This window comes from Microbacterium flavum (genome assembly GCF_018717645.1).
GTDB classification, from domain to species: domain Bacteria; phylum Actinomycetota; class Actinomycetes; order Actinomycetales; family Microbacteriaceae; genus Microbacterium; species Microbacterium flavum.
In genome coordinates this window covers 1-56,716 of the sequence record NZ_JAFLHG010000001.1, presented here as the reverse complement: position 1 = coordinate 56,716, position 56,716 = coordinate 1, and the positions used below count along the sequence as shown (strand labels likewise).

Sequence of the window (56,716 nt, the reverse complement as noted above, 5' to 3'; positions counted from 1 at the left end):
CGGGTCGTTCACTCTCAAAGGCCCGTACGGGCGCCGAGCGGCCGGATTGTCGGTCGCCGCTGCGGTCGGCGGCTTCCTTTTCGGCTTCGACTCGTCGGTTATCAACGGCGCCGTCGACTCGATCGCCGGGCATTTCGAATTGAGCGAAATCGTCACGGGCTTCGTTGTTGCGGTGGCACTGCTCGGCTGCGCGGTCGGTGCGATCGTCGCGGGCAACCTGTCAGACCGGTGGGGGCGCCTGCGGGTCATGTTCCTCGGCGCGGTCATGTTCTTCGTCAGCTCGATCGGCTCGACCCTGACCTTCAGCGTGCCGGACCTCATTCTGTGGCGCGTGATCGGCGGCATCGGCATCGGGATCGCATCCGTCGTCGCACCCGCCTACATCGCCGAGATCGCTCCACGGCAGATCCGCGGCGGACTCGCTTCACTGCAGCAGCTCGCGATAACGCTCGGCATCTTCACCGCCCTCCTCAGCGACGCGCTTCTGGCGTGGGCGGCCGGCAGTGCCTCCAGCCCCCTGTGGCTCGGGTTGGAAGCGTGGCGCTGGATGTTCCTGATCGGCGTGATCCCGGCTGCCGTCTACGGCGTCCTGGCATTCACCGTTCCCGAGTCGCCGAGGTACTTGATCGCCAAGGGTCGCACCGACGAGGCGCGCGAGATCTTCTCGCGACTCGTGCCGCCCGCCGACCTCGACCAGACAGTGAACGAGCTGACGAACGCGATCGAAGAGGACAAGAAGACCCAGGGAGTCTCGCTGCGTGGCCCTGTCTTCGGTCTGCAGGCCATCGTCTGGGTCGGCATCATCCTGTCGATGTTCCAGCAGTTCGTCGGCATCAACGTGATCTTCTACTACTCGACGACCCTGTGGCAGTCGGTCGGATTCCCCGAGAGCGCGTCACTCAGCATCAGCGTTGTCACGAGCATCACGAACGTGATGGTCACTGTCATCGCGATCCTCCTCGTCGATCGCATCGGTCGGAAGCCGATTCTCCTCACCGGATCGGTGATGATGGCGCTGTCTCTCGGCCTCATGGCGATCTCGTTCATGTTCTCGACCACGGATGCCGAGGGCGCCGTCACGCTCGGCGCACCCTGGGGCCCCATCGCGCTCGTGGCGGCGAACATCTTCGTCATCGGCTTCGGAGCATCGTGGGGCCCGTTGGTCTGGGTGCTGCTGGGCGAGATCTTCCCGAGCCGCATCCGCGGCAAGGCGCTCGGTGTCGCAGCCGGCGCCCAGTGGATCGCGAACTTCCTCATCACGGTGAGCTTCCCTGCGATGTCCGCCTGGTCTCTCCCTCTCACCTACGGCATGTACGCCGTGTTCGCCGCGCTCTCCTTCTTCTACGTGCTGTTCAAGATTCCCGAAACCAAGGGAATGGAGCTCGAGAAGACCGAGACGCTGTTCATCAGCCCAGCCAAGCGGCGGCCCTAGGGGCGATCAGCTCCGGGGTGTTCGGCGCCCGGGTCGCGATCCTCGCTGACCGCCACCCGCCGCGGTGCCCAGTCGGCGGATGCCGAGACCTCGCCGCGGTGGACCGCGCGCACGGCCTCGACGATGGCGCGGGGCGACTCGCTCTTGCGGATCATCCCGGCGGCGCCGGCCCTGGCGGCATCCCGCACCAGCGCGGGCCGGTCCCCCGAGGTGTAGGCGAGGACGCGGGCGTTCGTCCCCGCGAGCGAGGCGAGGTTCGTGGCGGGGCTCGATCCATCCGCCAGCACGAGATCCAGGAGCACGACGTCCAGGGTGGGCGCGTCGCGGAGGAGGTGGTGCACCGTCGACCCGGTGGCGACGACGCGGAGGTCGCGCTGCGCGTTCAGGAACGCCGCGGTCCCGATCACGATGGCGGGATGATCGTCGACGATTCCGATCCGTGTGAGCTGTGGCCCCCCTGACTGCACGCGTGGATTGTCTCACGCGTCGATCGGCGGTCCGCACCGCGATCGCGCCGAGGGGTTCGTGCGCCCCCGTGCTCTGCGCCGCTATCGTCGGAGATACCCGTCGACGAGGAGCGAGCATGAACGACACCGGGGCACTCCGATCCGCCGATGCCGCGGACGGCGCAGACGGCGCAGAGCACGCCGTCCGGAACACGCGCAGCGCGCGCTCGCTCCGCTTCGTCCGGGCGGTCCTGTCCCGCGTTCCCGCGACGTGGCTGCTCATCGGCGTGCTGCTGGGCGCCGGCCTCATCACGGGAGCGCTCTGGCGGCCGGTCGCGGGGCACCCCCTGTACGAGCACATCGCGTACGGTCTGCCCTCGTTCGAGCGCGGCCGGTGGTGGACGCCCCTGACCGGGACCTTCCTCCTCGACACCCCGTGGGCCTACCCGATCATCATCCTGGGCTTCTGGGGCATGGCCTACCTGGAGTGGAAGCGCGGCACGCGCATCGCCCTGAGCTACTTCTTCGGCGGCCAGTTCTTCGCCATCCTCGGGGCGGCGTTCCTTCTCTGGGCCGCGACGAGCCTCGCGCCCGATTGGGCGTGGGCGGCGAAGGAGGCGGCGTCGGTGGACGTGGGCCCGAGCGGCGGACTCTTCGCCTGCATCGCGGCCGCGATCAGCGTGATGCCCTCGCCGTGGCGCCTGCGCGGCTGGCTCGTGATTCTCGCCTTCGTCGTCGTGAACATGATGTTCTGGGGGTCGATCGACGACCTCGAACACCTTCTCGCCGTGCTGCTGGTCCTCTCGATCGACCGCTCGCTGCGCCCGCAGCGCTCGACCGTGCGCGAGCAACGGCTCATCGTGTTCGTCGGCACCCTGATGCTCGGCGCGCTGACGATCGTCACGCAGATCGTCCCGACCTACGGCCCGTTCGGCGCGACGGTCGTCGACGAGGCGGATGCTCCGTGGATCACGACGCTCGTCAGCGCCGTGGCCATGCTGCTGGTGGCCAACGGGCTGCGCCGCGGCCGCCGCTGGGCGTGGGTCGTGAGCATCGTCGTCGCCTCGCTCAACCTCTTCGTCGCACTGCTCGTCCTCCTCTTCCTCGCCGTCCTGGGCTGGAGCGAGGTCGACGATGTGGCGAACGACGGATCGGTGGGCCTCCTGCTCGCCACGGGCGTCATCTGGGCCATCTACCTCACCTACCTCCTCATCGTCCGCGGCGCCTTCCGCGCGCGCCCGCGGCATCCTCTCGGCGGATCGCAGCCGAGCGTCGACGACGTGAAGGCGCTCCTGCGCGCGGGCGGGGGCGGCACGCTCTCCTGGATGGCGACGTGGGACGGCAACGACTACCTGCGCACGACGACGGGCGTCGTCGCCTACCAGCGTCATGCGGGGGTCGCCCTGGCGCTCTCCGACCCGCTCGGACCCCCCGAGGGTCGGGCGCAGTCGGTCATCGAGTTCGTCGACGCCGCTCAGCACGCCGGCCTCGTCCCCGCCTTCTTCAGCGCGGGCGACGCAGCGCGCGCCGCGCTCCCCGAGGGGTGGCGGAGCCTCGTCGTCGCGGACGACTCGATCGTCGATCTCGAGGGGCTGCAGTTCACGGGCAAGCGGTGGAACAACGTCCGCACCGCGATCAACAAGGCCGCGCGCGAAGGCGTCACGTTCCGCATGACGCACCTCAAGGACGAGACCTGGGGCGTTCAGGCCCAGGTCCGCGCGATCTCGGAGATGTGGGTGGGAGACAAGGGGCTGCCCGAGATGGGCTTCACTCTCGGGTCGCTCACCGAGGCCGCAGACCCCGAGGTCCGCATGGCGCTGGCCATCTCGCCCGACGGCGACGTCGACGGGTTCCTCTCGTGGCTGCCGGTGTATGCCGCCGACGGTCGGATCGACGGCTGGACGCTCGATCTCATGCGGCGCCGCGAGGGCGGGTTCGGGTCGGTGATGGAGTTCCTCATCGGATCCTCCGCCCGGCAGTTCTCCGACGAGGGCGCTCGTGTCCTTTCGCTCTCCGGCGCCCCGCTCGCGCACGACTATCCGGAGGACGCCGGGGTGATCGCGGCGCTCGCCGATCGCCTCGGCACCGCGCTCGAGCCCGTCTACGGCTTCGCGTCCCTGCACCGCTTCAAGGAGAAGTTCAACCCGCGGTACGAGACGATGTACCTCCTCTACCGCGACGAGGCGGATCTCGCGCGGATCGCCGCCGCCCTCACGCGCGCCTTCCTGCCGGATGCCACGCTGCGCCAGTTCGCGGGTGCGGGGCTGGAGCTGGTCTCAGGCCGCTGACCCGGCCGGGCGATGTCGGAGCACGGCGCTACCATTGACCGTTCCCATCCGACACTCTCCGGAGAACGCCCATGCTCGGAAAGATCCTCGTCCGCTATCTGCGGGCCTACCCCTGGTGGCTGATCGGGGTGCTGGTCTTCCAGTTCGCCTCCGCGATGGCATCCCTCTATCTTCCGCGCCTGAATGCGGACATCATCGACCACGGCGTCGCGACCGGCGACACCGCGTACATCTGGTCGCGCGGCGTGTTCATGCTCGCGATCGCCCTCGGCCAGATCGTCGCCTCCGTCATCGCCACCTACTTCGCCGCCCGCGCGGCCATGAGCGTCGGCCGCGACATCCGTCGGGACGTCTACGAGAAGGTGAGCGGATTCTCCGAGCGGGAGGTCTCCTCCTTCGGCGCAGGGACCCTCATCACACGCAACACCAATGACGTCCAGCAGGTGCAGATGCTCGCGATGATGGGCGCCACGATGCTCGTCACCGCGCCCCTCCTCGCCGTCGGCGGCATCATCATGGCGCTGCAGCAGGACGTGGGCCTCAGCTGGCTCATCGCGGTCGCCGTGCCCGTGCTCCTCGTCGTCGCCGGCGCGATCATCAGCCGGATGGTGCCCCTGTTCCGCCAGTACCAGGGCAAGCTCGACGGCGTGAACCGCGTCATGCGCGAGCAGCTGACCGGGGTGCGGGTCGTCCGGGCGTTCGTCCGCGAACGGATCGAGGAGGCGCGCTTCCGCGTCGCCAACACCGACATCATGATCGTGGGCCGCAAGGTCGGGTCGCTCTTCGTCCTGATGTTCCCGCTCGCGATGCTCGTGCTCAACGTGACCGTCGTCGGCGTGATCTGGTTCGGTGGCATCCAGGTGGACGCCGGCGGTGTGCAGATCGGCACGCTCTTCGCGTTCATGCAGTACGTCGGTCAGATCCTCATGGGCGTTCTGATGGCGACGTTCATGACGATCATGATCCCGCGCGCCGCCGTCTCCGCCGACCGCATCGGCGAGGTGCTCGAGTCGACGGACGCGCTCGCGCGCCCCGCCGACCCCGTGACGACGTTCCCCGAGCGCGGCGTCGTCGCCTTCGACGACGTGTCGTTCACCTACCCGGGTGCGGAGGCCCCGGTCCTCGAGGGGATCTCCTTCCGCGCCGAGGCGGGGGAGACCGTCGCGATCGTCGGATCGACAGGCTCGGGCAAGACGACCCTCGTCTCCCTGATCCCGCGCCTGTTCGACGTGACCGCGGGGACGGTGCGCGTCGGCGGCGTCGACGTCCGCGATGCCGACCTCGATGTCATGTGGACGGGCATCGGGTTCGTCCCGCAGAAGGCGTTCCTGTTCACGGGCACGGTGGCATCCAACCTGCGCTTCGGCCGTGAGGATGCGACGGACGAGGAGCTCTGGGACGCGCTGCGGATCGCCCAGGGGGCGGACTTCGTCGCTGAGATGCCCGACGGGCTCGGATCGCGCATCGCTCAGGGCGGGACGAATGTGTCGGGCGGGCAGCGTCAGCGTCTGTCGATCGCCCGCGCCATCACCCATCGGCCCGACATCCTCGTCTTCGACGACTCCTTCTCGGCCCTCGACGTCACCACGGACGCGCGCCTCCGCCAGGCGCTGTGGCGCGAGTTGCCGGAGGTCACCAAGATCGTCGTCGCTCAGCGGATCTCCACGATCACCGAGGCCGACCGCATCCTCGTCCTGGACGGCGGTCGCATCGTCGGCTCCGGGACGCACGAGGAGCTGCTCGCCACCAACGAGACCTACCGCGAGATCGTCGAGTCCCAGCTGGGGGTGGACGCATGAGCGCGCCGGACACCGCCGCCCTCTCCGAGGAGGAGCGGTACGAGCTCGAGCTCGCCGAGCAGGCCCGTCTCGAGTCGGGCTCCTGGGACTCGGTCGCCCCCGGTAAGGCCGCGAACTTCCGGGAGAGCTTCTTCCGCATGATCGGGCTCCTGGGCCCGTACAAGTGGTGGTTCGCGTTCGTCTCCGTCCTCGGCGCCATCGGCGTCATCCTCGCCGTCATCGCTCCGAAGATCCTCGGCGAGGCGACGAACGTCATCTTCGAGGGCGTGGTCTCGGCTGCGCTCGGCGATCAGTTCCCGGCCGGCACGTCGCAGGACCAGGTCGTCGAGGCGCTGCGAGCGGCCGGTCAGGGAGACGTCGCGAACATCGTCGCGGCGATGCAGGACTTCCGTGTGGGAGCGGGTGTCGACTTCGAGCGCTTGAAGTGGGTTCTCGTCTCGGTGCTGGTGATCTACGTCGTGTCGGCGGTGCTCACCTGGCTCCAGGGGTACGTCATCAACGTGATCATGGTCCGCTCGATGTGGCGCCTGCGCGAGCAGGTCGAGGCGAAGATCAACCGTCTCCCGCTGGCCTACTTCGACCGCGTGCAGCGCGGCGAGCTCATCTCCCGCGTGACGAACGACATCGACAACATCACCCAGACGATGCAGCAATCGCTCTCGACCGCGGTCACGAACATCCTCACCGTCGTCGGCGTCCTCGTCATGATGTTCTCCATCTCGTGGCAGCTCGCGATCGTCGCCCTCGTCGCGCTGCCGCTCATGGCGGTCGTCTTCGGCGTCATCGGCCCCAAGTCGCAGAAGGCGTTCACCGCGCAGTGGAGCAAGGTCGGTCGCCTCAATGCCCGCGTCGAGGAGTCCTTCTCCGGCCATGCCCTCGTCCGCGTCTACGGTCGCGAGCAGGACTCGAGGGAGAAGTTCCAGGTCGAGAACGAGGAGCTCTACCAGGCCGCGTTCAAGGCCCAGTTCCTCTCCGGGCTCATGATGCCCGCCATGATGTTCATCGGCTCGCTGAGCTACGTGGGCATCGCCGTGCTCGGCGGCCTGATGGTCGCGTCGGGCCAGCTGCGCCTCGGCGACGTCCAGGCGTTCATCCAGTACTCGCAGCAGTTCACGCAGCCGCTGTCCGAGCTCGGCGGCATGGCCGCCGTGGTGCAGTCCGGCACCGCCTCCGCCGAGCGTGTCTTCCAGCTGCTGGACGAGGAGGAGCAGACGCCGGATGCCGAGGGCGGTCCCGCCGTCGTCGACGGGCCCGGGGTGATCGAGTTCGAGCACGTCGCGTTCAGCTACGCCCCCGACAAGCCGCTCATCCGTGACCTCTCCTTCCGCGTCGAGCCCGGTCAGACCGTTGCGATCGTCGGACCGACGGGCGCGGGCAAGACGACGCTCGTCAACCTCCTGATGCGGTTCTACGAGCTCGACGGCGGTCGCATCCTCCTGGATGGCCAGGACATCGCCGCCCTCACCCGTGACGACGTCCGCTCGCGCACCGGCATGGTGCTGCAGGACCCGTGGCTGTTCGCCGGGTCGATCCGCGAGAACATCCGCTACGGCAACGAGGACGCCGGCGACGAGCAGATCGTCGAGGCTGCCGTCGCGACGCGTGTCGACCGATTCGTGCACACCCTGCCCGACGGCTATGACACCGTGCTCGACGAGGACGCCGCGAACGTGTCCGCGGGCGAGAAGCAGCTGATCACGATCGCGCGCGCATTCGTGGCATCCCCGAGCGTGCTGATCCTCGACGAGGCGACCAGCTCGGTCGACACGCGGACGGAGCTCCTGCTCCAGCACGCCATGTCGGCGCTGCGCGAAGGGCGCACGTCGTTCGTGATCGCGCACCGCCTCTCGACGATCCGCGACGCCGACCTCATCCTCGTGATGGAGCACGGCGACATCGTGGAGAAGGGCAGCCACGACGAGCTCATCGCCGCCCAAGGTGCATACTGGCGGCTGTACCGATCGCAGTTCGAGCGGGCGACTCAGGACGCCGAAGGAGAAGACGACCACCGATGAATGCACCCGTGGACGCCCGACCGCGAGACCTCCGATTCGTGCTCTCCTGCCTCGGGATCGGCCTGGCGGCAGGACTCCTGTCGGGCCTGTTCGGCGTCGGCGGCGGCACCGTGATCGTGCCGATGCTGGTGCTGCTCCTCGCATTCGGGCAGAAGTTCGCGTCAGGCACGTCGCTCGCTGCGATCGTCCCGACCGCCGCCGTCGGTGTGATCTCCTACGCGGTGCACGACTCCGTCGCGTGGATCCCCGGCGTGATCCTCGCCCTCGGCGCGGTGGTCGGCGCCCAGATCGGCACCTGGCTGCTGCAGAAGCTCCCCGTCGCGGTCATCCGTTGGGGGTTCATCGCCTTTCTCGCGATCGTGGTCGTGATGCTCTTCATCGTGATCCCCTCCCGCGACTCCGAGCTCGAGGTGACCTGGCTCACCGGTGCGGGGCTGGTGGCGGTGGGCCTCGTCACCGGCATCCTCTCGGGACTGCTCGGCGTGGGCGGCGGGGTCGTCGTCGTCCCGGCGCTGATCCTGCTCTTCGGCACGAGCGACCTGATCGCCAAGGGCACCTCGCTGCTCATGATGATCCCGACCGCCGTCTCCGGCACGATCGGCAACATCCGACGGTCCAACGTCGATCTCGCCGCGGCGGCGCTGATCGGGGTCGCCGCCTGCACGACGACGGCGCTCGGCGCCTGGATCGCGACCCTCCTGGACCCGCTCGTCGCCAACATCCTGTTCGCGCTCTTCCTCGTGTTCATCGCGGCCCAGATGGCCGTACGCGCTGTGCGCGCGGGGCGCGCCAGCCGCGCGGAGCGCACCGGCCGGTGACCCGAGCCCGCGACGGTAGGATCGAGGGGTGTCTGTGAACCCCGAGCTGGTCGGCCGCTCCTTCCCGCCGACGCCGCCCTACCTCGTCGGCCGCGAGAAGGTGCGCGAGTTCGCGCGCGCCGTCTTCGCGACCGATCCGCAGCACGACGATCCCGCGGCAGCCCAGGCCCTGGGCTTCGCGGACGTCGTCGCTCCGCCGACGTTCGCGATGGTCGTCCAGGACCTGACGCTGCAGCAGCTCCTCGCCGAGCCCGACTCGGGCATCGCCCTCGAGCAGACCGTCCACGCCGAGCAGCGCTTCCACTACTCCCGCCCGATCGTGGCCGGCGACGAGCTCGTGGGCGAGCTGCGCGTGACGAGGGTCCGGCCGTTCGGCAAGGGCGCGATGGTCACGAGCGAGACCGAGATCACGGATGCCGCGGGGGCTCATGTCGTCACAGCGAGCTCCGTACTGCTGATCGGAGGTGAGGTCGCATGACCGGTTCGACGAGTTCCGGGGCCCTGACGTCGGCATCCCTCACCGTCGGCGATGTCGTCGCCGACCGGACGGTCCCTCTCACCCGCGAGTCTCTCGTCCGCTATGCCGGAGCGTCGGGCGACTTCAATCCGATCCACTACCGTGACGACGTCGCCGCTGCCGTCGGGCTGCCCGGCGTTCTCGCACACGGCATGCTGACGATGGGCATCGCGGTGGAGTCGATCGTTCCCTGGCTAGGCGATTCCGGCCGCATCCTCGAGTACGGGGTGCGCTTCACCCGCCCCGTCGTCGTCGACGCCGAGGGCGGAGCGGAGCTCCAGGTCGTCGCCACGATCGGCGCTGTCTCCGAGGCCGAGGCGCGCGTCGACCTCACCGTCACCGCGGCCGGGGTCACCGTGCTCGGCAAGGCCCAGGTCCGCGTCCGCCTGGACGGCTGACGTGCCCGAGATCGCCCCCGTTCCCCTCGCCGGACTCACCACGCTCCGCGTCGGCGGAACCCCGGCGCGCATGATCGAGGCACGCACGCGCGACGAGCTCGTCACCGCGCTCCGAGAGGTCTGGGCCACGGGGGAGGCCTGGCTGGTCGTCGGCGGCGGCTCGAATCTGCTCGCCGGAGACGAGAGCTTCGACGGCACCGTCATCCTCGTGCGCACGAGCGGCATCGAGCGTCTCCCCTCTCCGCGTGAGGGCCACACCCGCGTGCGCGTGGAAGCCGGCCACGACTGGGACGCCCTCGTCGCCTACGCGGTGGACGAGGGACTCTCCGGGATCGTCGCGATGTCCGGCATCCCCGGCACCGTCGGTGCGTCGCCCGTTCAGAACATCGGGGCGTACGGGCAGGAGATCGTCGAGACGCTCGTCGAGGTCGACCTGATCGACGAAGCCACCGGCGAGGTCTCCACCGTCCCGGCGGACGAGCTCGCGCTCGGCTTCCGCACCTCCGTCTTGAAGAACCACTACGGCTCGGTCGCCGCGCGCTCCGCGGTCGTCCTCTCGGTGACCCTCGAGCTGCGAGAGGTCGGACACGGCGAATACACCCTGTCCGGCGCTCAGCTCCGGCAGGCGCTGGGCGTCGCGGAGGGCGAGGGGGTGACCCTTCGCCGCGTGCGCGACACGGTCCTTCAGACCCGCGCCCGCAAGGGCATGGTGCTCGACGACCCCGATCCCGACACCCACAGCGCCGGGTCGTTCTTCCAGAACGCGATCGTTTCGGCATCCTTCGCGCGTACGCTGCCGCCGGAGTGCCCGCGCTGGCCCCTGCCGCAACACGACGCCCCCGAGCCCGCCGACCTCGTCATCCCGCTCGCCGCCTACGACGGGTTCGTGCCGGCGCCGGTGTCCGTCCAGCCGGACGTGAAGGTCAGCGCCGCCTGGCTCATCGAGCATGCGGGCCTCGGCAAGGGCTTCCGCCTGCCGCGCTCACGGGCGGGATTGTCGACCAAGCACGCCCTCGCCCTCACCAACCGGGGCGGCGCGACCGCGGAGGAGATCGCCGAGCTCGCGCGCTACATCCAGCAGCGGGTGCAGGCGGAGTTCGGACTCATCCTGCAGCCCGAGCCGGTGGTGTTCGGCGTCGAGATCTGACGCCGGCGCGACGCCGGGCCGTACCAGAATCGGAAAGTCGCAACAGGATCGGATGCCACGGTCGCCGCTTTCCGATCCTGGTGCGATTCTCCGATTCCGCCGCGCGCGCCGCGGGTGCCACGTTCGCCGCGGGTGCCGCGTCCGGCGCGGCCCGCTCAGGCGAACAGGCGCTGCAGACGCTGCACGCCCTCGAGGAGCTGGTCGTCGCCCAGCGCGTACGAGAGGCGCAGATAGCCCGAGGGCCCGAACGCCTCACCCGGGACGATGGCCACCTCGGCCTCGTCGAGGATCAGATCGGCGAGCTCGAGCGAGGTCGTGACGGTGCGACCTGCCCACTCGCGGCCCAGGAGGCCACGTACGTCGGGGTAGACGTAGAACGCGCCCAACGGGTTCGGCACGGTGACCCCGGGGATCGCGGCCAGCCCGGCGACGATGAGCTTGCGTCGCCGGTCGAAGGCCTGACGCATCTGCTCGGCCTCGGTCTGCGGGCCGGTGAGAGCGGCAAGGGCCGCGCGCTGGGCGATGTTGTTGACGTTCGAGGAGAGGTGGGACTGCAGGTTGCCGGCGACCTTGATCGCGTTCGCGGGCCCCACCATCCAGCCGACACGCCATCCGGTCATGGCGTACGTCTTCGCGACGCCGTTGACGAGGATGGCCTGGTCGGCCAGCTCCGGAACGGCCTCCACGATCGAGACGGCGCGGACGCCCTCGTAGACGAGGTTCTGGTAGATCTCGTCGCTGATGACCCAGATGCCGTGCTCGAGGGCCCACTGCCCGATGGCCTTCGTCTCCTCGGGCGTGTAGACCGAGCCGGTCGGGTTCGACGGCGAGACGAAGACGAGCACGGTGGTCCGCTCCGTGCGGGCGGCCTCGAGCTGCTCGACGGTCACCTTGTAGTCCTGGTCGGCGCCCGCGAAGACCTCGACCGGGATGCCGTCGGCCAGCGCGATCGCCTCGGGGTACGTGGTCCAGTACGGCGCGGGCAGGAGGACCTCGTCGCCCGGGTTCACGACCGCCTGGAACGCCTGGTAGACGGCCTGCTTGCCGCCGTTGGTCACGATGACCTGATTCGGGGAGACCTCGAGGCCGGAGTCGCGCAGCGTCTTCGCCGCGACCGCCTCTCGGAGCGCGGGGAGGCCGGCGGCGGGGGTGTAGCGGAAGTTCGCGGGGTCGTGCAGCGCTTCGGCGGCGGCCTCGACGATGAACGCGGGCGTCGCGAAGTCGGGCTCGCCGGCGGCGTAGGAGATGACGGGCTTGCCCTCGGCCTTGAGCGCCTTCGCCTTCGCGTCGACCTTGAGGGTCGCGGACTCGGCGATGGCACTGAGCTTCGTGGAGAGCAGGGGCTTACGGGGCTGCGGAGCGCGTTCGGTCACACCGGACAGCGTAGCCCGAGCCGCCCGTACGCGAGCGGCGACGCGTGGCGGGCCCCCGAGCCGGCTAAGGCGCGGTGAGTCCGAGGGCCGGGAACATCTTCCCGACGGTGATCTGCATCCCCACCGTGACCGCGTCTCCGACATGCCCGGCGCCGGGGATGACGTCATAGCTGACCGTCATGCCGGCCTCACGGGCCGCCGCCGAGACCATCTCCGCCGCGGCCATGTAGGCGGGGTCGCCGCCGCCGGCGGTGAATGCGGCGGTCATCCCGGAGTATTCGCCGGGATGTGCGGCGAGGATCGCGACGGGTTTGGATGCCTCGAACGCAGCCTGATCGCCGTTGTAGACGTCGGCGATCACGGCGTCGATCTCCTCGGACCCCGGGAACGGCTCGCCGGAGACGTCCATCACGTTCTTCCACATGTCGGGGTGCTTCGCGGCGAGGGTGATGGCGCAGCTGCCCCCGTTGGAGTACCCGCCGATCGCCCAGTACCGCGCATCGTCGATGATGTGCAGGTTCGCCTTCATCCACGAGACCACGTCCTTCGTGATGTAGGTCATCGCATTTCCGTACGCCTTCGAATCGGCGCAGGCGGTATCGACGTCAGCGGTGCCGACCTGGTCCGCGACGACGGCGATGGGGGCCAGGCCGCGGTTCTTCGCGGCGTACTCATCCAGGGCCTTGCCGATGTAGGACGCGTCGGGATTGCCGGGCTGGCCCATCATGAAGAGGATCACCGGCAGTGCGGGCGGGTTGTCGACGAGCGCCGCCGGGGGCAGGTAGATGCCGGCGGGACGCGCGTCGAAACCCGAGATGGTCGCGGGGATGACCCGTGACCCGATCGTGCCGGTCGCCGGCATCCCGGGCGGCGGCGTCCACGTCTCGTAGAGCGGCTGCTTCGGGGCGGGCGCTGCTGTGCCGTCGGTGTGGGGGAGAGGGGTGTTCTCATCGGGCTCGATCCCGAAGATGCTGCCGAGCGTGGGGTTGATGCCGAACTGCGCGTTCACGAGGATCGCTCCGGTCGCCGCGAAGACCACGACGCCGAGCACGGCGAGGATCTTCCGCCACCACCCCGGCGCCCACAGGGAGGCGACGGCGACGCCGACGGCGGCGAAGGCGGCAATGGAGGTGAAGAGGACGAACGTGGGCAGGCGCATGCCGAAGGCATCCGTCTCATCCGCGACGAGGACGGCGGAGGCCGCGATCGCCGCGCCGGCGAGCGCGGCGATGACGGTCCCGATCACCTGCCTTCCGGACCACCTGCGGGCGACGAGGCAGACGAGGATGACGGCCGACAGCGCGAGGAGGATCCACGGCACCGGGCCGTCGATCACGGGGATGGCGAGGATCGCGTTCGTGGCGCACGCTCCGGCGGAGAAGGGCCCGACCGGTCGCGGGCGTCGGGGTCAGTGTAGATGAGTTGTCCAAGCGTTCGCGGGGACGCTCGACGGGCTCCGCAGGGAGCTCCCCAGCCTCACACCGCGTCGTCGCGGGTGCCGAACAGTCCCTTGCCGTGGCGCGTGAGTGCCTCGTAGGCCTCGCCGTACGTCTTCGGAAGCGGAGCCCCCGGATCGAACTCGGACATCAGGAGGCCCAGCAGGCCGCGGGCGGGCGAGGTCAGCGGCCGACGCTTGTGGGTGGGGGTGGTGTGCTCCGCGACGGATTCGGGGTTCGGAGGCTTCCACAGCGACGACGGCTTCGGCCAGGTGTAGGGCTGGCGCGGTGTCGCGGTGTTGATCGCGTTGTAGATGGGATTCGCCCCGGCATCCCGCGCGTTCAGCGGCTTCAGACCGTGCTGACGGCACAGGGTGTTGATGACGGCGCCGTGGTGCATCTCATCGTGGATGACGGTGCCCGACGCCGTGTACGCGCTGACGACGATCGCGGGGACTCGAACGCCCAGGCGATCGAACGCGAACCCCATCTCGCCCTCGTCGCCGGTCGTCGGCGGGGTCGCCGTCGGCGGGATGACATGGTCGTAGGTGCCGCCGTGCTCGTCGAAGGTGACGACCAGCGCCGTGTTCATCGCGTTCGACCCCTTCGCGCTCGTGCTCACGCGGATCGCGTCGTAGACGTCCTGCAGCAGCTTGTCTCCGGCGCGCACATCGGAGTGGGCGCTGTTGTCGAGCTGCAGTCTCGTCCCGTTGTCGAGCTCGATCTCGCCGTCGCGCAGCTCGCCCCAGGGCGGGTGCATGTCGTTGTGGTTGAAGATCATCCGCGGTTCGACGAACGCGTAGGCAGGCAGGGTGCCGTTCGCGGCGTCCTCGTAGAACTGCGTCATGTCGCGGAAATGCGTCTTCCAATAGCGGCGCAGGACCGACGCATGCAGCATCCCCGTCATCGAGACGAGCTGGGTCGGGTCGTAATAGACCCGCCACGGGATGCCCGCCTCTTCCAGCCGGTTGAAGATCGTGGGCGCCGCGGGGGCATTGATCCACTTCCCGTAGTCGTCGCCGTTGTGGTTCGTGACGTATCCGTGCGACGTCGACGCGTGGAAGAACGACCGGTTGCAGAACGTCTGCGACGGCACACCCGCGAACCAGTTGTCGTAGACGGCGAACTCCCGCGCCAGGGTCGACAGGACGGGCAGCATGTCGGGGCTGAACCCGCCCATCGCGACGCGGTACTCCTCGGGCGTCGGCTCGCGACGCTTGCCGAGGCGGAAGTTGACGATGTAGTCCTCCACGAACCCGCCGTTCGTCGGCGTCTGCTCGGGCTGCGGGTTGTTGAACGGCGCCGACAGGGGATGCACCCGGAGGTCGGCGTTGGTGAGCGGGTCGATGATGCCGAACAGCTGCGTGTTCACGTGCGGGTAGGTCTCGCCGGGATCGGGCTGCGGCTGCTGCATGATCCGATCCGTCGGTCCCTCGTACACATAGGCCGGAACGGGCGCGCCGTCGGGGCCGAGGTTGGCGTAGGAGCCCTGCGCGAGCCCGTCGAAGTCGGCGGCGGACTTCTCCTGCGCGGTATAGAGGCGGCCGAGCACGTTGTCGAAGCTGCGGTTCTCGAACATGAGCACGACGATGTGGTCGAAGCCGGGAGAGTGCCGCGGCGTCAGAGGAGCGAATTCGGGCGGGTGGACGGTGGCCGCAGTGGTGACCGCGGCCGCGGCCGATCCGCCGATCGCGAGCCCCGCGGCGCCGATGCCGGTGCGACGCAGGAACTCGCGCCGACTCGTCCGGCTGTCCTCGTCCGCCCTGGCCATCGCATCCCCCGTCGCTTCCCGCGGTCTCTGACATTATCCGCTACCCTCGGCGCATGGCCCCGGTGCTCGCCTTCGACCGCTCCGCGCGGTACGGAGCGGCGATCGTCGCGATGCTCGTCGGCGGCTACCTCGGGGTCGCGACGGACTTCTCCTCCATCGTGCAGTCGGAGGTCTACGCCGGCACGATCGCATCGGATGCCCCGCTGCAGAGCCTCGTGCAGTTCCTCCTCGTGCTGGGTTCGATGCTCACCGCGGTGATCCTTCTGCCGACCTCCGGGTGGCGGCGGCTGGGCGCGGTCACCCTCGTCTGCGTCGTGCTTCTCATGTGGGTGACCTTCGGCCTGCAGCACGCGGCGGGGAACGTCGTGCATCCCGTCACGTTCTGGCGATTCGTCCTGGATCAGGGCGGGGTCGTCCTCGTCGCCGCCGTGGGCGGCTGGGTCATCGCGCGGGGGAGACACCCCTGGACCTGGACGGTCATCGTCCTCGCCGTCATCCCCGCGCTCATCACCCCGGTCCTGGTCGAGCACTCGTTCCCCTCGAGCGCGATCGCCCTCATCTCGCAGGCGACGGTCGCCGTCGTCGGTCTCGGTGCGGTCTGGCTCGCGGTGTGGATCGACGGCAGCATCGGCCGCGCCGCCTCGCGACGCCGCGGGGCGCACGAAGAGGGGCCGGATGCCGTGGCATCCGACCCCCGCCCCACGGATGAGGTTCAGTCCTCGTCGGTGAGGTAGTCCGCGTAGGCGACCAGCGTCAGGAACGTCGGGAAGTCCTCGCCGAGGGCCACCTGCTCGAAGATCGCCGCCGCGTCGTCGAAGCGGTCGCCCTCGAACCGCGTTGCCTCCTCGAGCGTGCGCGTGATGAGCGACTCGATGTACGCGCGGGTGATCCTCGTGCCGTCCTCCGTGGACCGGTCCTGGTGGATCCACTGCCAGACCTGCGAGCGCGAGATCTCTGCCGTCGCGGCATCCTCCATCAGGTTGTCGATCGCGACCGCGCCCAGGCCGCGCAGCCATGCTTCGATGTACCGGATGCCGACCGACACGTTGGCGTACACGCCTGCGGCGGTGATCGGCAGGCCGATGTGCACGTCGATCAGCTGGGACGCCTGCACGCTCACCTCGGGGCGCTGACGGTCGACCTGGTTGGGCCGGTCGCCGAGCACCGCGTCGAACTCCGCCTGCGCCACGGGGATGAGGTCGGGGTGGGCGACCCACGTGCCGTCGAAGCCGTCGCCGGCCTCGCGCTTCTTGTCGGCCGACACCTTCTCGAACGCCTGGGCGGTCACCTCGGGGTCGCGGCGGTTCGGGATGAACGCGCTCATCCCGCCGATCGCGAAGGCGCCGCGCTTGTGGCACGTCTGCACCAGCAGCTCCGTGTAGGCGCGCATGAACGGCACCGTCATCGTCACCTGGCTGCGGTCGGGCAGGACGAACCGGGCGCCGCGGCCGCGGTAGTTCTTGATCATCGAGAAGATGTAGTCCCAGCGGCCGGCGTTCAAGCCCGCGATGTGGTCGCGCAGCTCGAAGAGGATCTCCTCCATCTCGAACGCGGCCGGCAGCGTCTCGATCAGCACCGTCGCGCGGATCGTGCCGTGCGGGATGCCGATGTAGTCCTCGCTGAAGGTGAACACGTCGTCCCACAGCTTCGCCTCTTCGCTGGACTCGATCTTGGCGATGTAGAAGTACGGGCCGACACCGTTCTCGATGAGGCGCTTCGCGTTGTGGAAGAAGTACAGGCCGAAGTCGACGAGCGAGCCGGAGGTCGCCAGGGTACGGCCGGCGCGGTCGGTGAAGTCGATGTGCTTCTCTGTCAGGTGCCACCCGCGGGGGCGCATGACGATCGTCGGCGTGCGCTCCGCGGTCACCTCGTACACCTTGCCCTCGGGCGAGGTGTGGCGGAGCTGGCCGCGGATGGCGTCGAAGAGCGACAGCTGGCCCTCAATGACGTTGCGCCAGGTGGGGCTCGTGGCGTCCTCCTGGTCGGCCAGCCAGACGCGCGCTCCCGAGTTCAGCGCGTTGATCGTCATCTTCGGGTCGGTCGGGCCCGTGATCTCCACGCGGCGATCCTCGAGGCCGGGGCCGGCACCGGCGACCTTCCAGTCGGCATCCTCGCGGATGTGGCGCGTGTCGTCGCGGAACTGCGGGTCGTGGCCGTTGCCGATCTCGAAGCGCCGCCGCATGCGGTCGGCGAGCCGGTCGTGCCGGCGCCCCGCGAACCGCGCGTGCAGCGCGGAGAGGAAGGCGAGGGCGTCGGGGGTGAGGATCTCCTCGTACCGGCTTCGGATCGGTCCCGTGACGACGATCGCCGACGTCGGGATGGGCCCCGTCGTGGGGCGGGTGGTCGTGTCAGGCGCGATGCCCGTGGCGGTGGGAGTCATGGCCCTGTCTCTCTGTCTCGAAGGTGCGGCCGGGGTGGCCGTGGGACCACTCTGAGTGAAGAATGACCCTCACGATGACCAAATCCCGTGTGAACTTTGACCGAATTTCGCCGAATGTGACAGACTCCCGGTCATGACACTCCCGGAGACGATGACGACGGATGCCGGCGACGAGGCCGATGCCGCCGATGCGCTCACGATCGGCCGCCGCATCCGCCAGCTGCGGGTGGCGCGCGGGATGACGCTCGAAGAGCTCGCCGGCGCGGTCGAGCGGGCGCCGAGCCAGCTCTCGATGATCGAGACCGGCAAGCGGGAACCGAAGCTGACCCTGCTCCGCACGATCGCCAAGGCGCTGGGCGCGAGCGTCGATCAGCTCCTGGAGGCTGAGACGCTGGACGAGCGTGCCACTCTCGAGATCGCGCTCGAGCGCGCGATGAAGGGGTCGACCTTCCGCTCCCTCGGCATCGACGCGTTCCGAATCGGCAAGACGCTCCCCGACGACGCCCTCCGGGCGATGCTCGCGCTCCACGGAGAGATCGAGCGCCTGGGCGACGAGAGGTCGGCGACGCCGGAGGAGGCGCGTCGCGCCAACGTCGAGCTGCGCCACCTCATGCGCCGACAGGACAACTACTTCGCCGAGCTCGAGGAGCATGCGCGCGGCATCCTGCGCGCCGTCGACCACCCCGGAGGCCCGGTCACCCAGCGCACGGCGTCGGACATCGCCGCTCACCTCGGGTTCTCGCTGCACTACGTCCCCGACCTTCCGGCATCGACGCGGTCGGTCGCCGACGTCCGCAACGGACGGCTGTACCTGTCCAGCACCGTCCCCGCGAAGGGCGATTCGCGCACGGCCGTGCTGCAGGCCCTCGGCAGCCGCATCCTCGGGCACAGCGAACCCCGCTCGTACGCCGAGTTCCTGCGTCAGCGCGTGGAGACGAACTACCTCACCGGCGCGCTCCTCATCCCCGAGGAGCACGCCGCGCCCGCGCTGCAGGATGCCAAGGCGCGCCGCGCGATCTCGATCGAGGACCTCCGCGACACCTACTCAGTGTCCTACGAGACCGCCGCCCATCGCTTCACGAACCTCGCGACGCGCCACCTCGGCATCCGGGTGCACTTCCTGAAGGTCCACGAATCGGGGACCATCACGAAGGCGTACGAGAACGACGACGTCAACTTCCCCGCCGATCGCCTGGGGTCGATCGAGGGCCAGCTGTGCTGCCGTCGCTGGACGAGCCGGGCCGTGTTCGACATCCCCGACAAGTTCAATCCGTACTACCAGTACACCGACACCGGGAACGGCACGTACTGGTGCACGGCGCGCGTGGAGGGCTCCAGCGAGGGAGCGCATTCGGTGTCCGTCGGCGTCCGCTTCGACGACACCAAGTGGTTCCTCGGGCGCGAGACCACCAACCGCGGGCTCTCGCGGCACGCCGTCGAGGTGTGCTGCCGCAGGGCCCCTGCGGAGCTGGAGTCGCAGTGGCGCGACCAGGCGTGGCCGAACGTCCGCACGCCGCGCACGCTCCTCGCGACGCTGCCGACGGGCTCGTTCCCCGGGGTCGACACCACCGACCTCTACGAGTTCCTCGAGGCGCACGCGCCCACCGCGTGACGCGTGCGGCGGGGAGGCCCATGAGGTGAGCCTCCGCTTGCTGGTCGAGCGTCGCCGCGCGTCGTACCGTGAGGGTCATGACCTCCTCCGCAGCCGTGCCCGAGACCCCAGGCGCCCACCCCGATGAGCCGCACCGGCTCGGCCTCTCGCAGCGGCTGAACTGGCTGCGCGCGGGCGTGCTGGGCGCGAACGACGGCATCGTCTCCACGGCCGCCGTCGTGGTCGGCGTCGCGGGCGCCACCTCCGAGGTGATCCCCGTCCTCCTCGCCGGGTCGGCCGCCCTCGTCGGTGGCGCGATCTCCATGGCGCTCGGGGAATACGTCTCGGTCTCCAGTCAGCGGGACACGGAGCGCGCCCTCATCGAGAAGGAGCGGAAGGAGCTGCTCGAGGATCCCGACGCGGAGTTCGCCGAGCTCGTCGGTCTCTACGAGCAGCAGGGCCTCAGCCGCGCAACGGCCGAGCGGGTCGCGGCCGAGCTCACCGAGAAGGACGCTCTGAAGGCACACCTCTCCGTCGAGCTGAACATCGATCAGGACGACGTCGTCAGCCCGTGGCACGCGGCGCTCGCCTCCGCCGTCGCCTTCACCGTCGGCGCGCTCCTGCCGATGGCGACGATCCTGCTCCTGCCGCATCCCGCCCGGATCATCGCCACCTTCGTGGCCGTCCTCATCGCGCTCGCGCTCACGGGCTACGTCGCGGCGTGGCTCGGGGGAGCGCGTCGCGGGCTCGCGGTCGCGCGCACGATGATCGGCGGGGCCATCGCTCTGGCGGCCACGTTCCTCGTCGGGACGCTGTTCGGCACCGCGATCGGCTGACCCCGCCGGGCATCCGGCGGAGGCCCGGTCCGCGAGACGCCGTCCGCGCACCGAGACGACGACGGGGCGCCGGTGTCTCGGCGCGCGCGCGGTGTCTCGCGCGCCGCGGAGCAGCAGGAGACGCCTCAGCCCGCGGCGACGAGCGCGGCCCACAGCTCTGCGCGGGTGGGGAAGGAGCTGAGGTCGACCCCGAGCACCTGCTGCGCCTGCGCGACGCGGGCTCGGACCGTGTGGCGGTGGATGCCGAGGGCATGGGCGGCCTCATCGATCCGTGCGTCGTGGGCGAGCCAGGTGCGCACCGTCTCGGTCAGCTGCGAGCCGTGCTCCTGGTCGTGGGCGTGCAGCGGTCGCAGCCGCGCCTGCGCGAGCGCTCTGCCCTCCGCCGTATCGAGCGCGGCGAACACCCCACCGGCTATCGCGGAGAAGGAGGCCACCGTGCCGGCATCCGCCCGGCGCGCGGCAACGACGGCCTGCTCATGCGCCCGCGCGAACCCGGCGTAGTCCACCGGGTCGCCGATGCCGACGGCGGCATCGAACAGGCCGGCGAAGGTCTCCAGGAGGTCGGCGTCGCCGGCGGGGACGACGATGACGTGCCCGTCGGCTCCGCGGCCGTGGAAGAGTGCGCCGCGCCGCTCTGCGGTCCGCAGCTCCAGCCAGTCCGTCGCGGCATCCGCTCGCCCGGACGCCAGGGGCGCCACCGCGACCACCACCGGCGCGGGCGGAAGCGGACCCCAGAGCTCTTTCGAGACCCTGCGCGCGAGGCCGACGTCGCCCGCCTGCAGCGCCTGCACGAGGGCGGCGCGGAGAGCGCCGCGTGCGCGACCGAGACCCACGTTCTGCTCGAGGGCGAGCCCGGCCATCGCGATGACCGAGGTGACGACGCTGCGGCCCTCGAGGTCGAGCTCGGTTCCCACGATCGCGATGAGACCGCGCAGATGCCCCCCGCGACCGAGCGTCTGCAGGGTCACGCGCGTCCCGTTCGACTCGAACTGCGAGGCCGCGCGGGCTCCGCGGCGCAGCACGGCGCCGGCCTCGGCATCGACCGCGGCGCGGATGTCGGGATCGAGGTCGCCGCGCGGGGCGCGGTGGGAGGTGAGGACCCCGGCGGCGTCATACAGACCCACCCACGCATCCAGCTGCTTCGCCAGCTCGGCGACCGTCGCACCCAGGCCATCGGGGCGCAGCGCGGCGAGTGAGATCGCGCGCTGCGCCGACAGCGCCCACGTGCGGCGTGCATAGGCCTGCGCGGCGATCGCCTCGGCGTTGGCTCGCGCGAGGGCGATGAACGGCGTCCGGTAGGGGACCTCGAACAGCGGCATCCCCTGGTCGCGGCACGCATCCAGCAGCGCCGCGGGGATGCCGTCGCGGACGACCTCCGTTCCGAAGCCGAGCCCGCGCACCCCGCGGGCTCGGAGCCGCGCGACATAGGCGTCCTCGGTCGTCGGGGCCGGGGTCGTGTTCGGGGGGTGTACCGGGAGAGTCGGTGCCGCCACTCCGCCCGGCGCGGCCATGAACTGGGTGCCGGTGGTCAGCAGAAGCAGATCGTCCGCCAGGAAGGGAGTGGGGTCGGCGAGGTCGGACGAATGCACCCAGCGCAAGGGCGTGTCGAGGGCGTCCGGGGGAAGGGCCGCCTCGTCCGAGGCGAGCCGGAGGGCGAGGTCGGCCCGCGCGAGGAGGGCGCGCAGCGTCGGCTGGGGGTCGGTGGCGGCCATCGATCACTTCCGCTCGAGTGGGCACGGGGTGGTGCGGCAGGTATACGCGACGTACTTCACGCTGCTCAGAATGTACACCGTGGCGGATGTGCGGCCCGCAGCCGCGCGCCTACGCTCGCCCTCATGAGCTCGACGACGACCGCCCTCGTGGGCGGACCCACCCTCCCGCAGCGGCGCTCCCTGGTCACCGCCATCCCCGGACCCCGGTCGCAGGAACTCCTCGCCCGCAAGTCCGACGCCGTCGCGGCCGGCGTCGCCCACACCGTCCCGATCGAGGCGGTAGCCGCCGGCGGCGGCGTCGTCGTCGACGCGGACGGCAACTCGCTCATCGACCTGGGCTCCGGCATCGCCGTGACGAGCGTCGGCAACGCGCATCCCGCCGTGGTGCGGGCGGTGCAGGATGCCGTCGCGCAGTTCACCCATACGTGCTTCATGATCTCGCCGTACGAGTCGTACGTCGCCGTCGCCGAGCGGCTGAATCGCCTGACCCCGGGAGACCACGCCAAGAAGTCCGCACTGTTCAACTCGGGCGCCGAAGCGGTCGAGAACGCGGTCAAGATCGCGCGCAAGTTCACCGGCCGTCAGGCCGTCGTCGCCTTCGACCACGCCTACCATGGCCGCACGAACCTCACGATGGCGCTCACCGCCAAGGCGATGCCGTACAAGAGCGGCTTCGGACCGTTCGCGTCCGAGGTCTACCGGGCACCCGCCTCCTACCCGTTCCGGGACGGGCTGAGCGGAGCGGAGGCCGCGGCGAAGTCGATCTCGCTCATCGAGAAGCAGATCGGCGCTGACAATCTCGCCGCCGTCATCATCGAGCCGATCCAGGGCGAGGGCGGATTCATCGTCCCCGCCGAGGGGTTCCTCCCCGCCGTCGTCGACTGGTGCCGCGCGAACGGCGTCGTGTTCATCGCCGACGAGGTGCAGACCGGATTCGCCCGCACGGGCGCGATGTTCGCGAGTGAGCTGTTCGGGATCGTCCCCGACCTCGTCACGACGGCCAAGGGCATCGCCGGCGGCATGCCGCTGGCCGCGGTGACCGGTCGGGCCGAGATCATGGATGCCACGCACGGCGGCGGCCTCGGCGGCACCTACGGCGGCAACCCGGTCGCGTGCGCGGCGGCCGTGGCATCCATCGACGCCTTCGAGAACGACGGACTGCTCGAGCGGGCGCGTGAGCTCGGGGGGATCCTGCGCGCTCGCCTCGAGTCCCTGCAGGAATCCGACCCGCGGATCGGCGAGGTCCGCGGCCGTGGGGCGATGGTGGCCGCCGAGTTCATCGACCCGGCGACGGGAGCGCCCGACGCGGCGCTGACCTCCGCGGTGGCGAAGGCCGCGATCGCCGAGGGCGTCATCGTCCTCACCTGCGGCACCTACGGCAACGTCATCCGCTTCCTGCCGCCGCTGAGCATGCCCGACGATCTGCTGCGCGAGGGCCTGGACGTCGTCGCCGCCGCCCTCGCCGCGCAGTGACGCCCCCGACCCCCGACACCACGCCGACACCGGCACCACGAAGGAGTGACATGACCGAGATCACGCGAGACGTCGTCATCGTCGGCGCGGGGGCCGCCGGCCTCACCGCCGCGAACGAGCTCAAGAAGGCCGGCCTCTCGGTCGCCGTGCTCGAAGCGCGCGACCGGGTCGGCGGCCGCCTGTGGACCGATGTGATCGAGGGCGCGATGCTCGAGATCGGCGGCCAGTGGATCTCGCCCGACCAGACGGCGCTCATCGAGACCGTCGACGAGCTCGGCCTCGAGACCTTCAGCCGCTACCGCGAGGGCGACAGCGTCTACGTCGGGCCGGATGGGGCGGCGCACCGCTTCCAGGGCGAGATGTTCCCCGTCGCGCCCGAGACCGAGGCGGAGATCGCCCGGGTCACCGACCTCCTCGACGAGATGGTGGCCGGCATCGATCCCGACCGGCCGTGGGCGCACCCGCAGGCCGCGGAGTGGGATGCGATCTCGTGGGACGCCTGGCTCCGCGAGCAGTCGGACGACGACGAGGCGGTTCGGAACCTGGCGTTCGCGACCGGCTCCGCGATGCTCACCAAGCCGACGCACGCGATCTCGCTGCTCGAATCCCTCCTCATGGCGGCCTCCGCCGGCAGCTACTCGCACCTCGTCGACGCCGACTTCATCCTCGACAAGCGGGTCGTCGGCGGCCTCCAGCAGGTGCCGCTGCTGCTCGCCGAGAGGTTGGGCGACGATGTCTTCCTGAACCAGCCCGTACGCACCCTGGAGTGGTCGGACGAGGGCGTCACCGTGACATCCGACGGGATGACCGTGCGCGCCCGCCGGGCGATCCTCGCCCTCGCGCCGGTCCTGTACTCCCGCATCTCGTTCGTGCCGGCGCTCCCGCGCCTCCAGCACCAGATGCACCAGCACCTCTCGATGGGCTTCGTCATCAAGGTGCACGCCGTCTACGAGACGCCGTTCTGGCGCGAGAAGGGCCTGTCGGGCACCGCGTTCAGCCCCTACGAGCTGTCGCATGAGGCCTACGACAACAGCAACCACGGCGATGAGCGCGGCACCCTCGTGGGCTTCGTCAGCGACCTCAACGCCGACGGGGTGTTCGCGCTCTCGGCGCAGGAGCGCAAGGAGAGGATCCTCACCTCGCTCTCGCACTACTACGGCCCCGAGGCTCTCGACCCGGTCGTCTACTACGAGAGCGACTGGGGCAGCGAGGAGTGGACGCGCGGCGCCTATGCCGCGAGCTTCGACCTCGGCGGCCTGTCCCGCTACGGCGCCTACCTGCGGGAGGCCGTCGGCCCGATCCACGTCGCCTGCAGCGACATGGCCGGCGCGGGCTACCAGCACGTGGACGGCGCGATCCGGATGGGGCGCCTCGTGGCGTCGCAGATCCTCGAGACGCGCGCCGAGGACGGGTCCGGGTCGTGACGACGCACATCGTCGTCGGCTACACCGCCACCAAGACGGGGCGGGATGCCGTGGCGTTCGCGGCCCGCCTCGCCGCCGCGATCGACGCGGTGCTCGACGTTGCGATCATCCTGCCGAGCCCCGAGCGCAGCGTCATCACCCCGCCCGATGCGGGCTACGACCGGTACCTGCGCGATCAGGCCCAGCGGTGGATCGCGGCGGCGATCGATCGCATCCCCGCCGACGTGATCGCCCACGCCCACGTGCGCACGGCGGAGTCCTTCGCCGAGGGGCTCGTCGAGATCGCGGACGGCCTGGATGCCTCCTACATCGTCGTCGGCGCCGCCGACGGCGCCAGCCGCGGTCGGCATCGCCTCGGCACGACGACCAGCGAGCTGCTGCACACCTCCGATGTGCCCGTCGTCCTCGTTCCGCGCGGCGCACGGAAGGTCGCGCCCGAGACGGGGATCACGCGGGTGACCGTCGCGATCGGGACGCGCCCGGGCGCCGACGCGCTGATCGAGGCGACGAGCGCGCTCGCGGAGGCGGCCGGTGTTCCGGTGCGGCTGCTCTCGCTCCTCCCGGTCGACCTGCCGCCGACCGCCGACACCGCCGCGATCCGCCTGGCCGGATCGACCGAGGCCGAGCAGGTGCTGGCGGCGGCGAAGGCCGAGCTCCCCGCCGGCCTCGACGCCGACGTCATCGTCGCCGCCGGCGACAGCATCGAGGATGCCGTCGCCCACCTGGACTGGCAGGGCGGCGAGATCGTCCTCGTCGGGTCGAGCCGCCTCGCGCAGCCCCGCCGGCTCTTCCTCGGGTCGACCGCCGCGAAGATGCTGCGTGAGATCACGGTCCCCGTGGCCGTCGTGCCCCGTACGATCCGTCCCGAAGGAGGCGCACGATGAGCGAGCGCGACGCAGCGGCCGCACCGGAGGCGACGGCCACGACCGCTCCCGCCACCGGCGGCCTTTCCAGCAAAGGTCTGAGCGCCGGCACCATCGGCCTCGTCGGCGCGGTGGTCATCGGCATCTCGTGCATCGCGCCGGCGTACACGTTCACGGCCGCGGTCGGCCCCACGGCATCCGTCGTCGGCGCGCAGATCCCCGCGATCGTGCTCGTCGGCTTCATCCCGATGCTGCTCGTCGCCTTCGGCTATCGCGAGCTGAACAACCGCATGCCGGACGCGGGCACGTCCTTCACATGGGCGGCGCGTGCGTTCGGACCCTGGATCGGGTGGATGGCCGGGTGGGGTCTCGTCGTCGCGACCATCCTCGTCCTCTCCAACCTCGCCGGCGTCGCCGTCGACTTCCTCTTCCTGCTGATCTCCCAGATCACGAACGACCCGAGCATCGCCGATCTCGCTTCCGACACCGTGATCAACATCGCGGTCTGTCTTCTGTTCATGCTCGCGGCGACGTGGATCTCCTACCGCGACATGCAGACCACGCAGAAGCTGCAGTACTTCCTGGTCGGATTCCAGGTGCTGGTCCTCGTCTTCTTCGCGGTCGCCGCGATCACCACGGCCGTCACGGGAGGCGGGTTCGACTACCAGCCGTTCGACATCGGGTGGTTCAACCCCTTCGCCGTCAGCTCGTTCTCCGCGTTCGCCGCCGGCCTGTCGCTGTCGATCTTCATCTTCTGGGGCTGGGACGTGACCCTCACGATGAACGAGGAGACCAAGGATCCCGAGCGCACCCCCGGCCGTGCCGCGACCCTCACCGTCGTCACGATCGTGTCACTGTACCTCCTCCTCGCCGTCGCCATGATCATGTTCGCCGGCGTCGGGACGGGGGAGCTCGGCCTCGGCAACGAGGACATCCAGGAGAACGTGTTCTTCCACCTCTCCGGCCCGATCCTGGGGCCGCTCGCGTTCCTCGTCTCGCTCGCGGTGCTCACCAGCTCGGCGTCATCGCTGCAGTCGACCTTCGTCGGCCCCGCCCGCACCCTTCTCTCGATGGGGCACTACGGAGCGCTGCCGCCCGCGTTCGCGCGCGTCAGCCCGCGATTCTTCACACCCGGGTACGCGACGATCGTCTCGGCGATCGTGGCCTCGGCGTTCTACGCCGTCATGCGGATCGTCAGCGAGAACACCCTGTGGGACACGATCCTCACCCTCGGCATGATGATCTGCTTCTACTACGGGCTCACCGCGTTCGCCTGCGTCTGGTACTTCCGGCACCAGTGGTTCGATTCGGTGCGGAATGTCTTCTTCACATTCTTGTTCCCCCTCGTGGGCGGACTCATCCTCGCCATGCTCTTCTTCACCACGCTGATCGACTCGATGGATCCGGCCTACGGCTCGGGTGCGCAGATCGGCGGGGTGGGGATCGTCTTCGTCCTGGGCATGCTGATCATCGTCGTCGGCATCGTCCTCATGATCTGGCAGTCCGTCCGGCGCCCCGCCTTCTTCCGAGGCGAGACGCTCGGCAAGGACGCCCCCGCCAGCACCCGTCGCCTGAAGGAGGCCGCACGTTGATCAGCGAATCCGCACTGCTTGAGAAACTCCCCCGAGGACTGTTCATCGGAGGGGAGTGGCAGGACGGTTCTCGTGGCACCTTCCCGGTGAAGGACCCGGCGACCGGGGAGACTCTCGTCGAGATCGCCGACGCGGATGCCGCCGACGGCATCCGCGCCCTCGACGCGGCCGTCGCCGCCCAGGACGCCTGGGCAGCCACGCCCGCCCGCACGCGGAGCGACATCCTCCGCCGCGCCTTCGACCTGCTGACGGAGCGCGCCGACGAGTTCGCGCTGCTCATGACCCTCGAGATGGGCAAGCCCCTGGCCGAGGCGCGCGGCGAGGTCACCTACGGCGGCGAGTTCCTGCGCTGGTTCAGCGAGGAGGCCGTCCGGATCTCGGGCCGCTACGGCATGACCCCGGAGGGAACGGGGCGGATGGTCGTGAGCCAGCGCCCCGTCGGCCCGTGCTTCTTCATCACCCCGTGGAACTTCCCGCTCGCGATGGCGACCCGCAAGATCGCCCCCGCGCTCGCCGCCGGCTGCACGGTCGTCGTGAAGCCGGCCGAGCTGACCCCCCTCACGACCCTCGCCTTCGTGCAGCTGCTCGTCGAGGCGGGCCTGCCCGAGGGCGTCGTGAACGTCATCACGACGACGACCTCGGCCGCCGTCTCGGGCCCGATCATCGCCGACCCCCGCCTGCGCAAGCTGTCTTTCACGGGCTCGACCCCTGTCGGCAAGAAGCTCATCGCGCAGGCGGCGGAAGGCGTGCTCCGCGTCTCGATGGAGCTCGGCGGCAATGCGCCGTTCGTCGTGTTCGACGACGCCGATCTCGACGCGGCGGTCGACGGGGCCATGGCGGCGAAGTTCCGCAACATCGGCCAGGCCTGCACCGCGGCCAACCGCTTCATCGTGCACGCGGACGTCGCCGAGGCGTTCGCAGATCGCGTCAGCGAGCGCGTCCGCGCCATGAAGATCGGGCGCGGCACGGAGGAGGGCGTGCAGATCGGACCCCTCATCGACGAGAAGGCGGTCGCCGGCACGGCGGCGCTCGTGCAGGATGCCGTGGACCGTGGCGCGACCGTCCGGGCGGGCGGGTCGGCCATCGACGGGCCGGGCACCTTCTTCGAGCCCACGGTCATCACCGAGGTGGCCGCCGGCAGCGACATCCTCCGCGAGGAGATCTTCGGACCGGTCCTCGCCATCGCGACCTTCCGGGGTGAGGACGAGGCGGTGCGCCTGGCCAACGACACGGAGTACGGCCTGGTCTCCTACGTGTTCACCCGGGACCTCGCCCGCGGACACCGCATGATCGACCGCCTCGAGACCGGCATGATGGGCCTGAACGTCGGCGTCGTCTCCAACGCGGCCGCGCCCTTCGGCGGCGTCAAGCAGTCGGGGATGGGCCGCGAGGGCGGCCTCGAAGGCATCCACGAGTACCTGTCCACGAAGTACACGCTGATCCCGGCCTCCTGAGAAGTCCGAGACCGAGCCGCCTGAGAAGTGAGAAGTGAGAAGAAGGACACCATGAGCGACTACGCCGTCACGAACCCCGCCACCGGGGAGACCCTCGCCACCTACCCGACGGCGACGGACGCCGAGGTCGACGCGGCGATCGCCGCCGCCGACCACGCGTTCCGCACGTGGGGGCGCACCTCCACCCCGCAGGAGCGCGCGCCGCTCCTGCGTCGGGTCGCGGAGCTCCACCGCGAGCGGCGCGACGAGCTCGCGGCGATCATCGTCCGCGAGATGGGCAAGCCGCTCGCGGCGGCCGAAGGCGAGGTCGACTTCGCCGCCGACATCACCGAGTACTACGCCGACAACATCGAGCGGATCACCGCCGACACCCCGATCGACCTGATCGCCGAGGGGAGCGCCGTCATCCGCCGGGCGCCCTTGGGCGTCCTCCTCGGGATCATGCCGTGGAACTTCCCGTACTACCAGGTGGCCCGCTTCGCGGCGCCGAACATCGCGCTCGGCAACACGGTCCTCCTCAAGCACGCTCCGCAGTGTCCGGAGTCGGCGGCGGCGATCGCTCAGATGTACCTCGACGCCGGCTTCCCCGAAGGCGTGTACGTCGACGTGCGACTCACGAACGACCAGTCGGCGACCGTCATCGCCGATCGCCGGGTGCAGGGCGTGTCGGTGACCGGGTCCGAGCGCGCGGGTGCCGCGGTCGCCGAGATCGCGGGCCGCAACCTCAAGAAGGTGGCGCTCGAGCTCGGAGGCTCGGACCCGTTCATCCTGCTCTCGACCGACGATCTGGACGGAGCCGTCCAGATGGCCGCGGAGGCGCGCCTGGACAACAACGGGCAGTCCTGCAACGCCGCGAAGCGCTTCATCGTCGCGGACGACCTGTATGACGCGTTCCTGGAGAAGTTCACGGCCGCGATGGCGGATGCCAAGGTCGGCGACCCGTTCGAGGGCGACACCGTGCTCGGCCCGCTGTCCTCCCTGACGGCCGCGGAGCGGCTCGCCGAGCAGGTCGACCGCGCCGTCGCGCAAGGGGCCACGGTCGCCACGGGAGGCGTCCGCGACGGCGCCTTCTATCCCGGGACCGTCCTCACCGGCGTCACGGCGGACATGGACGCCTACCGCGAGGAGTTCTTCGGCCCCGTCGGAATGGTCTTCAAGGTCGCTGACGAGGACGAGGCCATCGAGGTCGCCAACGGCACGTCGTTCGGCCTCGGGTCCTACGTGTTCACGACCGACCCGGAGCAGGCGGAGCGCATCGCGGACAGGATCGAGGCCGGCATGGTCTACGTCAACATCGTGCTCGCCGACTCGCCCGAGCTGCCGTTCGGCGGCGTGAAGCGATCGGGGACGGGCCGCGAGATGGGCCTGCTCGCGGCGGACGAGTTCGTCAACAAGAAGCTCATCCGCACCGCGGGCTGAGCCCGGATTTCCCCGGCGGCCGGGGCTGTCGTCCCGGCCGTCGGAGGAGCAGGATGTGGTCATGGACCACACTCCGGACTCCGTCACCCCGCTCAGCGACCGCGCCTGCTGGGACCGCCTCGCCGAGCAGGAGCTCGGCCGTCTCGTCACCCGCGTCGGCGACGTCATGGACATCTTCCCCGTGAACTACACGGTCGACGGCGAGAGCCTCGTCTTCCGCACCGGCGAGGGCAGCAAGCTGACCGAGCTTACGATCCATGACGAGGTGCTCTTCGAGGTCGACGAGTACACCGCGACGGATGCCTGGAGCGTCGTCGTCCGCGGTTCGGCGAAGCGCCTCACCGATGCCGGTGAGGTCGAAGCGGCGGATCGGCTGCCGCTGCGGCCGTGGATCCCGACGCTGAAGTACACCTACGTGCGGATCACCCCGTCTGCTCTGTCCGGACGCGACATCATGCGCGGGGAGGAGCCCGACCGCTACGGCATCCAGCAGTACTGATCGGCCGTCCTCCGAGGCCGCCGCGCCGCCGCCGGTTCGCGGGGCGGGAGGCCATGACGTACACTGGACAGTGCAGTTGAAGTCTGCATTCTTTCGCCATGCCCGCGCGTGATCGCACGGGTCACGAGCGGACGGAGCGGGCTTGACCTCGAGATCTCCGGATCTCTAGGGCGGTAGCTCAATTGGCAGAGCAGCGGTCTCCAAAACCGCAGGTTGCAGGTTCGATTCCTGTCCGCCCTGCGCGTCAGCGTTCCGCTGACAGAGCGCGCCAGCAGACGCTGGCGCGAGAAGCAAGTCCGAGCAGTTCGCATGGGTGGGTACATGGTCCAGGAAGAGGCGCACGGCGAGGTCGTCCCGACGGGCGGCGCGTCCCGCGAGAAGAAGCTGAACTTCTTCCAGCGGATCGCCCTCTTCATCCGCCAGGTGTTCGCAGAGCTCCGCAAGGTCGTCACGCCGACCCGCCAGGAGCTCGTCAAGTACACGCTGGTCGTGCTGGGCTTCGTCGTCGTGATGATGGCGATCGTGTACAGCCTCGACCTGCTCTTCACCTGGGTGGTGAACGTCGTCTTCGGCGTCCCGCGCTGAGCGCCGGCATCCCGCCCTCACCGCACCACCCCCGATGGAAGAGAATCCACGTGCCTGAGAAGTACACCGACGACGCCGACTGGGCGACGGCCGCAGAGCAGTCCAGCGAGGACGACGAGGCCCAGGAGGGCAACATCCTCGCGGCCGAGGAGCGCTCCTCCGCCCCGGCGGAGCATCTCGCCGTCCACGTCGTCGACGACGACGATGACGCCGACACCGGCGAGGACGAGGACATCGACATCGACGACCCGGAGGCGGACGCCATCGTGAACGACGCACTGGAGATCGACGAGGCTGCCGAGGCCGAGGCCGCCGCCGAGGTCCTCAACGACTCGATCGCCGAGGAGGAGGCCGAGGCCGCCGCCGCGGCAGCCGACGAGGTCTCGCCCTACGACGGCCCCGACGTGAACGGTGAGCCCGACGCGCCCGCCCTCGACGAGGACTTCGTCGCCGAGGTGACCGGTGCCGCCGACGTCGTGGACGACGTCGAGTCGGAGCAGAGCGCCGAGATCGATGAGGATGCCGAGCCCGAGGACCCGTATGAGGCGTTCCGCGCCGAGCTGCGCGCGCTCCCCGGCAAGTGGTTCGTCATCCACTCCTACGCCGGCTTCGAGCGCAAGGTGAAGGCGAACATCGAGCAGCGCAAGAACACGCTCGAGGTCGAAGAGGACATCTACCAGGTCGAGGTCCCCATGGAGGACGTCGTCGAGATCAAGAACGGTCAGCGCAAGATGGTCACGCGCGTCCGGATCCCCGGCTACGTGCTCGTGCGCATGGAGCTGAACGAGGACACCTGGTCGGTCGTGCGCCACACCCCGGGTGTCACCGGCTTCGTGGGCAACGCCCACAACCCGACGCCGCTGCGCTTCGAAGAGGCCTTCAACATGCTGAAGTCGCTCGTCCAGGTCGCGGAGGTCGCTCCGGCCAAGGGGTCCGCGAAGGGCTCTGCGACGCAGGCCCGCTCGGTCATCACCGAGGTGGACTTCGAGGTCGGCGAGACCATCACGATCAAGGAGGGCTCGTTCGCCGGGCTCCCCGGCACGATCAGCGAGATCGACGCCCAGCGCGGCAAGCTCACCGTGCTCGTGTCGCTCTTCGAGCGCGAGACTCCGGTCGAGCTGTCCTTCGACCAGGTCACCAAGCAGATCTGATCGTGTTCTGAGAAGAGGGGAGCGGATGCCTCGGCATCCGCTCCCCTCTTCCGTTCTGGGCGCTCGCGCGGTCAGGCCTGCGCCTTGCGCTGCCAGAGACCGAAGCGGTTGCCGAGCGGATCCCGCAGGTGCGTGAACAGGATCGTCCCGTTGTCGACGAGCGGAAAGACGGTGTCGGCGCCGTTCGCGGTGGCCTGCGCCAGCTTCGCGTGGATGTCTTCGACCTCCACATAGAAGATCGCCCACGTCTCGCCGCCCGCGGAGGTCGAGTCCCACAGGCCGCCCCCGTTGCCGGCACCGTCGATCATCCGGTAGTCGCCCGGTGCGTCCGGCCCGAAGCGCCACCCGAACGTCTCACCGTAGAAGGCCCGGGCAGCCGTGGGGTCTGACGTGCCGATCTCGAAGTAGTTGACCTGGTCGGTCATGGTCGGAGTCCTCTCACTCAGCGTCCGTCGACCGGGCGGTCGACGTCTCCGAGCCTGCGGTCTGCCACAGTGTGAGAGTCAAGCGGGTGAGATCGTGCGGCCGGATCACCCCGCGATGGGCACATTGACCTCGGTCACCCAGGTCGAAGGATCCGGGTCGCGCCCCGGCCCGTACGCGTAGACGTTGAAGATCGGCCCCGTGCGGGTGCGCCGCTGCGCGGACAGCCAGGCTCCGGCGGCGGCCGTCGCGTCGCCGATGGTCTCGAAGCCGCCCCGGTGAGTGACGGTGGCGACGCGCTGCGCGGGGAGGTCCACGACCTCGAAGCCGCCTCGCGGCACGGCGCCCCCGCGGTACTCGCGCCAGATGGCCATCTCCACGTCGGCGTCGCGGTATTCGTCGTCGAAGTAGGTGGCGCCGACCACGTCGCCGAACACCGCCGGATCATCCGCGGACAGGGTGGCGTACGGACCCTGGAAGTCGGCCCACAGCGAGCCTTCGGCCGGGTAGTCCGCGACGGTGCGGCGGAGGTACAGCACTCGCAGTGCGGGGAAGACGCGCTCGGTGACCTCGGGGCCCCGGGTGCGCAGCTCGAGCGCGTCGAGGAGGTGCGTCGCGAGGTCCCGCTGGTCGGCGACCCGCCGCGCCTGCTCCGCGAGGTCGTCGAGATGGTCCTGCAGGCGGGAGCGGAGCGCATCCGGGTGCGCGAACAGCGGCAGCAGCTCCGCGATGGCGGGGATGCCGCAGCCGGCGTCGCGGAGCATCCGCACGCGCGCCGCTTCGCTCAGCTGGACGGGGGAGTAGCGCCGGTAGCCGCTCTGGTCGTCGCGCTCGACGGGGACGAGCACGCCCCGTTCGGCGTAATGACGCAGCATCCGCACGCTCAGACCCGAGTAGCGCGAGAAGTCGCCGATGCTCATGAGCGCTGCGGTGCCGCCGTCCATGGCGCTCAGTCTGGCATGTGCTCCCGTCACTCAGCCGTCGTGCTGCGCTGCCCAGTGCGGGCTCTGGATGAGACCGACGAGGTTGCCGAACGGGTCGGTGACGGATGACGACCACCATCCCTCGCCGCGCGGCGTGATCGGGTCGAACTCGGCGGCGCCGAGGGCGGTCAGCCGTCGCATCTCGTCGTGGATGTCGTCGACGTGCACGCTCACGAGAGCGCCGCCGGGCCGGTCGAGCACGGGGCGGAAGCGGGCATCCATCAGGGCGAATTCGTCCTCGTCGTCGCCGAACCGCCACTCCGCGTACTGCGGCGGCCCCTCCTCGGGCCGGACGAAGGAGGGCGGGGAGGCGAACACGGTCGTGTACCAGCCGATCGCGGCCGGCATGTCGGCGGCGACGAGGTTGAGGTTGGCGAGGCCACGGAACATGGGTTTCTCCTTCGTTCGGAAGACGTTGCTTCTTCTATGCTGAAGCGCGAAGTGATCATCTTCTGATCACTTCTGAGAAAAGATGACACCATCCGTGCTGACCGGCTGATCCAAGCGCTGCTCTTCCTGCAGGGACGGGCGAGGATCACTGCCGCGGAATTGGCGGCGGAGCTCGAGGTCTCGGTCCCGACCGCACGACGGGACCTCGAGGCGCTCGCGATGGCGGGGGTGCCCATCTACCCGACGCGCGGTCGCGGGGGCGGGTGGCGCCTCATCGGCGGCGCGCGGACCGACCTCACGGGGCTCACCGAAGGGGAGGCCATTGCTCTGTTCGTCGGGCTGAGCCAGGGCGGTGCGGGCGCAGGCGAGCACGCCGCCGCCGTGCGCAAGCTCATGCGGGCCGTCCCCGCCACCTTCCGCGAGAGGGCCGGGCGGGTCGCTGCCGCGACGGTGCTCGACGCCGCGTGGGGGGGAGCCCGACGACACGGGGGAGCGGCCCGTCGTCTCCCAGGTGCAGCGCGCCATCGCTGACCGTCGGCTCGTGCGCGTCGCGTACGAGGGCGCCGCGAGGTCGGGGCCGTCGGTGCTCCTGCCGCTCGTGGTCGGCAGCCGCGGTGCCCGCTGGTACCTGCTGGCGGCTCCCGCGCGGAACGGCACGGCGGACCTCGACGGCATCCGCACCTACCGCGTCGACCGGATCATCGCTCTCGACGTCCTCGAGGAGCACGGCGCTCCGCCCGACGGCTTCGACGGGCCCGCGCTGTGGCGGCGGATGGTCGAGGAGGTCGAAGGGCTCCGGGGCGAGGCGCGCGCGCTGGTCCGCGTGGAGCCGTGGGCCCTCCGCGCGCTCCGTGACCGCTTCGGTCGTCAGGGGCGCCCCGTCGACGGGCGTCCGCACGTCGTCGAGGTGCGTGCGCAGAGCGTGCCCGCCCTCGCCGAGCAGCTCGCCGGGTGGGCGGATGCCATCGAGGTGCTCGAGCCCACCGAGGTCCGTCGCGCCCTGCGCGAGCTCGGTGAGCGCATCGTCCGGCGGCACCGGGACCCGTGACGGCCGGGGCGGCCATCGCGGGAGCGACTCACAGGAAGATCGGCTAGACTCATGAGGTTTGTGCGACGCTTCGGCGTGCGCGCGGACCACCACGGGCCGGAGATGCCGGCGTCGTGGGAGAAGCGGATGCCTCGGCATCCGATTCGATGAAAGGAAAGAGAATGGCACCGAAGAAGAAGGTGACCGGCCTGATCAAGCTTCAGATCAACGCCGGTGCCGCCAACCCGGCGCCGCCGATCGGGCCCGCGCTCGGTCAGCATGGCGTCAACATCATGGAGTTCTGCAAGGCGTACAACGCCGCGACCGAGTCGCAGCGCGGCAACGTCATCCCCGTGGAGATCACCGTCTACGAGGACCGCAGCTTCACGTTCATCCTGAAGACCCCGCCCGCGGCGGAGCTCATCAAGAAGGCCGCCGGCGTCGCGAAGGGTTCCAAGACCCCGCACACGGTCAAGGTCGCGAAGCTCACCAAGGAGCAGGTCCGTCAGATCGCTGAGGCGAAGATGCCCGACCTGAACGCGAATGACATCGAGGCCGCCTCGCTGATCATCGCCGGCACCGCTCGTTCCATGGGCATCACGGTCGAGAGCTGAGGGGATAACGCACATGGCTAAGTCCAAGGTTTACGAAGCGAACGCGGCGAAGATCGACCGCGACAAGTTCTACACGGCGACCGAGGCGGTGAACCTCGCGAAGGAGACCGGCTCGAAGAAGTTCGACTCCACCGTCGAGGTCGCCCTCAAGCTCGCCGTCGACCCGCGCAAGGCGGACCAGATGGTCCGTGGCACGGTCATCCTGCCCCACGGCACGGGCAAGACCGCCCGCGTCATCGTGTTCGCGACGGGTCCGGCCGCTGAGGCCGCCATCGCCGCGGGCGCCGACGAGGTCGGCGGCGCCGAGCTCATCGAGAAGGTCGCCGCAGGCTGGACCGCGTTCGACGCGGCCGTCTCGACGCCCGAGCTCATGGGCCAGGTCGGTCGCCTCGGCAAGGTCCTCGGTCCCCGTGGCCTCATGCCGAACCCCAAGACCGGCACCGTGACCCCCAACACGGCCAAGGCCGTCGAGGAGATCAAGGGCGGCAAGATCGAGTTCCGCGTCGACAAGCACGCCAACGTGCACTTCGTCGTCGGCAAGGCGTCGTTCTCGGCCGAGCAGCTGGACGAGAACTTCCAGGCCGCGCTCGAGGAGATCGTGCGCCTGAAGCCGTCGAGCTCCAAGGGCCGCTACATCCAGAAGGGCGCCGTGTCGACCACGTTCGGCCCCGGCATCCCGCTGGACGTCAACACCCTCGCCTGATCCAGGCATCCAGAACGGCCCTCGCCTCGGCGGGGGTCGTTCTGCGTCTCCCGGCGTCCTCGAGGCTCAGCCGTCGCGACGGATCTCGAACCCCGTCCCGCCCGCTGGCGGGATGTCGCGGACATCGACCGCGGTCACACGTCCGCCGCGCGGCCCGGCGGCCGCCCAGTCGAGGACGGCCTGCACCGCGGCATCCTCGCCTTCGATCTCGGCCTCGACCCGCCCGTCGCGGAGGTTCCGCACCCACCCGCTGACGCCGTTGCTCCCCGCGACGTGCTGCATCGTATATCGGTAGCCCACGCCCTGGACCTCGCCCTCTGCCCGCATGTGAACGCGTCTCATCGCTCCATCCTGGCGCGCCGGCGTGCGGAGGGGGAGGGATGCCGCGTCAGCGCGGCCAGAGAAGGCTCACCGCGAGGGCGAGCATGACGACGGCGATGATGCCGTCGAGCACGCGCCACGCGCGCGGCGCCCTGAGCCACCGGCTGAGATAGCGCGCCCCGAGCGCGAGCGAGAAGAACCAGGCGAACGAGGCGACGATCGCCCCGGCAGCGAAGACCCACCGTCCCTCGCCGTGGGCGTTGGCGACGGATCCGAGGAGGAACACGGTGTCGAGGTAGACGTGCGGGTTCAGCCAGGTGAGCGCCAGGCAGGTGAGCAGGACGGGAGCCAGACGCGCCGACGCACGGGTGGCCGTCGTCACCGTCGCGCGCGCCGCGGCGCGGTCGGGGCCGCGGCGGCCGACGCCGTCGTCGAACGCCAGCGCCGCTCCCGTGGGCCAGAGGGCGCGCCGTGCCGCCAGGACCGCGTAGACGCTGAGGAACGCCGCGCCCGCCCAGCGCACGACCTCGATGAGCCACGGCACGGCCGCGAGCACCGCTCCCAAGCCCGACACACCGAGGGCGATCAGCGCGGCATCCGACAGCGCGCACACCAGCGCGACGGCGCCCGCATGCTCCCGTCGCACGCCCTGGCGCAGCACGAAGAGGTTCTGTGCGCCGATGGCGACGATGAGGGAGAGGCCGAGGCCGAGGCCCGCGAGGAAGTGCGACACACCCCGACGCTAGAGCGGTGGCCTGCTACAGTCCAGTTCAGGATTGTGCAGCCGGTGAAGGAGAGCTTCATGATGCGGATCTCGCCGGTGGGTGCCGAGACGCTCCTGTCCGTTCTCGACGCCGGGAGCATGGAGGCTGCGGCACGCGACCTGCACATCTCGCCGTCCGCGGTCAGCCAACGGCTGCGCGCGCTCGAGGAGGAGGTCGGCCGCGTGCTGCTCGTGCGGTCCAAGCCCCTGCAGCCGACTCCCGCCGCCGCTCCGCTCGTCCGGTACGCGCGCCAGCTCCGGCTTCTCGAACAGGGCGTCGCGCGCGAGCTCGGCGACGATCCGGCGCGACTGCGCATCCCTCTCGCGGTCAACGCCGACTCGCTCGCGACCTGGTTCCTCGCTCCCTTGGCGCGACTGGCCGAGCGGCGCCGCGCGGTGTTCGACCTGCATCGCGACGATCAGGACTTCACCGCACGACTGCTGGAGGAGGGCACGGTGATGGCCGCCGTCACCTCTCGGGCCGAGCCGATCGCGGGATGCCGCGTCCGCGCGCTCGGCGTGCTGCGGTACGAGGCGGTCGCGACGCCCCGCTTCGTCGCGACGCACTTCCCCGACGGCGTGACGGCGGATGCTCTCGCGCACGCACCCGTCATCGACTTCGACGCGCGAGACGATCTGCAGACGCGGTGGCTCCTGGCATCGGGAGCCGACCCGGCAGCGCCGCCGCGCCATCGCATCCCCGCCTCGCACGACTTCGCCTCCGCGACCCTGCGGGGGATGGGGTGGTCGCTGCTGCCGACACTGCAGACGGCGGGGCTCGCAGAGGGAGCCCTCCTCCCGCTCGGCGGCTCGGCGATCGACGTCCCGCTCTTCTGGCAGCAGTGGAGCCTGCGCTCGGCGCTCCTGGATGCGGTGGCCGACGAGGTGGTGGCCGAGGCGCGCCGGGTGCTGATCGCGCCGTGACGTCCGGCGCGCGCCGGGGAACCCGGCGGGCGAGACGTGGGACCGCCGCTCAGGCGTCGGCGACGCTCAGGACGATCTTGCCGCGCGTGTGCCCCTTCTCGATCTCGCGGTGGGCCTCCGCCGCGTCCGGCAGCGGGAAGACGTGGTCGACGTACACCTGGATGGCTCCGGAGTCGAGAAGTCGCGCAAGGGTGGAGAGGACGCCCCCGTCGGGGATCACCTTGTAGGAGGTCGACCGGACCCCCGCGGCGGTCGCGGCCTCGGCATACCCCGGCCACGAGCCCGTCGGAACCAGGACGTGGAGTCCGCCGCGCCGGAGCGTGCCGAGGGATCGCGATCCCGTGTCGTCGTGGACATTGCCGACGAGGTCGATGACGACATCGACTTCGCCGACCACGTCGTCGAAGCGGGAGGTGAGGCGGTCCACGACGACGGATGCTCCGAGGTCGCGGAGCCATCCGAGATTCGCGCCCGAACCGGTCGCGGTGACGTGGGCGCCGAAGTAGGACGCCAGTTGCACGGCGAAGTGGCCGACGCCACCCGATCCGGCGTGGATGAGGATCCGCTGGCCCTCATGCGCGTGCGCGGTCTCGACGACCAGCCCCCACGCGGTGAGCGCCGCGAGGGGCACCCCCGCCGCCTCGACGTGCGAAAGCGACGTCGGCTTGCGCGCGACCGACAAGGTCGGGGCGACGACGTACTCGGCGTAGCTGCCTCCGGAACGGGGAAAGGCGGCCATCCCGAAAACCTCGGTGCCCACCGGGAAGGGGTGCGACTCATACGGCGAGACCACGACGACCCCGCTGAAGTCGAAGCCGAGCGTCGAGGGGAACCGGCCGATTGCGCCGGCGATCCCGCCTCCGGCGCGTGTCTTCGCGTCGATCGGGTTCACTCCCGCCGCGACCACGCGCACGAGCACCTCGCTGAGGACCGGGCTGGGCGTCGGGATCACCGCCGCGCGGAGCGCATCCGGACCGCCGACGGCGTCGAAGACGATGGCACGCATCTCATCCGGGATCGGTGCCGTCTCCCCTCCTGCGGAATCAGAGAGGGGGGAGAGGCGCAGCGGCCGGAACTTCATGGACGTATCCTTCCGCGTGTCGACGTCGCCAGCAGAGTGCCTGGGGTGACACCCAGTCAACCGCGGATATGTCTCAGACGTGTTACGCGGGTGCTACCGGACCGAGAAGGTCGCCGTCCCCGCTCGTGGTCAGGGCAGGGAGCTGGTCGTCAGCGCGTGCAGCAGACGGGTGAGGTTCCGGATGTCGTCGATCGGCCAGCCGTGCAGCGCCTTCACGAGAGTGTCCTCCTGCGGAGCGCGGGCCGCCGCGAGACGCTCCAGCCCGAGCTCCGTCGGGGAGAGGATGCTGGCCCGTCCGTCCTCGGGGTCCGGGTCGCGCCGGATGAGCCCGAGCTGCTCGAGCTTGCGGACCGTCCGGCTGAGCTGGCCCTTGTCGACCACGAGGTGCTCCGCGAGCGCCGACTGAGCGATGCATGCACGGTGGACGATCGTCGTGAAGACCTTGTATGCCCCCGGCAGCATGCCCGGGCTCACGCGCTGGGCGTTCTCCATCAGGTGGCGCCGCATGCGTGCGATGAGTTCGCCGAACTCGCCCTCCAGGGCCCGCACCGCATCGGTGCGGGCCTGGAACTCGTCCGTGGCCGTCGAGTCGGCCTCAGCGGGCGTTCGCATCGCCGCCCCGCCGCTCGGCGCCATCCACCACGCGGACCGAACCGGTCGCCGTGAGCGTGGCCATCGCCTCGGGGACCGACACGGTCGCCAGGTCGGCCTCGCTCGCCTGCAGGCGCTCCGCGGTCGTCATCGTGGTGAGCGACTTGTTCGGCAGGAACACGATCGCGAGGAGCGAGATCACGGCGAACGGAACGGCGATGAGGAACGAGTGCGAGATGCCGTTCGCGTAGATGTCCTCGAACACGATGCGCAGGGCCTCGGGCATCTCCGACACCTTCGGCAGCGCGCCGGACTGGAGCTGCTCTCCCCAGTACGGCGCCTTGTCGCCGAGGCTCATGAGCGCGGTCGCGATGTCGTCCTTGCGGTCGGCCACGAGGTCGATGACGCGAGCGGCGAGGGCCGCCCCCATCACCGAGACGCCGATGGTGCCGCCCAGGCTGCGGAAGAAGGTGACGCCCGAGCTGGCGACGCCGATCTCCTCGGGGCGGGTCGTGTTCTGCACGACGAGAACGAGGTTCTGCATCGTCATGCCGACGCCGGCTCCGAGCAGGAACATGTAGATCGAGACGAGGAGGAAGTTCGTGTCGTAGTGGATCGTCGACAGCAGCGACGAGCCTGCGATCAGCAGGACCGATCCGACGATCAGGTAGGGCTTCCAGCGACCGTACTTCGTCACCAGTGCTCCGACGCCGATGGATGCCACGAGAAGCCCCCCGATCATCGGGATCGTCATGAGGCCGGCCTCGGTGGGCGTCGCGCCGCGTGCGAGCTGCATGTACTGGCTGAGGAAGACCGAGGCGCCGAACATGGCGATGCCGGTCGCGATCGACGCGATCACCGAGAGGGTGAAGGTGCGATTGCGGAACAGAGTCAGGGGGATCAGCGGCTCCTTCGAGCGCAGCTCGACGATGATGAACAGCACGGCCGCGAGGATCGCGCCCCCGACCATGAGCACGGAGTTCAGGCTCCACCAGTCGTTGTTGGCGAGATCCGACCAGTCGCCCTGGGTGGCTGTTCCGGCGTTGGTGACCCAGATCAGCAGCATCGAGACGGCGACCGACAGCAGAACGATGCCGATGTAGTCGATCGAGGTCTTCTTCTTGGGCCGTACCGGGACGTGCAGGGTCGCCTGGACGAGGATCAGCGCGAGCACGGCGAAGGGGACGGCGACGAAGAAGTTCCAGCGCCAGCCCCAGGCGTCGGTGATGACGCCGCCGAGCAGGGGCCCGCCGATGGTGGCGACGGCCATGACGGCGCCGAACAGGCCCATGTAGCGGCCGCGTTCACGCGGGCTGATGATGTCGGCCATGAGCACCTGGCTGAGGGCGGCGAGGCCGCCGGCGCCCAGACCCTGCACCGCGCGGAACGCGATCAGCATCTCGGGGCTCGTCGAGAAGCCCGCGGCCGCCGTCGCGAGCACGAAGATGACGATCGCCAGCTGGAAGAGCACCTTGCGATTGGTCAGGTCGGCGAGCTTCCCCCAGATCGGCGTGGAGATCGCGGTCGTGAGGAGGGTGGCGGTGACGACCCAGGTGAACGCCGTCTGGTTGCCGTCGAGGTCGTGGATGATGACGGGCAGCGACGTCGAGACGACGGTGGATGCGAGCATCGACACGAACATGCCGAGCAGGAGCCCGGAGAGGGCTTCGAGCACCTGGCGGTGGGTCATGCGCGGCTTCGACTCGGCCTCGGAGGAGGCGGGAGGAGGCGTGGAGGACATGCGGATTCCTTCGGAGGGTGGAGCGGAGAGGTGAGGCGACGGTGCCGAGCGGCAATGGTTGAGCGACGTCAACCGTTGAGACGGATCAACTATACGCCGATGGTTGATCGTCGTCAACCAATCCCGATCAGTCGGCGAGGGCGAGCGCGCGGAAGGGCTCCCGGGGGCCCGCGGGGGGCACGTCGGGATTCACGGCGCGACGTGCCATGGTGCGGCGGTAGAGCTCGTCGATGAGCTCGGTCGCAAGGCGCACGAGCTGTCCGATCTCCCGCTCATCCCGCTCGACCCACGCGCAGCGCGGTTCGTCTCCGACGGGCACGAAGCCGTCGTGCTCCTCCCAGACGACCAGCGTGCGCTCGGCGCCGAGCACGTGCTGCTGCCACCACACCTGACGCAGATAGGTCCGGGGGATCGAGCGCCACGTCTTGTTGGTCGTCTTGATCTCTGCGAGCGTGACGCGCCCCTCGGCATCCACGGTGATGCCGTCGGGCGTGGCGAGGTGCCGCCTCTCGACGACGGCGTGGAAGAGGGCCGACGAAGGGTGGATGCCGTGCGTCGCCGCCACCCAGGCGGCGATCTCGGGCTCGCGGCGTCGCCCGTGATCGGTGTAGGCGTTCCCGGAGAAGCCGCGCCCCGCGCCGAGTTTCGCGTCGGCCGCCCGCGCGATCGAGGTGTGGCTCGTGAGCTGGGCGACATCGGTGGCGGTGATCCCGCGCGAGCGGGCCCGCATCCAGCCGACGCGATCACGGGAGTCCGCCACGATCCGGGCGGCGAGATCAGGCGCGATGCGCGCGAAGGCCTCCGGACTCATGACATCGAGGCTAACCCGGCCGACCGACGCCGCTGCCCCCCGACACCCCGCCCGGGTGGATCGGGGTCACCGCCGGGCGTCGGGCGCGGCCTGCGGGACGCGCCCGAGAGCGCCGCTCTGGATCCGCTGGACCCCGCCGAACTGCCCTGCGCACACCGACGCGAACAGGATCGTCAGCGTCAGACCGGCGGTCACTCCGGCGGCGGACGGGGCGACGGCGATCGCGTAGTACACCGCAGACGCGGCGAATACGGTGCCGAGCCCGGCGAGCGCCGAACCGACGAGGCGCAGGACCAGGTCGGACGAGGAGCTGAGGAAGCGCGCGGCGAGCCAGTCTCCCGTCGTGGAGGATCCGGGTGCCTCGCGGAACGCCTGGGCTGCCCAGGATCCGGCGGCGCGGGCCAGGCGCCGCCCCGAGCGGTGCAGCGCGAGGAGGAGCCAGAGCGACGGCACGAGGGGAACGGCGGCGATGACGAGCACGAGGACGGCGATCAATCCGTCGCCGAGCGGGTCGTGTCCGTTCGTGAGCACCTCGACCATGTGCGCCAGCAGGCCGCAGCCGATCGCCGCGCCGAATGTCCCGAGCAGGCCGAGCCCCCAGCGCGAGACGCGGCCGTAGTCGGCCCGCGTCCGGGCTGCCGCCGCATCCGCCTGCGCGGCGGTCGCATCGTGGGTCGCGCCCTCCTCGGCGGCGACGATGTCGGGGAGGGTGTCGGGCAGGATCATCCGGAACATGCGTCAGTCCTGGGGTCGGTGCGGCCGGGCGAGCGCCGAGGCGAGGTCGTCACCGGACATCGGCGCCGCGATGATCGTCCTCGCTTCCCTCATCGTAGGGTCTTTCGGACGCCGGCCCGATTTGGCGGACACCGCAGCGTCACGTAGACTTCGAGGAGCCAAAGACCGCTGGTCTCGGTGTGCGCGTGAGCGGATGCCGACGAAGCTCTGCACACGCAGGGGCCCGCGCAGGTGTCACAGAACTCCCGGGAAACCGGATCCGAAGCTCCGTGCGCTTGCGCCGGAGCTTTTTCGCGTTGACAGGGGTGGACCGACCCGGACGGAGGCGGCGCCCCGGCATCCTGGGGCGTCTCGTACACATCCAAGGAGTGACCATGGCGCAGAAGGACGCATCGGTTGCCGAGCTCACGAAGAACTTCGAGGACTCGAACGCCGTACTGCTGACCGAGTACCGCGGTCTGACGGTTGCCCAGCTGAAGCAGCTGCGCAACGACATCCGTCAGGACGCGTCGTACGCCGTGGTGAAGAACACGCTGACCAAGATCGCCGCGAACAACGCGGGGATCACGGCGCTGGACGAGGACCTCAAGGGCCCCTCGGCCGTCGCATTCGTCCACGGCGACTTCGTCGCCACGGCGAAGGCCCTTCGTGACTTCGCCAAGGCCAACCCGCTTCTGGTGATCAAGGGCGGCATCTTCGAGGGCAACGCCCTGAGTGCCGACGAGGTCAACAAGTACGCCTCGCTCGAGAGCCGTGAGGTTCTGCTGGCGAAGGCTGCGGGCATGATGAAGGCGACGATGGGCAAGGCTGCCGCCACCATCGACGCGCTTCGCGAAAAGCTGGAGAACGCCGAAGCCGCGTAAGCGGTGGCGATCTCTTCACCACACACCCCATCTATCTAGGAGATACATCATGGCTAAGCTCACCACTGAGGAGCTGCTCGAGCAGTTCGCCGGCCTCACCCTCGTCGAGCTCAACGACTTCGTGAAGGCGTTCGAGGAGAAGTTCGAGGTCACCGCCGCCGCCCCCGTCGCCGTGGCCGGTGCCGCCGGTGGCGCAGGCGCCGCTGAGGCCGAAGAGGAGAAGGACTCGTTCGACGTCATCCTCGAGGGCGCCGGCGAGAAGAAGATCCAGGTCATCAAGGTCGTCCGCGAGCTCACCTCGCTCGGCCTCGGCGAGGCCAAGGCCGTCGTCGACGGTGCTCCCAAGGCCGTGCTCGAGGGCGCGAACAAGGAGACCGCCGAGAAGGCGAAGGCTGCCCTCGAGGAGGCCGGCGCTTCGGTCACCCTGAAGTAATCGGCTCTCTTCGGAGAACTGCAGTGAAGACCCCCGGGCATGCCCGGGGGTCTTCCGCGTTCAGAGGCTCGAGCTCTGCTCGCGTCGCGGCGCGGTGGAGCTGCGGACGATCAGGCGCGCCGGCATCCGGAGCTCGGTGCGCTCGCGGGCCGGCTCGGCGATCTCGGACAGGAGGACGTCCACCGCGCTGCGCCCCTGTTCCCGCGGCACCTGCTGCAGGGTGGTCAGGGCGAACATCTCGGCGAACTCGTGGTCGTCGATGCCGACCACGCTGAGGTCCGCCGGTACCTGGATGCCGAGGCGTCGCGCCGCGATGATCGCTCCGATCGCGACCTCGTCGCACACGCCGACGATCGCGGTCGGCCGGTCTCGCGCGTCGCTGAGCAGGTCCGCCGCTGCGGCGTAGCCGCCGGGGAGGGTGACCTCCGAGTGCACATGGCGGACGAACGCGGACAGCCCCGCCTCCTCCATCGCGCGCTGATACCCGGCGAGCCGCTGCTGGTCGACGTGCGCCCAGTGCGACGCCGGCGCGCCCCCGACGAAGACGATCTCGCGGTGGCCGAGGGCGAGGAGGTGCTCCGTCGCGCGGCACGCCGCGTAGTCGTCGTCCACGGCCACGACGCTCGTGAGGTCGCTCGAGCCCACGACGCTCACGATCGGCCGGTCGATGCGTGTGAGCAGTTCGAGCTCGCGGTCGACGGGCTCGAGTCCGACCGCGATGAGCCCATCGAAGCGCTTGCGCGCGAGGAAGTCGTCGAAGATGCGCGCCCGACCCGCCGAGCCCGGCTTCGCGTCGTACAGGGTGAGGTCGAGGCCCTGCTCGAGGAGAGCCTGCTGAATGCCCTCGAGCACCTCGGCGAAGAACCACCGGTTGACGTAGGGCATGACGACGCCGATGTTCTGGGTGCGGCCCGTCGCGAGACCGACCGCGCCGGCGGACGGGACATAGCCGAGCTCTTCCGCCGCGCGCCGGACGCGACCCTGGGTCGTCGAGGACACGTACCCGACACCGCTCAGTGCGCGGCTGGCCGTGGCCTTCGAGACGCCCGCACGGGCCGCGACGTCGGCGATGCCTGCCATCGGCGCTCCTCCTCGAGGCGTACGAGCGGGGGTGTCTCGGAACCGATGTGGAACCGGTTGCTGACAGTATCACCTGTTCTTCGGCGCGCTGCTGCGGGTGTTATCGGGTTGTGATCTTCCGGTCCTTGAATGCCGCGGGGGCCTCCAGTACTTTGGCCTGGAACCGGTTCCTTATGCGGACCGGTGTGCATCAGGAATGATCCGGAGCACTCAATGAGGAGGAATCACATGGGGATGTCACGGCGGCGCTGGATTGCGCCACTGGCCATCATGGGCGTGGCGGGACTGGCACTGGCCGGCTGCGCGGAAGGCGGCGGCAGCACGGGCGGGGGTGACGCGAGCGGCGACGCCGGAGGCACGGTCCGCATCGCGGGCGGAATCACGGGCTCCGAGGCGGACGCCCTGCAGAAGGTCTTCGACGACTGGGGCAAGGACAGCGGGATCACCGTGCAGTACACCGGTGACAAGAGCTTCGAGGCGAACATCGTCACCAAGGTCACCGGTGGCGACGCACCCGACATCGCGATCGTCCCGCAGCCCGGTCTCCTGAAGACGCTCGTCGGCACCGGCGACGTCAAGGCGGCGCCGAAGGGCGTCGAGGACAACGTGGATGCCAACTGGTCGCCCGACTGGAAGAAGTACGGCACGTTCGACGACACGTTCTACTCCGCACCGATGCTCGCGAACATCAAGGGCTACGTCTGGTACTCGCCGGCGAAGTTCAAGGAGTGGGGCGTCGAGGTCCCGAAGACGTGGGACGAGCTGCTCGCCCTCACCAAGACCATCCAGGAGAAGACCGGCTCGGCGCCCTGGTGCGCGGGCTTCGAGTCCGGCGGCGCATCGGGCTGGCCCGGCACCGACTGGGTCGAGGACCTCGTCCTGCGTCAGTCCGGCCCCGAGGTCTACGACCAGTGGGTCGCCAACGACGTGAAGTTCACCGATCAGCCGATCGCGGACGCGTTCAGCGCGGTGGGCGACATCCTGCTCAACCCGTCGTACGTCAACGCCGGCTTCGGTGATGTCAAGAGCATCAACAGCACCGCCTTCGGCGACGTCGCGGCCAAGGTCGCGGACGGCTCGTGCCCGATGACCCACCAGGCATCGTTCCTCACCGCGAACTTCCTCACGGTGAAGACCGCGGCGGGGGAGACCCCCAAGGTGGCCCCGGACGGTGACGTCTACGCCTTCGTGCTCCCGGGCTACAAGGAGGGTGCAGCGACCATCGAGGTCGGCGGCGAGTTCGTCGCGGGCTTCTCCGACAGCGAAGCCACCCAGAAGGTCCTGGAGTTCATGTCCAGCCCCGAGTTCGCCGACGCGCGCGTCAGCGAGGGCGGTGCCATCTCCGCGAACCTGAAGGCCGACCCGAACAAGGCCTCCAGCGAGTTCCTCGTCGATGCGATGAAGCTCCTGCAGGACCCGAACACCACGGTGCGTTTCGACGCCTCGGACCTGATGCCCGCCACGGTCGGCTCCGGGTCGTTCTGGAAGGGCATGGTCGACTGGGTGGACGGCAAGGACCAGGCGACGGTCCTGAGCGACATCCAGGCCGGCTACAACAACTGATCGCACCGACCGCGTGAGATCGCGGGTGGGATGCCGGGCTCCGGCATCCCACCCGCGACATCCGCTCCCTCTTCACCGCACGTTCTCGTCACCACCCGTTCCGCGTCCGCCGACGAACACGGAGGCTCATCGATGTCCGCACCCACCACCGCGCCCGCGCGCACCCTGACGGACGGCCCGACGCCTCCACCGGGTCCGCGACGTGCCTTCTCCTCGCGTACGACGACGCTCATCGCCGTCGGCGCCCTCGTCGTGATCCTCGCGCTGGTCGTCCTGCTGCTGCTGAGCGCACCCGTCGACGACCCGGCCAAGATCGTCATCCCCGGGGTCTCCCTCACGGCGTTCTTCCAGTGGATCGGCGTCATGGGGCCGATCGTGCAGATCCCGATCATCCTCGTCGTCTTCGGGGCGGTCATCGGGGTGCTGCTGCTCCTCATCGAGTACGCGCCCCGCGCGGGACGCGGGTACTTCTGGCTGCGGCTCATCGCGTGCTTCGCGATCCCGGTCATCGCGCTCATGCTCCTGCGCCCGTACCAGAACGCGTTCATCTACGTCCTGGGCATCGCGGTCGTCGCCGGCGGCGCGCTGTTCCTCCTCGACTACCGCTCCCGCCAAGGCGCGGGCTACCTGTTCCAGCTGGTGCTGTTCGCCGCGCCGGCCGCGGTGCTCCTGCTCATCGGCCTCATCTACCCGTTCATCGCGACGTTCTTCCAGTCGTTTTTCGACAAGACCGGCGACAACTTCGTCGGGTTCGAGAACTACGTATGGGTCTTCACCCAGCCCGAGGGCACCTGGTCCGTCATCAACACGGTGATCTGGGTGCTCGTCTGCCCCACGATCGCGACGGTCGTCGGACTCGCCTACGCCGTCTTCATCGACCGGGCGGCGGGGGAGAAGTTCCTGAAGGTGCTCATCTTCATGCCCTTCGCGATCTCGTTCGTCGGCGCGGGCATCATCTGGAAGTTCATGTACGACTACCGCCAGGGCAACCAGCTGGGTCTGCTCAACGCGATCGTCTCCGCCTTCGGCGGCGACCCGGTGGCCTGGCTGAGCGTCACGCCGCTCGTCAACAGCCTCCTGCTCATGGTGGTCTTCATCTGGAGCCAGACGGGCCTTGCGATGGTCATCCTCTCGGCGGCGATCAAGGCGGTCCCGGCGGAGCAGAACGAGGCCGCCGAGCTCGACGGCGCGAACGCGTGGGAGAGGTTCCGCAACGTCACGGTCCCCGGCATCCGCTCGTCGCTCGTCGTCGTGGTGACCACCATCGCCATCGCCTCGCTGAAGATCTACGACATCGTCGCGGTCATGACCGGCGGGCGGGCGAACACCTCGGTCCTCGCGTTCGAGATGGTCAACCAGCAGCAGCGGTTCCAGAGCTACGGGCACGCGGCGGCCCTCGCGGTGGTGCTCTTCATCTTCGTCACGCCGCTGATCGTCTTCAACATCATCCAGATCCGGAAGCAGAGGGAGATCCGATGAGCACGGGCGTCGACATCATCGAGCCGGTCGCGGACACCCGCACGGCAACCCAGGTCGCACGCGCGACGCGCAAGCACGAGGCGATGGCACGCAAGCGCCTCACCTCCAAGGGGGCGACGATCGCGGCCCTCGTGATCGCGATCTTCTGGACGATCCCCACGCTGGGTCTGTTCGTCACGTCGTTCCGGCCGGGATCGGACGTGCAGAGCACGGGCTGGTGGACGGTCTTCGTCGACCCGTCGTTCACGCTGGAGAACTACCAGAAGGCGCTCACCTCGGGTGGCACCGCGCTCACGCTCGGCCAGTCGTTCCTCAACTCGCTCGCGATCACGATCCCCGTCGTGTTCTTCGCGCTCGCGATCGCCTCGCTCCTGGCGTACGCGTTCGCGTGGATCGACTTCAAGGGCCGCAACCTGGCATTCATCGCGGTGTTCGCCCTGCAGATCGTGCCGCTGCAGATGGCGCTCGTGCCCCTGCTCAGCCTGTTCTCGCGGGGAATGAGCGTGGGGGATGTCACCATCTTCCCGGCGCTCGACCTCCGCGGCCTCGAGCACAGCTTCGCCACCGTCTGGATCGCGCACACGATCTTCGCGCTGCCCCTCGCGGTGTTCCTGCTGCACAACTTCATCGCGGAGATCCCGAGCGAGGTCATCGAGGCGGCGCGCGTGGACGGCGCCGGCCACGGACAGATCTTCTTCCGCATGATCCTGCCGCTGGCCGCACCCGCCCTCGCCTCCTTCGCGGTGCTCGAGTTCATCTGGGTGTGGAACGACCTGCTCGTGGCGACGATCTTCGCCCCGTCGTCCTCGCTGCCGATCACCCAATCGCTCAACTCGCTGTCGGGCACGTGGGGCGACCAGTGGTTCCTGCAGGCCGCGGGAACGTTCATCTCGATCCTGGTCCCGCTCATCGTCTTCTTCGCCCTGCAGCGCTTCTTCGTGCGGGGTCTGCTCGCCGGAGCGACGAAGGGCTGAACGAGGCTCCACCACCGGACACGGCCCGCCACGGGGGAATCCCCGCGGCGGGCCGTGTCCACCCGTGTGCGGGGCGTGCGCCGGGGCCTAGGGTGGCCTCATGATCAGCCCTCGCGACCCGGCACCCGCAGAAGCGGTGGACGTCGACCCCTCCGTGGGACTCACCGCCGACGAGGTCGCGCAACGCGTCGCCGCGGGGGAGACGAACGCCTACCAGCCCGACTCGAGTCGGAGCGCGGGCAGCATCATCCGCGCCAACGTGTTCACGCTCTTCAACGGGATCGTCTTCGCCTGCTTCGGCATCCTCTTCGCCCTCGGGCGCTGGCAGGACGCCCTCTTCGGCTTCGCCGCGATCGGGAACGCTGTCATCGGGTCGGTGCAGGAGTTCCGCGCGAAGGCGGCGCTGGATCGACTGGCCCTGCTGAACGCCGCCAGCGCGCGGGTGCGGCGGGGCGGCGCGGAGAGCGAGATCCCGCCCGACCAGGTGGTGCGCGGGGACATCCTGGTCCTGCGTGCCGGCGATCAGCTCCCCGCCGATGCCCGGGTCCTCACGGAGCGGGGGCTCCAGATCGATGAGTCGATGCTCACCGGTGAGGCGGACCCCATCGACAAGCACGAGGGCGACGACGCCCTCTCCGGGTCGATCGTGGTCGGCGGAGAGGGGGCGGCGGTGGTCGTGCGCGTCGGGGCCGACTCCTACGCGAACACCTTCGCCGACGAGGCGAAGCGGTTCTCGCTCGTGGGGTCGGAGCTGCGCGACTCGATCAACCGCGTCCTCACCTGGGTCGGCTGGTCGATCGGTCCCGTGGGGCTGCTCGTCCTCAACGCGCAGATGCAGGCCGCGGGCGGCTGGGAGCGCGCCTGGGACACGGGCACGTGGGTGCAGGCCGTCGTCAACACGATCGCCTCGGTCACGGCGATGATCCCCCTCGGGCTCGTCCTCATGACCTCGATCACCTTCGCCGTGGGTGCCGCACGCCTGGCCCGGCGGCAGGTGCTCGTCAACGAGCTGCCGGCCGTGGAGGGGCTCGCCCGTGTGGACGTCATCTGTCTGGACAAGACCGGCACCCTGACCGAGGGCGAGATCACGTACGGCGACGTGACGGTGCTGCGCGAGACGCCGCGGTGGCGCGAGACGCTCGGCTGGTACGGCACGGCGCCGGATGCCAATGCCACAGCCCGGACGCTGCGCGATCCGTTCGGCACCGAGGCCCCGCTCGACGCGGCGGAGACGATCGGGTTCTCCTCCGCCCGCAAGTGGAGCGCCGTGTCGTTCCGCGGCGCTGAGGGCACGTGGGTGCTCGGGGCGCCCGAGATGGTCTTCGGCGCGGCGGCGACCGATGCGGCCGACCCTCTCGGCTCGGTCGTCATGGAGCGCGCGGCGTCCGGGAGCCGCACGCTCGTTCTCGGGTTCGCCCCGGCCTCCCTGAGCGCGGCGGACGCCGAGGCGGAGCGCCTTCCGGACGCCCCCGTCGCCGTCGCCGTGCTGACCTTCCGCGAGAAGGTGCGCGAGGATGCCGCGCAGACGCTCGCGTACTTCCGCGAGCAGGGGGTCGGCATCCGGGTGATCTCCGGCGACAACCCGCGGACGGTGGCCGCCATCGCCCGCGAGGTGGGATTGGACGCCCCCGAGGGCGTCGACGCCCGCACCCTGCCGGAGGACGATGCGGCGCTCGCCGCCGTCATGGAGGAGAACCTCGTCTTCGGCCGGGTCACCCCCGACCAGAAGAAGCGGATGGTCATCGCCCTGCAGTCGCTCGGCCACACCGTCGCGATGACCGGGGACGGCGTCAACGACGCGCTCGCGATCAAGACGGCCGATATGGGCATCGCGATGAACTCGGGATCGCCTGCGACCAAGGCGGTGGCGCGGATCGTGCTGCTCGACGGCAAGTTCTCGCACCTGCCCGACGTCGTCGCCGAGGGGCGGCAGGTCATCGCGAACATCGAGCGGGTCTCGATGCTGTTCCTCACCAAGACCGTCTATGCGACGCTCCTCGCCGTGCTCTTCGGCGTGCTGGTGCTCGAATTCCCCTTCCTCCCCCGACAGCTCTCGATCACCGACGGCCTGACGATCGGCATCCCGGCGTTCTTCCTGGCCCTCATGCCGAACGCGCAGCGCTACATCCCCGGGTTCCTCCGGCGCTCGCTGAGCTTCGCGATCCCCGCCGGCATCGTCGTGGCACTCACGCTCACCTTCTACACGCTCTCGATCCGGGGCGACGTCGACGTCGACGCGCTGCGGACGGGGGCGACGATCATCCTCGCGGTGATCGGCATCTGGATTCTCGGCGTGCTGAGCCGGCCGCTGAACCGCTACAAGGGCGCCGTGGTGGGGGCGATGTTCATCGCCCTGGTCGTCATCTTCAGCATCCCGCCGGCGCGGACGTTCTTCGAGCTGGTCGATCCGGGGCAGGATGCGGCGACCCTCGTCGCGGCATGCGGGCTCATCGCGATCATCCTGATCGAGGTCATCCGGGCGTTCCAGAAGCGCTACGTCGCACGATCCGTCGCGGCGGGGGGCGCGCACGCGATCGCGGCGCATCCGACGGTTCCCGTGCGCCGCCCCGTGCCCGTGGGCATCGCGGTCGTGCTCGTCTATCTGGGCGGTCTGGCGAGCGCGCTGTTCGGCCTGCTCTTCCTCCTCAGCCGGTACGACGTGACGAGCACGGAGGTCGTGCCCGTGACCCTCATCGGGTCGGGCATCATGCTGTTCGGGATGCTGTCGGTCGCCGCCGCCTCCGGACTCGGGCGCGGCAGCGGACTCTCGCGCGTGTTCGTGACCACCCTGGCGGCGATCCTCATGGCGCTGCAGCTGTGGAGCCTCGTCGAGGCGCACGAGTTCAGCGGGTGGTCCCTCGCGCAGATCGCGCTGCACGCCGCGGTCATCACCGCGCTGTGGCTGCCCGCGGGTCGGGGCTTCTTCCGGCCGGTCCTCCGCGCCGGCTGAGGCTGTGCGCCCGCCGCGGTCGCGGGGGCATGGTCAGGGCGCGCAGGAGAGGGAACGCTGCAGCGAGCTCATCAGGTCGATCTCGGCGGATTGCGTGGCGACGATCCCGCTCGCGACCTCCCGGGCGCGCGGATCGGTGCCGAGCTCCAGGAGCGCCTGAGCCATCGGGATCGCGCCCTCATGATGGCGGATCATGAGGGACAGGAACCGGCAGTCCGCGTCGGCGCCGGATGCCGCGCGCAGGCTGGCGAGTTCTGCCGGACTCGCCATCCCCATGCGGGCCAGGAGCTCCGCGTCGGTCGCGCCCGAACCGTCGGCGGCCGGCGGCGTCACCGCGTGGTCGTGGCCTTTCGCCGTGCCCGTCATCCACCCCATGACCGGGCCACCGGCCTGGGGGAGTCCCCACCGCACCAGCCAGTCGTAGAACTCGCCCCGCTGCGCAGACTGCGTCGTCGCGATGTCGTACGCCAGCACGCGGATGTCCTCGTTCCGGGTGGAGCGATAGACATCCATCGCCATCTCGACCGCCTGGCCGTGGTGGACCTGCATGTCGCGCGCGAAGCCTGCCTCGGGCGAGGTGGTCCCGGGAGGTGCGGCCGCGGAGCCGGCGCCGAAGGTCGAGAAGCGGCCGACCGCGAAGGCGAGCCCGGCCACCAGGACGGCGACCAGCAGCACCGCCCACCACGGCGGCAGCGCGGAGCCGCGCGGCTCGCCCGGCGCGGAGTCGCTCACGATCCCTTGCCGGGCCCGTCGATCGCCCCGGTGCACGGGGCACCCGGCTCCGGGACGCTCTGACTGCGCCAGTACTCCTCGAAGAAGGCGGGGATCCGCGGGTCCGAGGCATCCTGCAGCTGCAGCTGGGTGTTCCAGCCGCTGAGGACGATGGGGGTGGGGAGGCCCTCGTAGGGCGAGAGGATCGCGTAGCTGGAGGGCAGGTGGGCCTTGAGCTCGTCGAGCGCGTCGCCGGCGACGAGTGCCGGATCGTAGGTCACCCAGATCGCCCCGTGCTCGAGCGAGTGGACGGCGTACTCGCCCCGCTGCGGCAGGTCGTAGACGCCGCAGTTCAGCCAGGCCTGGTTGTGCGGTCCGCCCGCGGGCGGATTCTGCGGATAGTCGACCGTGCCCTCGACGTGGCGGGTCTCATTGGTGAACGTCTGGACGCCGTCGATCTGTGCGCCGGTCCCACCCGCCTCGTAAGTCGGGCCGGACGACGGGGCGAAGACGATGGATGCCGCGACGACGCCGATGACGGCGAGGGCGGCCACGCCGCCGACGATCCACCAGGTGAGCCGGCTGCGACGGCGCTTCGCAATCTCGCGCCGGTACTCGGCGAGCTTCTCCTGCTTCTGCTGCTCGCGCTGCTGCTTCACCGTCAGGTCGATCCGCGCCTGGGTGGCCGGGTTGCCGCTCGCGCGCTTGTCGGAGGAGGGGGAGGAGGAAGTCGGGGTCATGTGCGTGATCTCGGCTCGGGAAGGCGACGCGGAAGCCGTCGCCCTCCGATCTTATGCACTCGCATGCGGCCCGGGGCTGCCGTCGGCATATCATGGGACGTCGGCCGAATCGTTTCGACGTTCCCTTGCTCCGACGGCTCCACCGCTTCCGAGCGGACCCCTCGAGAACGGACATCGTGCGCGATACCTCCCGCATCCCCCTCCCCGCAGCCTCGCCGACGGGAGCTATCCGCACCCTCGGCGCGAACCCGGCCACCGCGCCGGTCGTCCTCCACCCGGGCGACGCGATCGCCACCGGACGGCGGGTCGTCTACATCATCCTGCTCGGCGCGCTGACCGCACTCGGGCCCTTCACGATCGACCTGTATCTGCCCGCTTTCCCCGCGCTGCAGGCGGATTTCCAGACGAGCGCCGCCGCGATCCAGCTCACCCTCACCGGCACGATGGTCGGGTTCGCGCTCGGACAGCTGATCGTCGGCCCCCTCAGCGACACCGTCGGTCGCCGCATCCCGCTGCTCGCGGTGACCGCGCTGCACGTCCTCGCGAGCACGGGAGCGGCGCTCGCGCCGTCGCTCGAGCTTCTCAGCGTCGCGCGGGTGCTCATGGGGATGGGCGCGGCCGCGGGCGGTGTCGTCGCCATGGCCATCGTCCGCGACCTCTTCGGCGGGCGGCGCCTCGTCGTCATGCTGAGCCGCCTCGCGCTCGTGTCCGGCGTCGCCCCCGTGGCCGCCCCGCTGATCGGCTCGGGTCTTCTGACCGTCATGCCGTGGCGCGGGATCTTCGTCGTCCTCGCCGTCTACGGTCTCGTGATGCTGGTCTCGGCGATCGCGATCATCCCCGAGACCCTCCCGAAGGCGCGTCGGCAGGAGCGCGGCGGAGCAACCGTGCGCCAGCGCTACCGGAGCGTCCTGCGCGACCGCGTCTTCATCGGCGTCCTCATCATCGGCGGCATGACCTTCAGCGGTCTGTTCTCCTACCTCTCCGCGTCGCCGTTCCTCTTCCAGGAGGGATTCGGGTTCGACCCGCAGCAGTACGGCCTGCTGTTCGCCGTAAACTCCCTCGGCGTCGTCCTCGGCGTGCAGGTCGCCTCGCGGCTCGCGGCGCGGTTCGGCCCGCAGTGGGTCCTCGCCTTCTCCACCTCGGCGCTCCTCCTCGCGGGGGCGGCCATCGTCCTCTGCGACCAGCTCGGCCTCGGCCTCTGGGGCACGATGGTCCCGCTGTTCGTCTTCATGACCGCCTGCGGCTTCACCTTCCCGTGCGTGCAGGTGCTCGCCCTCGATCGCCACGGCAAGGCGGCGGGAACCGCGGCATCCCTCCTCGGCGCCTGCAACTTCGGTGTCGCCGGCGTGATCTCGCCGCTCGTCGGCTGGATCGCGAAGGATGCCGGGATCACGCCGACCACGATGGCTTCGGTGATGCTGGGCTGCGCCGCGATCGGCTGCCTGTCGCTGTGGTTCGTCGTCCGCCCGCGCACGGTGGAGCGACTCGCGCCCTGAGGCCTGAGGCCTGAAGCCCGCGGCGCGCGGCCCGAGGTGCGCGGGTTGAGATCCGAGGCGCGCGGCGGTGGCCTCGCGTCCGCCACAATGGGTCGATGGATGCCCCGATCGACGACAGCCTGACCACGACCGCTCTCCAGCGCATCGTGATCGGGGTTCTGCTGGCCGTGCTGGCGGTGGTCCTCGGCATCCTCGTCACGGTCGAAGCCGACATCGACATCGACGACTGGTGGAACGGCTTCGTCTCGGTCTTCGCGCCGCTGGACCCGATCGCCTTCGCGATGAACTTCCTCGGCGGCGGATGGTTCGCCACCTTCGTCGTCCCCCTCGGGGCGGCGGGGATCCTGCTGGCGCTCCGCAGGCCGTGGGGGGCCGTGTTCGTCGTGGTGGCCTCCGCGGCCAGCGCGGCCGGCGTGCAGGTTCTCAAGGCGATCTTCGGGAGGGCGCGCCCTGAGGACATGATCGTCATCTCCGACCACGGCTCCTTCCCCTCCGGTCATACGGCGAACGCCGCCACCATCGCGGTCATCGCGGTGGTGCTCGTGCCTCGCGTGTGGGTGGCCGTCGTCGGGGGAGCCTGGGTGTTCGCCATGGCGTTCAGCCGCACGCAGGTGCACGCGCACTGGTTCAGCGACACCGTCGGCGGTGCTCTCATCGGGGCGGGCGTCGCCCTCATCGTGGCGGGGGCGTTCACCGTCAGAATCGACCGTGAGCGGACGCGGCTCGATCGCTAGGCTGACGGCATGAGCGCTCTCGATGAGACCGAACTCGCCCGACTGCAGGCTGAGGCCGAGGCGGCGGAGGCCGCTCTGAAGCTGGCGCAGGCCAAGGCCGCGCTCGCCGCAGCGCAGGCGGAGGCGGCGCGCGCCGCGGCCGGAGCCGGTGGCGCCGGGGATGCCGG

At 70.0% G+C, this 56,716-nt stretch carries 52 protein-coding genes and 1 tRNA gene (1 of these 53 cut by a window edge); 34 read left to right on the top strand and 19 right to left on the bottom strand.

The window, feature by feature from the left end:
• On the top strand, positions 1-1,432 hold the 3' portion of the coding sequence (locus tag J0P97_RS00265; RefSeq protein ID WP_215485772.1) for a sugar porter family MFS transporter. Its footprint begins 29 nt before the window's first position; only the last 1,432 of its 1,461 coding nucleotides appear in the window; the start codon falls outside the window, past its left edge; it ends in the stop codon at positions 1,430-1,432.
• Here the strand turns inward: J0P97_RS00265 and J0P97_RS00260 are convergent.
• Positions 1,429-1,899: a response regulator gene (locus J0P97_RS00260; protein WP_215485771.1), complete on the bottom strand. Its 471-nt coding sequence runs from the start codon at positions 1,897-1,899 to the stop codon at positions 1,429-1,431. The two genes, J0P97_RS00265 and J0P97_RS00260, sit on opposite strands and share 4 nt — an antisense overlap.
• 116 nt (positions 1,900-2,015) lie before the next feature.
• On the opposite strand from J0P97_RS00260, the gene J0P97_RS00255 reads away from it, so the two are divergent.
• The 7 genes from J0P97_RS00255 (at position 2,016) to J0P97_RS00225 (ending at position 10,860) form a co-directional block, all read left to right on the top strand.
• The gene (locus tag J0P97_RS00255; protein ID WP_215485770.1) at positions 2,016-4,166 is read left to right on the top strand and encodes a bifunctional lysylphosphatidylglycerol flippase/synthetase MprF; all 2,151 of its coding nucleotides are present in this window, start codon (positions 2,016-2,018) and stop codon (positions 4,164-4,166) included.
• A 71-nt stretch (positions 4,167-4,237) separates the two neighbouring features.
• Positions 4,238-5,965: an ABC transporter ATP-binding protein gene (locus tag J0P97_RS00250; protein ID WP_215485769.1), complete on the top strand. Its 1,728-nt coding sequence runs from the start codon at positions 4,238-4,240 to the stop codon at positions 5,963-5,965.
• Positions 5,962-7,980: an ABC transporter ATP-binding protein gene (locus J0P97_RS00245; RefSeq protein WP_215485768.1), complete on the top strand. Its 2,019-nt coding sequence runs from the start codon at positions 5,962-5,964 to the stop codon at positions 7,978-7,980. Before J0P97_RS00250 ends, J0P97_RS00245 begins: the two co-directional genes overlap by 4 nt.
• Positions 7,977-8,798, top strand: a complete 822-nt coding sequence (locus J0P97_RS00240; RefSeq protein WP_215485767.1) for a sulfite exporter TauE/SafE family protein — start codon at positions 7,977-7,979, stop codon at positions 8,796-8,798. Before J0P97_RS00245 ends, J0P97_RS00240 begins: the two co-directional genes overlap by 4 nt.
• A gap of 28 nt (positions 8,799-8,826) precedes the next feature.
• Positions 8,827-9,276 (top strand): FAS1-like dehydratase domain-containing protein, encoded by a 450-nt coding sequence (locus J0P97_RS00235; protein ID WP_215485766.1) that lies wholly within the window; start codon positions 8,827-8,829, stop codon positions 9,274-9,276.
• Positions 9,273-9,713 (top strand): MaoC/PaaZ C-terminal domain-containing protein, encoded by a 441-nt coding sequence (locus tag J0P97_RS00230; RefSeq protein ID WP_215485765.1) that lies wholly within the window; start codon positions 9,273-9,275, stop codon positions 9,711-9,713. The genes J0P97_RS00235 and J0P97_RS00230 overlap by 4 nt, the downstream gene beginning before the upstream one ends.
• 1 nt (position 9,714) lies before the next feature.
• Positions 9,715-10,860: a UDP-N-acetylmuramate dehydrogenase gene (locus J0P97_RS00225; protein ID WP_215485764.1), complete on the top strand. Its 1,146-nt coding sequence runs from the start codon at positions 9,715-9,717 to the stop codon at positions 10,858-10,860.
• Positions 10,861-11,015: 155 nt separating this feature from the next.
• Here the strand turns inward: J0P97_RS00225 and J0P97_RS00220 are convergent, their stop codons facing one another.
• From J0P97_RS00220 to J0P97_RS00210, 3 genes are all read right to left on the bottom strand, one after another.
• Complete coding sequence (locus J0P97_RS00220; protein ID WP_308163288.1) at positions 11,016-12,233, bottom strand: pyridoxal phosphate-dependent aminotransferase; 1,218 nt, start codon at positions 12,231-12,233, stop codon at positions 11,016-11,018.
• A 64-nt stretch (positions 12,234-12,297) separates the two neighbouring features.
• On the bottom strand, positions 12,298-13,569 hold the full coding sequence (locus J0P97_RS00215; RefSeq protein WP_308163286.1) for an alpha/beta hydrolase: 1,272 nt from the start codon (positions 13,567-13,569) through the stop codon (positions 12,298-12,300).
• A gap of 140 nt (positions 13,570-13,709) precedes the next feature.
• Complete coding sequence (locus J0P97_RS00210) at positions 13,710-15,440, bottom strand: alkaline phosphatase family protein (protein ID WP_215485762.1); 1,731 nt, start codon at positions 15,438-15,440, stop codon at positions 13,710-13,712.
• A gap of 53 nt (positions 15,441-15,493) precedes the next feature.
• On the opposite strand from J0P97_RS00210, the gene J0P97_RS00205 reads away from it, so the two are divergent.
• Positions 15,494-16,174: a hypothetical protein gene (locus tag J0P97_RS00205; RefSeq protein WP_215485761.1), complete on the top strand. Its 681-nt coding sequence runs from the start codon at positions 15,494-15,496 to the stop codon at positions 16,172-16,174.
• Here J0P97_RS00205 and aceB read toward each other — a convergent pair.
• A complete protein-coding gene (gene aceB, locus J0P97_RS00200) occupies positions 16,153-17,820 on the bottom strand; it encodes a malate synthase A (RefSeq protein ID WP_215485760.1) in 1,668 nt (555 codons plus the stop codon). The genes J0P97_RS00205 and aceB overlap by 22 nt on opposite strands.
• Before the next feature lie 133 nt (positions 17,821-17,953).
• Between aceB and J0P97_RS00195 the strand changes: the two genes are divergently transcribed.
• Complete coding sequence (locus J0P97_RS00195; protein ID WP_372449657.1) at positions 17,954-19,432, top strand: helix-turn-helix domain-containing protein; 1,479 nt, start codon at positions 17,954-17,956, stop codon at positions 19,430-19,432.
• Positions 19,433-19,509: 77 nt separating this feature from the next.
• Positions 19,510-20,247 (top strand): VIT1/CCC1 transporter family protein, encoded by a 738-nt coding sequence (locus J0P97_RS00190; RefSeq protein ID WP_215485759.1) that lies wholly within the window; start codon positions 19,510-19,512, stop codon positions 20,245-20,247.
• Positions 20,248-20,372: 125 nt separating this feature from the next.
• Here J0P97_RS00190 and J0P97_RS00185 read toward each other — a convergent pair whose 3' ends face one another.
• On the bottom strand, positions 20,373-21,959 hold the full coding sequence (locus J0P97_RS00185; protein ID WP_215485758.1) for a helix-turn-helix domain-containing protein: 1,587 nt from the start codon (positions 21,957-21,959) through the stop codon (positions 20,373-20,375).
• Between the two features lie 123 nt (positions 21,960-22,082).
• Here J0P97_RS00185 and gabT point away from each other — a divergent pair, with 123 nt between their 5' ends.
• The 10 genes from gabT to nusG all read left to right on the top strand — a co-directional run bounded on the left by gabT (position 22,083) and on the right by nusG (position 32,419).
• The gene (gabT, locus tag J0P97_RS00180; RefSeq protein WP_215485757.1) at positions 22,083-23,432 is read left to right on the top strand and encodes a 4-aminobutyrate--2-oxoglutarate transaminase; all 1,350 of its coding nucleotides are present in this window, start codon (positions 22,083-22,085) and stop codon (positions 23,430-23,432) included.
• 50 nt (positions 23,433-23,482) lie between these two features.
• Positions 23,483-24,856, top strand: a complete 1,374-nt coding sequence (locus J0P97_RS00175; protein ID WP_215485756.1) for a flavin monoamine oxidase family protein — start codon at positions 23,483-23,485, stop codon at positions 24,854-24,856.
• Positions 24,853-25,740, top strand: a complete 888-nt coding sequence (locus tag J0P97_RS00170; RefSeq protein WP_215485755.1) for a universal stress protein — start codon at positions 24,853-24,855, stop codon at positions 25,738-25,740. Before J0P97_RS00175 ends, J0P97_RS00170 begins: the two co-directional genes overlap by 4 nt.
• Entirely contained in the window at positions 25,737-27,311 is a 1,575-nt protein-coding gene (locus J0P97_RS00165) for an APC family permease (RefSeq protein WP_215485754.1), read from the top strand. Before J0P97_RS00170 ends, J0P97_RS00165 begins: the two co-directional genes overlap by 4 nt.
• Complete coding sequence (locus J0P97_RS00160) at positions 27,308-28,765, top strand: NAD-dependent succinate-semialdehyde dehydrogenase (RefSeq protein ID WP_215485753.1); 1,458 nt, start codon at positions 27,308-27,310, stop codon at positions 28,763-28,765. Before J0P97_RS00165 ends, J0P97_RS00160 begins: the two co-directional genes overlap by 4 nt.
• Positions 28,766-28,816: 51 nt before the next feature.
• Entirely contained in the window at positions 28,817-30,184 is a 1,368-nt protein-coding gene (locus tag J0P97_RS00155) for an NAD-dependent succinate-semialdehyde dehydrogenase (RefSeq protein ID WP_215485752.1), read from the top strand.
• Between the two features lie 61 nt (positions 30,185-30,245).
• Positions 30,246-30,683 carry a pyridoxamine 5'-phosphate oxidase family protein gene (locus tag J0P97_RS00150; RefSeq protein WP_215485751.1) on the top strand — a complete coding sequence of 146 codons (438 nt, stop codon included), beginning with the start codon at positions 30,246-30,248 and terminating at the stop codon, positions 30,681-30,683.
• A 167-nt stretch (positions 30,684-30,850) separates the two neighbouring features.
• A tRNA-Trp gene (locus tag J0P97_RS00145) sits at positions 30,851-30,923 on the top strand.
• Positions 30,924-31,004: 81 nt separating this feature from the next.
• Positions 31,005-31,268, top strand: coding sequence for a preprotein translocase subunit SecE (secE, locus tag J0P97_RS00140; RefSeq protein WP_215485750.1), 264 nt, complete (start codon positions 31,005-31,007; stop codon positions 31,266-31,268).
• Positions 31,269-31,318: 50 nt separating this feature from the next.
• Entirely contained in the window at positions 31,319-32,419 is a 1,101-nt protein-coding gene (nusG, locus tag J0P97_RS15840) for a transcription termination/antitermination protein NusG (protein WP_215485749.1), read from the top strand.
• 71 nt (positions 32,420-32,490) lie between these two features.
• On the opposite strand, the gene J0P97_RS00130 is transcribed toward nusG, so the two are convergent.
• The 3 genes from J0P97_RS00130 to J0P97_RS00120 all read right to left on the bottom strand — a co-directional run bounded on the left by J0P97_RS00130 (position 32,491) and on the right by J0P97_RS00120 (position 34,215).
• On the bottom strand, positions 32,491-32,844 hold the full coding sequence (locus J0P97_RS00130) for a VOC family protein (protein ID WP_215485748.1): 354 nt from the start codon (positions 32,842-32,844) through the stop codon (positions 32,491-32,493).
• Between the two features lie 105 nt (positions 32,845-32,949).
• Positions 32,950-33,786 carry a MerR family transcriptional regulator gene (locus J0P97_RS00125; protein ID WP_215485747.1) on the bottom strand — a complete coding sequence of 279 codons (837 nt, stop codon included), beginning with the start codon at positions 33,784-33,786 and terminating at the stop codon, positions 32,950-32,952.
• Between the two features lie 30 nt (positions 33,787-33,816).
• Complete coding sequence (locus tag J0P97_RS00120) at positions 33,817-34,215, bottom strand: VOC family protein (protein ID WP_215485746.1); 399 nt, start codon at positions 34,213-34,215, stop codon at positions 33,817-33,819.
• A gap of 72 nt (positions 34,216-34,287) precedes the next feature.
• Between J0P97_RS00120 and J0P97_RS00115 the strand changes: the two genes are divergently transcribed.
• The 4 genes from J0P97_RS00115 to rplA all read left to right on the top strand — a co-directional run bounded on the left by J0P97_RS00115 (position 34,288) and on the right by rplA (position 36,559).
• Positions 34,288-34,746, top strand: a complete 459-nt coding sequence (locus tag J0P97_RS00115) for a helix-turn-helix transcriptional regulator (protein ID WP_215486087.1) — start codon at positions 34,288-34,290, stop codon at positions 34,744-34,746.
• A 10-nt stretch (positions 34,747-34,756) separates the two neighbouring features.
• Positions 34,757-35,263 (top strand): helix-turn-helix transcriptional regulator, encoded by a 507-nt coding sequence (locus J0P97_RS00110; protein WP_308163284.1) that lies wholly within the window; start codon positions 34,757-34,759, stop codon positions 35,261-35,263.
• Between the two features lie 161 nt (positions 35,264-35,424).
• Positions 35,425-35,856 (top strand): 50S ribosomal protein L11, encoded by a 432-nt coding sequence (rplK, locus tag J0P97_RS00105; RefSeq protein WP_215485744.1) that lies wholly within the window; start codon positions 35,425-35,427, stop codon positions 35,854-35,856.
• Between the two features lie 13 nt (positions 35,857-35,869).
• Complete coding sequence (gene rplA / locus J0P97_RS00100; protein WP_215485743.1) at positions 35,870-36,559, top strand: 50S ribosomal protein L1; 690 nt, start codon at positions 35,870-35,872, stop codon at positions 36,557-36,559.
• A 66-nt stretch (positions 36,560-36,625) separates the two neighbouring features.
• On the opposite strand, the gene J0P97_RS00095 is transcribed toward rplA, so the two are convergent.
• Complete coding sequence (locus J0P97_RS00095; protein ID WP_215485742.1) at positions 36,626-36,901, bottom strand: acylphosphatase; 276 nt, start codon at positions 36,899-36,901, stop codon at positions 36,626-36,628.
• 46 nt (positions 36,902-36,947) lie between these two features.
• Entirely contained in the window at positions 36,948-37,613 is a 666-nt protein-coding gene (locus J0P97_RS00090) for a LysE/ArgO family amino acid transporter (protein ID WP_215485741.1), read from the bottom strand.
• A 69-nt stretch (positions 37,614-37,682) separates the two neighbouring features.
• Here J0P97_RS00090 and J0P97_RS00085 point away from each other — a divergent pair, with 69 nt between their 5' ends.
• Positions 37,683-38,567, top strand: a complete 885-nt coding sequence (locus J0P97_RS00085) for a LysR family transcriptional regulator ArgP (protein WP_215485737.1) — start codon at positions 37,683-37,685, stop codon at positions 38,565-38,567.
• 49 nt (positions 38,568-38,616) lie between these two features.
• Here the strand turns inward: J0P97_RS00085 and J0P97_RS00080 are convergent, their stop codons facing one another.
• The 5 genes from J0P97_RS00080 to J0P97_RS00060 form a co-directional block, all read right to left on the bottom strand.
• On the bottom strand, positions 38,617-39,648 hold the full coding sequence (locus J0P97_RS00080; RefSeq protein ID WP_215485735.1) for an NADP-dependent oxidoreductase: 1,032 nt from the start codon (positions 39,646-39,648) through the stop codon (positions 38,617-38,619).
• A gap of 129 nt (positions 39,649-39,777) precedes the next feature.
• Positions 39,778-40,260 (bottom strand): MarR family winged helix-turn-helix transcriptional regulator, encoded by a 483-nt coding sequence (locus J0P97_RS00075; RefSeq protein ID WP_215485733.1) that lies wholly within the window; start codon positions 40,258-40,260, stop codon positions 39,778-39,780.
• Entirely contained in the window at positions 40,244-41,980 is a 1,737-nt protein-coding gene (locus J0P97_RS00070; protein WP_246539367.1) for an MDR family MFS transporter, read from the bottom strand. The genes J0P97_RS00075 and J0P97_RS00070 overlap by 17 nt, the downstream gene beginning before the upstream one ends.
• Before the next feature lie 127 nt (positions 41,981-42,107).
• Positions 42,108-42,791: a YqaJ viral recombinase family protein gene (locus J0P97_RS00065; RefSeq protein ID WP_215485731.1), complete on the bottom strand. Its 684-nt coding sequence runs from the start codon at positions 42,789-42,791 to the stop codon at positions 42,108-42,110.
• Positions 42,792-42,857: 66 nt separating this feature from the next.
• On the bottom strand, positions 42,858-43,526 hold the full coding sequence (locus tag J0P97_RS00060) for a hypothetical protein (protein ID WP_215485729.1): 669 nt from the start codon (positions 43,524-43,526) through the stop codon (positions 42,858-42,860).
• A 374-nt stretch (positions 43,527-43,900) separates the two neighbouring features.
• Between J0P97_RS00060 and rplJ the strand changes: the two genes are divergently transcribed.
• Both rplJ and rplL read left to right on the top strand, forming a co-directional pair.
• Positions 43,901-44,389 (top strand): 50S ribosomal protein L10, encoded by a 489-nt coding sequence (gene rplJ / locus J0P97_RS00055; RefSeq protein ID WP_215485727.1) that lies wholly within the window; start codon positions 43,901-43,903, stop codon positions 44,387-44,389.
• A gap of 49 nt (positions 44,390-44,438) precedes the next feature.
• Positions 44,439-44,822 carry a 50S ribosomal protein L7/L12 gene (gene rplL, locus J0P97_RS00050; RefSeq protein ID WP_215485726.1) on the top strand — a complete coding sequence of 128 codons (384 nt, stop codon included), beginning with the start codon at positions 44,439-44,441 and terminating at the stop codon, positions 44,820-44,822.
• A gap of 60 nt (positions 44,823-44,882) precedes the next feature.
• Here the strand turns inward: rplL and J0P97_RS00045 are convergent, their stop codons facing one another.
• On the bottom strand, positions 44,883-45,902 hold the full coding sequence (locus J0P97_RS00045; RefSeq protein ID WP_215485724.1) for a LacI family DNA-binding transcriptional regulator: 1,020 nt from the start codon (positions 45,900-45,902) through the stop codon (positions 44,883-44,885).
• 228 nt (positions 45,903-46,130) lie between these two features.
• On the opposite strand from J0P97_RS00045, the gene J0P97_RS00040 reads away from it, so the two are divergent.
• The 4 genes from J0P97_RS00040 to J0P97_RS00025 all read left to right on the top strand — a co-directional run bounded on the left by J0P97_RS00040 (position 46,131) and on the right by J0P97_RS00025 (position 52,868).
• Positions 46,131-47,465, top strand: coding sequence for an ABC transporter substrate-binding protein (locus tag J0P97_RS00040; RefSeq protein ID WP_215485722.1), 1,335 nt, complete (start codon positions 46,131-46,133; stop codon positions 47,463-47,465).
• Between the two features lie 132 nt (positions 47,466-47,597).
• Entirely contained in the window at positions 47,598-48,944 is a 1,347-nt protein-coding gene (locus tag J0P97_RS00035; protein ID WP_215485720.1) for a carbohydrate ABC transporter permease, read from the top strand.
• Positions 48,941-49,918 carry a carbohydrate ABC transporter permease gene (locus J0P97_RS00030; RefSeq protein WP_215485718.1) on the top strand — a complete coding sequence of 326 codons (978 nt, stop codon included), beginning with the start codon at positions 48,941-48,943 and terminating at the stop codon, positions 49,916-49,918. Before J0P97_RS00035 ends, J0P97_RS00030 begins: the two co-directional genes overlap by 4 nt.
• 100 nt (positions 49,919-50,018) lie before the next feature.
• Positions 50,019-52,868 (top strand): HAD-IC family P-type ATPase, encoded by a 2,850-nt coding sequence (locus J0P97_RS00025; RefSeq protein WP_215485715.1) that lies wholly within the window; start codon positions 50,019-50,021, stop codon positions 52,866-52,868.
• Positions 52,869-52,901: 33 nt separating this feature from the next.
• On the opposite strand, the gene J0P97_RS00020 is transcribed toward J0P97_RS00025, so the two are convergent.
• Positions 52,902-53,600, bottom strand: a complete 699-nt coding sequence (locus tag J0P97_RS00020; protein ID WP_215485713.1) for a DUF305 domain-containing protein — start codon at positions 53,598-53,600, stop codon at positions 52,902-52,904.
• Positions 53,597-54,319 (bottom strand): thioredoxin-like domain-containing protein, encoded by a 723-nt coding sequence (locus J0P97_RS00015; RefSeq protein WP_215485711.1) that lies wholly within the window; start codon positions 54,317-54,319, stop codon positions 53,597-53,599. Before J0P97_RS00015 ends, J0P97_RS00020 begins: the two co-directional genes overlap by 4 nt.
• Positions 54,320-54,411: 92 nt before the next feature.
• Here J0P97_RS00015 and J0P97_RS00010 point away from each other — a divergent pair, with 92 nt between their 5' ends.
• On the top strand, positions 54,412-55,815 hold the full coding sequence (locus tag J0P97_RS00010) for a multidrug effflux MFS transporter (RefSeq protein ID WP_215485710.1): 1,404 nt from the start codon (positions 54,412-54,414) through the stop codon (positions 55,813-55,815).
• Positions 55,816-55,910: 95 nt separating this feature from the next.
• Positions 55,911-56,549 (top strand): phosphatase PAP2 family protein, encoded by a 639-nt coding sequence (locus J0P97_RS00005; protein ID WP_215485708.1) that lies wholly within the window; start codon positions 55,911-55,913, stop codon positions 56,547-56,549.
• Positions 56,550-56,716 lie beyond the last annotated feature (167 nt).

Coding starts and splice junctions, on each gene's coding strand:
- J0P97_RS00255 (WP_215485770.1), top strand. CDS start 2,016: ATGAACGACACCGGGGCACTCCGATCCGCCGATGCCGCGGACGGCGCA.
- J0P97_RS00250 (WP_215485769.1), top strand. CDS start 4,238: ATGCTCGGAAAGATCCTCGTCCGCTATCTGCGGGCCTACCCCTGGTGG.
- J0P97_RS00245 (WP_215485768.1), top strand. CDS start 5,962: ATGAGCGCGCCGGACACCGCCGCCCTCTCCGAGGAGGAGCGGTACGAG.
- J0P97_RS00240 (WP_215485767.1), top strand. CDS start 7,977: ATGAATGCACCCGTGGACGCCCGACCGCGAGACCTCCGATTCGTGCTC.
- J0P97_RS00230 (WP_215485765.1), top strand. CDS start 9,273: ATGACCGGTTCGACGAGTTCCGGGGCCCTGACGTCGGCATCCCTCACC.
- J0P97_RS00210 (WP_215485762.1), bottom strand. CDS start 15,440: ATGGCCAGGGCGGACGAGGACAGCCGGACGAGTCGGCGCGAGTTCCTG.
- J0P97_RS00205 (WP_215485761.1), top strand. CDS start 15,494: ATGGCCCCGGTGCTCGCCTTCGACCGCTCCGCGCGGTACGGAGCGGCG.
- aceB (WP_215485760.1), bottom strand. CDS start 17,820: ATGACTCCCACCGCCACGGGCATCGCGCCTGACACGACCACCCGCCCC.
- J0P97_RS00195 (WP_372449657.1), top strand. CDS start 17,954: ATGACACTCCCGGAGACGATGACGACGGATGCCGGCGACGAGGCCGAT.
- J0P97_RS00190 (WP_215485759.1), top strand. CDS start 19,510: ATGACCTCCTCCGCAGCCGTGCCCGAGACCCCAGGCGCCCACCCCGAT.
- J0P97_RS00185 (WP_215485758.1), bottom strand. CDS start 21,959: ATGGCCGCCACCGACCCCCAGCCGACGCTGCGCGCCCTCCTCGCGCGG.
- gabT (WP_215485757.1), top strand. CDS start 22,083: ATGAGCTCGACGACGACCGCCCTCGTGGGCGGACCCACCCTCCCGCAG.
- J0P97_RS00175 (WP_215485756.1), top strand. CDS start 23,483: ATGACCGAGATCACGCGAGACGTCGTCATCGTCGGCGCGGGGGCCGCC.
- J0P97_RS00165 (WP_215485754.1), top strand. CDS start 25,737: ATGAGCGAGCGCGACGCAGCGGCCGCACCGGAGGCGACGGCCACGACC.
- J0P97_RS00155 (WP_215485752.1), top strand. CDS start 28,817: ATGAGCGACTACGCCGTCACGAACCCCGCCACCGGGGAGACCCTCGCC.
- J0P97_RS00150 (WP_215485751.1), top strand. CDS start 30,246: ATGGACCACACTCCGGACTCCGTCACCCCGCTCAGCGACCGCGCCTGC.
- secE (WP_215485750.1), top strand. CDS start 31,005: ATGGTCCAGGAAGAGGCGCACGGCGAGGTCGTCCCGACGGGCGGCGCG.
- J0P97_RS00130 (WP_215485748.1), bottom strand. CDS start 32,844: ATGACCGACCAGGTCAACTACTTCGAGATCGGCACGTCAGACCCCACG.
- J0P97_RS00125 (WP_215485747.1), bottom strand. CDS start 33,786: ATGGACGGCGGCACCGCAGCGCTCATGAGCATCGGCGACTTCTCGCGC.
- J0P97_RS00120 (WP_215485746.1), bottom strand. CDS start 34,215: ATGTTCCGTGGCCTCGCCAACCTCAACCTCGTCGCCGCCGACATGCCG.
- rplK (WP_215485744.1), top strand. CDS start 35,425: ATGGCACCGAAGAAGAAGGTGACCGGCCTGATCAAGCTTCAGATCAAC.
- rplA (WP_215485743.1), top strand. CDS start 35,870: ATGGCTAAGTCCAAGGTTTACGAAGCGAACGCGGCGAAGATCGACCGC.
- J0P97_RS00095 (WP_215485742.1), bottom strand. CDS start 36,901: ATGAGACGCGTTCACATGCGGGCAGAGGGCGAGGTCCAGGGCGTGGGC.
- J0P97_RS00085 (WP_215485737.1), top strand. CDS start 37,683: ATGATGCGGATCTCGCCGGTGGGTGCCGAGACGCTCCTGTCCGTTCTC.
- J0P97_RS00080 (WP_215485735.1), bottom strand. CDS start 39,648: ATGAAGTTCCGGCCGCTGCGCCTCTCCCCCCTCTCTGATTCCGCAGGA.
- J0P97_RS00075 (WP_215485733.1), bottom strand. CDS start 40,260: ATGCGAACGCCCGCTGAGGCCGACTCGACGGCCACGGACGAGTTCCAG.
- J0P97_RS00070 (WP_246539367.1), bottom strand. CDS start 41,980: ATGTCCTCCACGCCTCCTCCCGCCTCCTCCGAGGCCGAGTCGAAGCCG.
- J0P97_RS00065 (WP_215485731.1), bottom strand. CDS start 42,791: ATGAGTCCGGAGGCCTTCGCGCGCATCGCGCCTGATCTCGCCGCCCGG.
- J0P97_RS00060 (WP_215485729.1), bottom strand. CDS start 43,526: ATGTTCCGGATGATCCTGCCCGACACCCTCCCCGACATCGTCGCCGCC.
- rplJ (WP_215485727.1), top strand. CDS start 43,901: ATGGCGCAGAAGGACGCATCGGTTGCCGAGCTCACGAAGAACTTCGAG.
- rplL (WP_215485726.1), top strand. CDS start 44,439: ATGGCTAAGCTCACCACTGAGGAGCTGCTCGAGCAGTTCGCCGGCCTC.
- J0P97_RS00045 (WP_215485724.1), bottom strand. CDS start 45,902: ATGGCAGGCATCGCCGACGTCGCGGCCCGTGCGGGCGTCTCGAAGGCC.
- J0P97_RS00040 (WP_215485722.1), top strand. CDS start 46,131: ATGGGGATGTCACGGCGGCGCTGGATTGCGCCACTGGCCATCATGGGC.
- J0P97_RS00035 (WP_215485720.1), top strand. CDS start 47,598: ATGTCCGCACCCACCACCGCGCCCGCGCGCACCCTGACGGACGGCCCG.
- J0P97_RS00030 (WP_215485718.1), top strand. CDS start 48,941: ATGAGCACGGGCGTCGACATCATCGAGCCGGTCGCGGACACCCGCACG.
- J0P97_RS00025 (WP_215485715.1), top strand. CDS start 50,019: ATGATCAGCCCTCGCGACCCGGCACCCGCAGAAGCGGTGGACGTCGAC.
- J0P97_RS00015 (WP_215485711.1), bottom strand. CDS start 54,319: ATGACCCCGACTTCCTCCTCCCCCTCCTCCGACAAGCGCGCGAGCGGC.
- J0P97_RS00010 (WP_215485710.1), top strand. CDS start 54,412: ATGGGACGTCGGCCGAATCGTTTCGACGTTCCCTTGCTCCGACGGCTC.
- J0P97_RS00005 (WP_215485708.1), top strand. CDS start 55,911: ATGGATGCCCCGATCGACGACAGCCTGACCACGACCGCTCTCCAGCGC.